Here is a 54,074-nt window from a genome sequence, read left to right on the forward strand (position 1 = left end):
GCTCGGCCGGGATCGCGCCGCAGTTGACCGGCACGAACGGGCCGTCGGCGCGGCCGCCTTCGGAGTGAATGGTGCGCGCGACCAGTTCCTTGCCGACGCCGGACTCGCCGGCGATGTACACCGGCGCCTGGCTGCGCGCGACCTTTCCGATGGTCTGGCGCAACTTGATCATCGCCGGCGACTCGCCGTACAGGCGCGAACCGACCGCTTCGCTGGCGCTGCGGCGGGTGTCGTTGAGTTCGAGCGCGTGCCGCACCAGATCGCGCAGCACCGCCAGGTCGACGGGCTTGGCGACGAAATCGAAGGCGCCGGCCTTGAGTGCGTCGACCGCGGCTTCGACGTTGCCGAAGGCGGTGATCATCGCCACCGGCGTGTTCGGATACTTCTGGCTGATCTCGGCGATCAGGTCCATGCCCGAGCCGTCGGGCAGACGCATGTCGGTCAGGCACAAGTCGTAACTGTTGCGCAGCAGCTGGCTGCGAGCCTCGCCGAGGCCCGACGCGGTGTCGCAACGCAGGCCCATCCGGCCCAAGGTCATGACGAGCAGCTCGCGAATATCGCGCTCGTCGTCGACTACCAATGCACTACGTGTTTCAGCCATTGCGCCCTCCATCGCCCACGATAGCTTAACGGTATGGTCGCGGCCAAGACGCTCGTGGCACAGATTCTGCTTGCGAGACGACGATTCATGCCGGCGACAACGCGCTGGCGCCGGCAAGGCGGATGCGGAAACAGCCGCCGCCGCCGGGCACGGACACGTAATCCAGCGAGGCCTGATTGGCGCGGCACAGCTCGCGAGCGATATACAGGCCAAGGCCGGTGCCATGGCTTGAGGTGGTGAAGAACGGGCGAAACAGGCGCTCGGCGACCGAGTCGGGGATGCCCGGGCCGCGGTCGAGCACGTCTATCGCCGGCAATCCCACTTCATCGAAATACACGTGCACGGTCACCCGCGCCGGTTCGCCGGGGATGCGGCCGTAGGTCAGCGCGTTGTGGACCAGTACGGTCAAGGCCTGATGCAACTGGCGCGGATCCACCATCGCCGCGACCCGGGCTTCCGGCCCGGTCGCGCGCAAGGTGTCTTGTTCGAGCGGATGACTGACCCGGTACTCGTCGAGGAACTGGCGCACGAAGCCCATCAGTTCCAGGTGTTCGGGCTTGGCCGGCTCGCGTCGCGCCATGCCGAGCACGTTCTCGACGATGCCGTTCATGCGCGAGCCCTGCTGGCGCACGATCTCGAGCAGGCGACGGTCTGAGATGGCGATGTCGCGCGACTCTTCCAGCAACTGCACGGCGTAGTTGATCGCCGCCAGTGGGTTGCGGATCTCGTGCGCCAGGCTGGCCGAGAAGCGGCCGAGCGCGGCCAGGGTGATTGATTCGGCGCGGCGCGAAACTAATGAAGTGTCGTCGAGAAAGATCAGGGTCTGATCGCTGCCGGCCAGCAGGCGGGTGAAGCGCGGCACCACCTCGGGCAGGTCCGGCGCGAGTTGCAGCGGGCTCTCATCAGGCCGGCCCTCGACCCGCCAGCGGCTCAGTCGGCGCGCGAGTTCGGGCGAGGCGATGGCGAGAATGCGATGGCCATGGCGCGAGCCGTCGTATTCGCCGCTGTCGCCGAGCAGCAGCATCGCCGCCTCGTTGGCCAGGCGCAGGCGGCCTTCGCCGTCGACCAGCAGCACGCCGGTGCGCATGCGGCGGATGATCAGTTCGTTGATTTCGGCGTAGTTCGCCGCTTCGGCGCCGCGACGTTCGGCCAAATCCTGGCTCTCGCGCATCTGCCGGCCGAGCATGTTGGTCAGCAGCGCGATCGACAGATAGCCGACCGCGAACATGATCGGTTCGGCGATGGTGCGACCGGTGGTTTCGCCGCCGAGCTCGTTCCAGGTCCATTCGCCGATCAGCCCGACGCAGGCCAGTACCGCCGCGCCGATGCCATAGCGCGCGCGCAGCAGCAAGGCCGCGGCGCCGACATTGAACATCAGCATCAAGGCGATGCCGGTGCCAGCGCCGGGCAGGGCGTGAATCGCCAGAATGCCGAAGAACAGGTCGCAGGCGATCCCGGCCAGGGCCTGGCCGCGCAGTTCGCCGCGCCGGCCGAACAGGAACAGCAAGGTCGCGATGAACAGATACGACAGCGACAGCGAGCGCGCGAACAGGTCGTGGCGCGGTGAGCCGATCAGATTCTCGACCGGTCCGAACAGGAACAGCACCAGCAGGGCGGCTTCCAGCAACCGGTACAGGGTGAAGAAATAAAGTTCGCGGCGCAGCGCGAGGTCGGCTTCGGCCGGACTGACGGGGGCGAGACCTGACGGCAAGCGGGTTTCCCTGCGCGGGCGGAGTATCGATCAGTATAGGGCGGCTGGCCGGTGCGGACCGGTGCCGCGTGCCGACCGACGGCCGCCGGGGTGGGTGTCGATCGTCCGCCGGCTTTGCTCGAACGGGCCTCCGGCCAGCCCTGATCGGCGGTAACCGGCCTGCGATCGGCCTGTAATGGCCCCGGCGCAAGCTTCGCGGGCTCCTCCGCAGGCCGGGTTTTGCTCGGCTCGCCGCGATCGGCGACAATGCGGCCCCCTCGCACGTCTGCCGGCTCCGGGCCGGTCGCACGCGCGGGACGTCTTTCACTCCCCTCGGTGACGCATGAATTTTCACGAATATCAGGCAAAGCAGCTGTTTGCCGACTACGGCATCGCAGTGCCGGCCGGGCGCGTTGCGCGCACTCCCGACGAAGCCGTCGCGGCCGCCAAGGCCATTCCCGGCGATCTTTGGGTGGTCAAGGCCCAGATCCACGCCGGTGGCCGCGGCAAGGCCGGCGGCGTCAAGCTGGCGAAGAACTTCGATGAAGTGAAGCAGTACGCCAAGGCCATGCTCGGCACCAAGATGGAGACCTACCAGTCGGCCGGCGTCGCTCTGCCGATCGACACGGTGCTGATCTCCGAAGGCACCGACATCGCCAAGGAACTGTACCTGTCGGTGCTGGTCGACCGTTCGACCAAGTCGGTCACCTTCATCGCGTCGGCCGAAGGCGGCGTCGAGATCGAGAAGGTCGCCGAGGAAACTCCGGACGCGATCAAGACCATCCACGTCAACTACGTGCAGGGTCTGCAGGCCTACCAGTGCCGCGAGCTCGCCTTCGACCTGGGCCTCAACGCCAAGCAGGCCGGCCAGCTGACCAAGATCATGCTGGGCCTGTACAAGCTGTTCAACGAGAAGGACCTGGCGCTGGTCGAGCTCAACCCGCTCGCCATCCTCACCAACGGCGACCTCGCGGTCCTCGACGGCAAAGTCAACAGCGACGACAACGCCACCTTCCGCCACGCCGATCTGGCCGCGATGCGCGACATCCGCCAGGAAGACGAGACCGAGGTGCTGGCCAGCCAGTACGACCTCAACTACGTCACCATGGACGGCAACATCGGCTGCATGGTCAACGGCGCCGGTCTGGCGATGGCGACCATGGACGTCATCCAGCTGGAAGGCGGCTCGCCGGCCAACTTCCTCGACGTCGGCGGCGGCGCCACCAAGGAGCGCGTGACCGAGGCGTTCAAGCTGATCCTCAGCTCGGACAAGGTCAAGGCGATCTTCGTCAACATCTTCGGCGGCATCGTCCGCTGCGACATGATCGCCGAGGGCATCATCGCCGCGGTCAAGGAAGTCGACGTCAAGGTGCCGGTGATCGTGCGTCTGGAAGGCACCAACGTGGAAGCCGGCAAGGAACTGCTGAAGAATTCGGGTCTGGCCATCACCCCGGCCGACAACATCAACGACGGCGCCAAGAAGGCGGTTGCTGCCGTCGCTGGCAAGTAAGGGGTTAATGACATGTCCGTATTGATCAACAAGAACACCAAAGTCATCGTCCAGGGCTTCACCGGCTCGCAGGGCTCCTTCCACGCCGAACAGATGCTCGAGTACGGCACCAAGGTCGTCGGCGGCGTGACCCCGGGCAAGGGCGGCACCCAGCACCTCGGCCTGCCGGTGTTCAACACCGTGCGCGACGCGGTCGAGGAAACCGGCGCCGACGCGTCGGTGATCTACGTGCCGCCGCCGTTCGCGGCCGACGCGATCCTGGAAGCGGCCGACGCCGGCATCAAGGTCATCGTGTGCATCACCGAAGGCATCCCGGTGCTGGACATGCTGCGGGTCAAGAACACTCTCAACGGCTACGAGGACGTGGTCCTGGTCGGTCCGAACTGCCCCGGCGTGATCACCCCCGGCGAGTGCAAGATCGGCATCATGCCGGGCCACATCCACATGCCGGGCAAGATCGGCATCGTCTCGCGTTCGGGCACGCTGACCTATGAAGCGGTCAAGCAGACCACCGACGTGGGCCTGGGCCAGTCGACCTGCATCGGCATCGGCGGCGACCCGATCAACGGCACCAACTTCATCGACGCGCTGAAGTGGTTCCAGGACGACCCGCAGACCGAAGGCATCATCATGGTCGGCGAGATCGGCGGTTCGGCCGAGGAAGAAGCGGCCGAGTTCATCAGCCAGTACGTCACCAAGCCGGTGGTCGGCTTCATCGCCGGCGCCTCGGCGCCGAAGGGCAAGCGCATGGGCCACGCCGGCGCGATCGCCTCGGGCGGTCAGGGCACGGCCGAGGGCAAGTTTGCGGCGATGGAGAAGGCCGGCGTCACCACGGTGAAGTCGCCGGGCGATCTGGGCGCGGCTATTGCGAAGCGGTTGGCGAAGTAAGTCGGAGCGACATGGTTTGTCGGAAAGGCCGCCTTCGGGCGGCCTTTCTGCGTTTGGGGAGGCGAGGACTGGCGGCCCTCACCCCAACCCCTCTCCCGCGAGCGGGAGAGGGGCTCGATGCGTCGTTTTTCGTGGTTTCGTATGCGCACCGCAGAGGCATTGCCGCCAACAGTGCAGATTCCTACCCCTGGCCGGGATAAAGCCCCTCTCCCGCTCGCGGGAGAGGGGTTGGGGTCAGGGCCGCTTTCCCTACGCCTCGGCAAAGTTGCTACGAAGAAACTGCAATTCCAATCAACCCAGGGAGCGCAAGGATGCGTTCAGGCCAGAAATCCAGCTTCGCCCGCCGCCTGCGCCGCAGCATGACCGATGCCGAGCACAGACTATGGTTCCACCTGCGAAACCGAACTCTGATGGGTTGCAAGTTCCGCCGCCAACACCCCATCGGACCCTACGTTGCCGACTTTGCCTGCATCGAGCGCGGTCTGATCGTCGAAGCCGACGGTGGCCAGCATTCCAATCTCCACGCCGACGAGCGGCGGACCTTGTATCTGCGATCCCGCGGCTACCGCGTCCTCAGATTCTGGAACAATGACGTCCTGATGCGGACCGACGCGGTGCTGGAACAGATCCACGCCGCCCTGGCCCGCAATATCGTCAGCCTGGACTGACTTACCTACTGAAGCTCCCATGCCCAACACCTTGCGCATCGCCCTGGCCCAGTTCGACTTCCCCGTCGGCGCGGTGGAAAAAAACGCCGAGCGGATCGCGGCGATGATCGTGCAGGCGCGCGACGAGCACGGCGCCGACGTGGTGCTGTTTCCCGAACTGGCGGTCAGCGGCTATCCGCCGGAAGACCTGCTGCTGCGGCCGAGTTTTCTCGCCGATTGCGAAGCCGCGCTGCTGCGCATCGCCTCGAGCGCGCGCGGCATTGTCGCCGTGGTCGGCTGGCCGCAGGCGGCCGGCGCGGTGGTCTACAACGCCGCCAGCGTGTTGCGCGACGGCCGGGTCGAAACCACCTACCGCAAGCGCGAACTGCCGAACTACGCGGTGTTCGACGAGCGCCGCTACTTCGACGTCGACCCCGACGGCGAGGCCTGCGTGTTCGAGGTCAAGGGCCGCGGGTCCGACGAAAGCGTCAGTGTCGGCGTGGTGATCTGCGAAGACCTGTGGTTCGCCGAACCGCTGGCCGCGACCGCGAACGCCGGCGCGCGCCTGGTGCTGGTGCCTAATGCCTCGCCGTTCGAGCGCGACAAGCACGCCCAGCGCGACGCGTTGCTGGAAACGCGGGTGCAGGAGACCGGTGTGGCGCTGGCGTACCTCAACGTCGTCGGCGGCCAGGACGCGCTGGTGTTCGACGGCGCCTCGGTGCTCGCCGACGGCGACGGCACCGTGCATCCGGCGGCGATCGCATTCGAGGATCACTGGCTGGTCGCCGACTACTTTGATGAAACCCGCAGCTTCACCCCGGTCTCGTGGCCGAGCGAAGCGGACGAGGGGCGCGATGCGCTGGCGTGGCGCGCCATCGTGCGCGGCACCCGCGATTACTGCCGCAAGAACGGTTTCGAAAAAGTCTGGCTGGGGTTGTCGGGCGGCATCGATTCGTCCCTGGTTATGGCCGTCGCGGTCGATGCGCTCGGCCCGGACAACGTGGTCGCGGTGCGCATGCCGTCGCGCTACACCGCCGACCTGTCCAACGACCTCGCCGCCGAGCAATGCGCGACCCAGGGCGTGCGTCTGATCGCGCTGCCGATCGAAAAGCCGTTCCAGGGCTATCTGGATACCCTGGCCGAAACCTTCGCCGGCAAGGCGGTCGACGTGACCGAGGAAAACCTGCAGTCGCGCACCCGCGGCGCGTTGCTGATGGCGATGAGCAACAAGTTCGGCGGCCTGCTGCTGACCACCGGCAACAAAAGCGAGTACGCGGTCGGCTACGCCACCATCTACGGCGACATGTGCGGCGGTTACGCGCCGATCAAGGACTTGTACAAGACCGAGGTGTTCGCGCTCGCGCGCTGGCGCAACGCGATTGCCGGCGCGCCGATCATCCCGTGGGCGGTGATCGAGCGGCCGCCGTCGGCGGAATTGCGCGACAACCAGAAGGACCAGGATTCGCTGCCGCCGTACGACGTGCTCGACGCGATCTTGTTGCGCCATGTCGATCAGGAGCAGTCGCGCGATGAAATCGTCGCCGCGGGTTTCGATCCGGCGACGGTGGACCGGGTGCTGCGGTTGGTGCGGATCAGCGAATGGAAGCGGCATCAGGCCGCCCCGGGGCCGAAGGTGTCGCATCGCGCGTTCGGGCGCGAGCGGCGGTATCCGATCACCAACGGCTATTCGGCCTGACGTTCTGATCCGAGCCTTTGTGTAGGAGCGGCGTGAGCCGCGACCGCGGCATCGCGCTTGCGTCGTAACAGTGATGTCGCGGTCGCGGCTCACGCCGCTCCTACAGGCGGCGGCCGGATTCGCGTAGCGACCCACAGCAATAAAAAACGCCGCCCGAAGGCGGCGTTTTTTATTCTGCGATTCGAACCGCGCGCTTACTGCTGCTTGCGCTTGGCTTCGTCCTTGTCGCGGTTGTCCACCGCCGACTTCTCGCCCGCGAACGGGTTGAGCTTGCGCAGGTTGCTCGGGTAGTCCGGCCAATCGTCGCCCGACAGCGCCGGGTGGCTGGGGTCGTTCTGCTGCAGCACGCGCTTGGCGTCGGCGGCCAGGGTGGCGTTGCCTAGGCCTTCGTAGGCCTTGAGCAGCACCGCGACCGCGTCGTTCTGGTAGCGGCTCTGCGGATAGGTCTCGAGCAGGTACTTGGCGCGGTCGGCGGCGGCCACGTCGGCGGTGCGGCGCAGGTAATACAGCGAGGCATCGAGCTCGTGGCGGGCGAAGGTGTCGCGCAGCACCAGCATGCGCTTGCGCGCGTCCTCGGCGTAGCGGCTGTTCGGGTAGCGCTCGACCACGATCAGGAAATCGTTGTACGCCTGCATCGGCGTGGCCAGGTCGCGGCGGCTGACGTCCAGGCGCCAGACCTTCTGCAGGAACACCGTGTCGCGGCTGGAGTTCACCAACCCGCGCAGGTAGTACAGATAGGCGATGTTGCGGTGGGTCGGGTAGGTGCGGATGAAACGGTCGATGCTGCTGACCGCGTCGTCGTGCTTGCCCGACTTGTACTGCGCGTAGGCCGTCTCGATCAGCGACTGCTCGGTGTACGGGCCGTACGGGTACTGCGCCACCAGGCGCTTGAAGCTGGTCTCGGCCGAGGACCAGTTGCCGTTGGTCATGGCCTTGTGGGCCTTCTCGTAGATGGCCTCGACCGGCTGGCCTTCGTCCGCATCCTTGTCCTTCTTGAACATCTTGCCGACGCTTTTGCAGCCGGTAGTGGCGACGGCGGCGATCAGCAGCAGGCAAAACAGGCGAACGAAACGGCTGGACGGGGCGGAACGTACGGTCATGGCAGGCATCAACGGGCGCCGGAGGCACGAAGAGCCGATAATAGCAGTCCGCGGGTCGGCCCCCTTAACCGATCCCGTACTTCCTTGTGCCGGCCGCCATGTCAGCGACCGGCCGCCGCGATCCCGCTCCCCCAGGCCCCAGGCCCGGCTCACGCCGAAGACCGAATCGACCCGACCCGATGACCGCACCCCGCCAGACCCTGACCGCCACCGTTCCCGACAGCGCCGCCGGGCGCCGTTTCGATGCGGTGCTCGCCGAGCTGTTCCCCGACTATTCGCGCTCGCGGCTGGCGGCCTGGATCAAATCCGGCGACGCCCGCCTGAACGGCCAGGAGGTGCGCCCGCGCGATCCGGTCCAGGGCGGCGAGGCGGTCGAACTGAACATCGTGCTCGACACCCAGACCCACGCGGTCGCCGAAGCCATCGCCCTGGACATCCTGTACGAGGACAGCGAGGTGATCGTGCTGGACAAGCCGGCCGGTCTGGTCGTGCACCCCGGCGCCGGCAATCCGGCCGGCACCCTGGTCAATGCGCTGCTGCACCACGACCCCGGCCTGTCGGCGCTGCCGCGCGCCGGCATCGTCCATCGCCTCGACAAGGACACCTCCGGCGCGATGGTGGTGGCGCGGACCTTGCCGGCGCATACCTCGCTGGTCGAACAGCTGTCGGCGCGCGACGTGCATCGCCAGTACCTGGCGGTGGTGGTCGGCGCGCTGGTGTCCGGCGGCACCGCCAACGCCGCGATCGACCGCCACCCGCGCGACCGCCTGCGCATGGGCGTGCGCGAGGACGGCAAGGACGCGGTCACCCACTACCGGCTGCGCGAACGGTTCCGCGCCCACACCTTGCTGGAGTGCCGCCTGGAAACCGGCCGCACCCACCAGATCCGCGTGCACATGCAGCACCTCAAGCATCCGATCGTCGGCGACCCGCTGTACGGCGGCCCGCTCAAGCTGCCCAAGGGCGCGACCGAGGGCCTGATCGAGACCTTGCGCGGCTTCAAGCGCCAGGCCCTGCACGCCGAAACCCTGGAATTCAAGCATCCCGCCAGCGGCGAGCCGATCCGCTGCACCGCGCCGGTCCCGGCCGACCTGCAGCAACTGGTCGCCGAACTGCGCGCCGACACCCGCGCGGCGGTCGAGGCGGGGCGGTGAGCGCAGGCGACGCCGACGCGCCGTGGATCGCCGCGGCCTGGCCGCCGGCCACGGTGCGCGGTTTCACCACCGTGCGCGGCGGCGCCGGCGTGTCGCAGCCGCCGTTCGACCGATTCAACCTCGGCACGCGTTACGGCAGCGATCGCGACGATCCGCTCGCGGTCGCGCGCAATCGCGAGCTATTGATCGAACTCGCGCAGTTGCCGTCGCCGCCGCATTGGCTGCATCAGGTGCATGGCGCGGGCGTGTTGCGCTTCGATGCGTCGCGCACGAGCGCGACCACCCTCGCCGAGGAGCCCGAAGCCGACGCGTCGGTGACCTCGACCCGTGGCAGCGTGCTCGCGATCCTCACCGCCGACTGCCTGCCGGTGCTGTTCGCCGCGGACGACGGCAGCGAAGTCGGCGCCGCGCATGCGGGCTGGCGCGGGCTCGCCGACGGCGTGCTCGAAGCCACGGTCGCGGCGATGCGCACCGCGCCTGCGCGCGTGCATGCCTGGCTCGGGCCTGCGGCCGGGCCGCGGAACTACGAAATCGGCGCGGAGGTGCGCGATGCGTTCGTGGGTCGCGATGCCGAGGCCGACGCGGCCTTCGTCGCTACCCGCCCAGGGCATTGGCGGGTCGATCTGTATGCGCTCGCGCGCAGGCGGCTGGCGCAGGCCGGCCTGGCCGCCGATCATGTGCATGGCGGCGGTCTGTGCACGATCGGCGAACCCGACCGCTTCTATTCCCACCGCCGCGACCGTCGTACCGGCCGCATGGCGACTCTCATATGGATGACCTGATGCGAAACCCAGCCCATCGGACGGCGCTGTCCGCGTTGTTGATCTGCACCTGGCTGTTCTCTACGGCCGCGATCGCGGCTGAAGATTGCCAGACGCGCATTCCAGCGTTGCTGGAGGCCGCGTATCCCGACGCCACCAGCGAAACCAGCGACGGTAGCGAACTGCTGCGCCTGAGCGGCACGCCCACGCGCTGGATCAATCCCGATGAGGTGGTGTGCAAGGTCTGGCCGGCCTCGCCGGACAAGACCTTGCTGGCGGTGAAGTTGCAGCACGCTATCGACGCCGATCAGGCTGTTGACGAGGCCGACCTCGATCTGGTGGTCGCCGACAGCGCGCGCGATCGCATCGTGCAGCGCCATCGTCAGGACGGCCTGTTGTCCTCCGATGCGATCCGGGTCTCCTCGTTCGCGTTCGATACCGCGCGCTATCGTCTCGACGACAAGACCACCGCGTTCGGCCTGCGCATCCACCGCAGCGGCAGCTCGCGGGCCAATCCTTACGGTGACGAGACCCTGCGTTTGTACGTCATCGACGGCTCGGGTCTGCGGCCCGTGTTGCGCAATCTGGTGATGATGCGCAACCAGGGCGAGTGGGATACCCGCTGCGCCGGCGAGTTCACCGACACCCGGCGCACGATCTCGGTCGACGCCAAGCGTGATAACGGCTACGCCGGGCTGTTGCTCAACACCGTGGCGAGCACCAGCCGCAGTGTCGCCAAGGGCGAGGATTGCGACGAAGTCGACAGCGGCACCGAAAAATCGAGCGTGCGCCTGCGTTACGACGGTCGCGAGTACGTGGTGCCCAAGGACTTGCGCGGATTCGACGACGATTACATCGGCAGCAGCGGTAGCTGAGCGACCGCGCGAATGAGCGACGTCGCAGGCGCGCGTTCGGTATCGGGCCAGACCTCCGGCGTCGATGCGCCCAGCTTGTACCAGCGCATCCTCGGCGCCGATTTCGAGCGCTTGCCGCCGAGTCTGCGCGCGCTGCATGCCCGCGCCGGCGTGCGGCGCTATGCCGGCGAGGCCGAGGCCTCGCGCGGCGCGGGCCGATTGTCGCGGCTGTGCGGCTGGATCGCCGGCCTGCCGCCCGCGCATGCCGGCGCGATCGAAGTCGAGATCGACGCCGACCGCCACGGCGAAACCTGGGTACGCCGCTTCGGCCACGGCGCCATGCGTTCGCGCCTGCGCGAGCGCGACGGCCTGATCCACGAACGGCTCGGTCCGATGGCGTTCGCGTTCGCGCTGGAACTCGTCGACGACGGCGTGATCTGGCGCCTGCGCAGCGTGCGCGCGCTGGGCGTGGCGTTGCCGTTGTCGTGGTTCGACGGCATGCACGCGCACGAATTCGAACGCGATGGGCGCTACCGGTTCGACGTGCGCGCGGCGCTGCCCGGGATCGGCTTGCTGGTGCATTACCGCGGTTGGTTGGCGATCGGCGACTGAGTCGGGGGTGGTCTGACCCGGTCCGGCGCCGACTTGCGCGGATTTTGCGCCGCTGTGTTTCCGTGAGCAGGATGCGCGACGGTCGCGCGACGTTCTATGCTGCGGGCGTGGTCGGGCAGGGCGAAATACCTGGATTTTCAGGGGAATCGCTTGGGTAAGATGGGTTCGTGCGCGGCGTGGATGTGGGTTGCGTGGTGAGTCGTGGTGTCGCGGTCGCGGCTCGCGCCGCTCCTACAGGGCCTGATCGAAGATTTCGTTTCCCCCTGTAGGAGCGGCGCAAGCCGCGACCGCGACAACACGATCACCGCGAACCTCGCTGCAACCGATCATCCAGCCGCGACCGCGCATCGCCTCCCGCACCGCGATCCGCATCACCCCCCCGCGAACGGACCGCGGGTACACCGGCAAGGACGCGTCCATTCCCGCATCGCGCATCCGAGTACCGTCCATGAGTGTCATCGACTCGTTCGCTTCAGCATTTAACCCCCTGCGTCGCGGCTGCGTTGCCGCCGGTTTGCTCGTTTCTTCGGAGCGCTTCGAATGCGAGCGTGACGATGGAAGGGGGGCGCGGCTGGTGAGCGTCGATTGCATGATTCGTAACGGGGGACGCGGACGGTGAACGTCGATACCAAGACTACTCCGCGCTCGTGGTTCGTCCCCGGCGACCTCAACGGCTTCTTCGGCCTGGTCGTCGACAACCTGTCGATCCTCGGCTTCATCTCGGCCGCGTTGATCGGCATCTTCGGTTTCCCGGCCGAGGTGATCTATACGCGGATGTTCCCCGGCACCGCGTTCGGCGTGCTGGTCGGTAATCTGATCTACACGGTGATGGCGCGACGCCTGGCCGCGAAGACCGGCCGCGACGACGTCACCGCGATGCCGCTGGGCCTGGACGCGCCGACCAGCATCGGCATGGCCCTGCTGGTGCTCGGCCCGGCCTTCGTCGGTTTCAAGCAGGCCGGCATGGACGAACAGGCCGCGGCGACCGCGACCTGGCAACTCGGCATGGCCTCGCTGATCGTGATGGGCCTGCTCAAGTTCGTGCTTTCGTTCGCCGGCGACACCGTGACCCGGCTGATTCCGCGCGCCGGCCTGCTCGGCTCGATCGCCGGCGTGGCGCTGGTGCTGATGGGCTTTCTGCCGCTGATCGAAACCCTGCGCTCGCCGATGGTCGGGTTCATGACCCTCGGACTGCTGTTGTACGTGCTGATCGCGAAAGGACGGTTGCCGATCAAGTTGCCGGGCGTGTTCGTCGCGTTCGTGTTCGGCACCGCCTTGTTCTACGGTTTCGGCGCGATCGGTCTGGGCGCGCCGGGTTTCAGCTTCCCGACCGCGCAAGCGTTGCACTTCGTGCTGCCGCTGCCGACCCTGGGTTTCCTCGACGGCTTGCCGTACACCGTGCCGTACCTGCCGCTGTTGCTGCCGTTCGGCCTGCTGATGGTGGTCGGCGGCATCAACGTCAGCGAAAGCGCGCGCGCGGCCGGCGACGATTATCGCACCCGCGATATTTTGCTGGCCGAGGCGTTCTCGACCTTGGTCGCCGGTTTCGTCGGCGGTGTCGCCCAGACCACGCCCTACATCGGCCAGCCCGCGTACAAGCACATGGGCGCGCGCAGTGGTTACACCTTGTTGACCGGTTTGTTCATCGGCCTGGGCGGCATGCTCGGCATCGTCTCGGGGCTGGTGCAGTGGCTGCCGCTGGCGGTGCTCGCGCCGATCATCGTCTACGTCGCGCTCGACATCACCACCCAGGCGTTCCAGGCCACGCCGAGCAAGCACGCCACCGCGATGGTGTTCGGTTTCCTGCCGTCGGTGGCCTACATGCTCGCGATCAAGACCGGCAACCCCGGCTGGATCGCGCCGCAGCACCACGCCCAGCTGATGAGCGCGCTCGACGGCCACGGCCTGCCGGAACTGGCGGTGATCGTGACCCTCGGCAACGGCTTCATCATGACCTCGATGATCTGGACCTCGGCGGTCGCGGCGATGGTCGACGGCCGTTTGCGCCGCGGCGCGGCGTTCCTGCTCGCGGGCGCGGGCCTGAGCCTGTTCGGCATCATCCATTCGGTCGACCCGCGCGGCGGCGTGTATCTGCCGTGGGCGCTGGAAGGCCTGCAGCGGGTGATCGCCTGGCAGTTCATCGGCGCCTACGTCGGTTTGGCGGTGTTGCTGATCCTGCTGTCGTTGCAGCGCGAACCGGTCGCGCCGTCGGCGCAGGCTTGAGACGGCCGCCTTTCGGCCACAGATCGTTGATTCCCCTTTCAAACCGGCCCACGCCATGTCCCTGCAATCCGAACTCGACGCCGTACCCGGCGTAACCGCGCAACCCGAAGCCGCGACCCGCGACTTCGTGTTCAACCACACCATGCTGCGGATCAAGGACCCGAAGGCCTCGCTGGATTTCTACACCCGCGTGCTCGGCTTCACCCTGGTGCGCAAGCGCGATTTCGCCGAGGCGAAATTCAGCCTGTACTTTCTGGTGCTGGTGAACGATCCCGCGCAGATTCCCGCTGAAGAACCCGCGCGCGGGCAGTGGCTGCTGAGCCAGCGCGGCGTACTCGAACTGACCCATAACCACGGCACCGAAGACGATGCCGATTTCGCCTACCACCACGGCAACAGCGAACCGCGCGGCTTCGGCCACATCTGCGTATCGGTGCCCGACGTCGAAGCCGCCTGCGCGCGCTTCGAACAACTCGGCGTCGCGTTCCAGAAGAAACTCACCGACGGCCGCATGAAGGACATCGCCTTCATCAAGGACCCGGACGGGTATTGGGTCGAGATTCTGCAGCCGACCAGTCGGGTCTGAGGTTCGCGCACTGGCGTCGAACAAACCCGCGTCGAAAAAGACTGACCGTTGAACAGACAAGCCGGCGCAAGCCGGCTTGTCTGTTTGTCGCGTCGGAATAGACGAATCGGCTGGCGGCCTCAAGGCCGCATCGGCCGACTCACTTCAACACAGTGAAATGCATGCGCCGGTTCTTGGCCTTGCCCTCCTCGCTGGTGTTGTCGGCGATCGGCTGATCCTGGCCGTAGCCCTTGCCGACCAGGCCCTCGCGGGCGACGCCGAGTTCGGCGAGTTTGGCGATCACCGCGTCGGCGCGTTGCTGGCTCAGGGTCAGGTTGGCCGCGGCGTCGCCGGTGTTGTCGGTGTGCCCGCCGACCTCGATGCGCACATCGGCCGGCGCGGCCTTGATCGCCTTGGCCGCGTGGTCGAGCGTTTCCAGGCTGTCGCGGGTGATGGTGGCCGAGCCGCTGTCGAAGTAGACGTTCATCAGGTTGAGCGCGCCGACCAGGTCGTCGCCGCTGAAACCGGCCTTCAACCCGCTCAGCGCGGCGGCGGCGCGATCCCACAGGCCGCTGATCTGGAAGCCGCCGAACGCCTTGCGCAACTGCTCGCTGACCGCGATGCGCTGATCCTCGGGCAGGCCGGAGGTGTCGATGCTGAGCGTGTCGCCGTCGAAACCGAACTTCAGGCCCCTGGCCTTGAGCTGCGGTAGCAAGCCGATCAGCTTGTCCATCCAGCCGGCCGGCAGCGTGGCGGGGTCGACGCGGATGTCGCCGCTGAGATTGGCTTCGCCGAACGCGGCCTTGAGTGCGTCCCACAGCTTGAGCTTGTCGGCGTCGCTGGCGACCTGGCCGTTGACCGTGACCTTGCCGTCGACGTTGCTCAGATCCAAGCGCGCGTTGGCCTGCGCGACCGGCGCGGCCGGCTCGCTCGGCGCGGTCGCCGCCGGGGGCGGCGTCGGCGCGACGGCCTCGTCCTTGCCGCAACTGCGCATCAGCACAAATCCGCCGAGCAACAGCAGCAGCGGGATCAGCCACAGCAGCCAGCCCGGGCGGCTGTCGGCCTTGCGCGCGCTGGTCGGCGCGACGTGATGCGCGCGCGGGGCCGGCGTGCCGTTGATCAGCGCCAAGGCTTCGGCGGGCGCCACCGACGGCTCGCCGTCGCGGGTCAGCAGGCCGATCAGCTTCGGCAACAGGGTGGCGCCGGCCAGACTGATCGAGACCTTGGGCACGCCGAGCTTGGCGGCCATCGAGCCCAGGGCTTCGTCGCCGATCGCGGCGCTGAACTGGTCGGGTTGCAGCACGTTGTCGACGACATGCGCGCCGATCCACGAGCGAAACAGATCGCCCAGGCCGGCCTGGGTGAAACGCGAGCGCAGGCCGGAAAATCCGCCCTGAGCCGGATCGAAGATCATGCCCAGCAACAGGCCGATAAAGCGCTCGGCCTTGTCGCCCAGGTTGAATCGCTCCGCGGCGTCGCGGATGAGTGAATTAAACATTGAAACCCCCGTTTTTGTGCCTGGAATGAGCTGTTTTGCACGAGCTTCCGGCCTGTGCGAATTCAGCAAAACACGGGGTTCGAAGCGGGTTGTTAATCAGCGGATAACAAAATAATCGTGTCCCTATCGAATATGTCTGGACGGAGTAAATAACGTGGAAACCTGTCACGCTGATTCGGGCTGACGCGCGCGTTCGCGACGAATTTCAGTCGTCGAGTGCTCGGCCCTCCAGGCGGTTCCCTCGTGGTCGCGGACGAGGTCCGTCGCCACCGGCGGGGCCGTCGCCGCCCGGACCACGACGGCTGAAGCCAGCCCCGCCCGCAGTCTCGCCAAGTCTTGAAACACCCGCCACAGCCCGCATTAACAGGTCATTCGCAGCCGTCGCGGGACACTCGCGACCGCCGGCCGCTACACCTTTTCGGAGAACCCTCCATGCGGATGGACAAGCTCACCTCGCGCTTCCAACAGGCCCTGTCGGACGCGCAATCGCTGGCGGTCGGGCGCGACCACAGCGTCATCGAACCGGCCCACCTGCTGACCGCCTTGCTCGACCAGAGCGGCGGCAGCACCAAGCCCTTGCTCAGCCAGGCCGGGGTCAACGTGCCGTTGCTGCGCGAGCGCCTGGGCGAAGCGCTGGAAAAGCTGCCCAAGGTCTCGGGCCAGGCCGGCAACATCTCGGTCGGCAACGATCTGGCACGCCTGCTCAACGTCACCGACAAGCTCGCCCAGCAACGCGGCGATGCCTTCATTGCCAGCGAGTTGTTCCTGCTCGCCGCGCTCGACGACGGCGGCGACGCCGGCCGCGCGCTCAAGGCCGCCGGCGCCACCAAGGCCAAGCTCGAACCGGCCATCGACAAACTGCGCGGAGGCGAGAGCGTGCAATCGGAAAACGCCGAGGAACAGCGGCAGGCGCTGGAAAAATACTGCATCGACCTGACCGCGCGCGCCGAGTCGGGCAAGCTCGACCCGGTGGTCGGCCGCGACGAAGAAATCCGCCGCACCATCCAGGTGCTGCAACGCCGGACCAAGAACAACCCGGTGCTGATCGGCGAACCCGGCGTGGGCAAGACCGCGATCGTCGAAGGCCTGGCGCAGCGCATCATCAACAACGAAGTGCCCGAGGGCCTGCGCGGCAAGCGCGTGCTCTCGCTCGACATGGGCGCGCTGATCGCCGGCGCCAAGTTCCGCGGCGAGTTCGAGGAGCGCTTGAAAGCCGTGCTCAGCGACCTGTCCAAGAACGAAGGTCAGGTGATCTTGTTCATCGACGAACTGCACACCATGGTCGGCGCCGGCAAGGCCGAGGGCGCGATGGATGCCGGCAACATGCTCAAGCCGGCGCTCGCGCGCGGCGAACTGCATTGCATCGGCGCGACCACGCTGGACGAATACCGCAAGTACGTGGAAAAAGACGCCGCGCTCGAGCGTCGCTTCCAGAAAGTGTTCGTCGGCGAGCCGACGGTGGAAGACACCATCGCGATCCTGCGCGGCCTCAAGGAGCGCTACGCGGTGCATCACGGCGTGGAGATCACCGACCCGGCGATCGTCGCCGCGGCGACCTTGTCGCATCGCTACATCGCCGATCGACAGCTGCCCGACAAGGCCATCGACCTGATGGACGAAGCGGCCTCGCGCATCCGCATGGAGATCGACTCCAAGCCCGAAGAACTCGATCGCAAGGAACGCCGGCTGATCCAGCTCAAGATTCAGCGCGAGGCGCTGAAGAAGGAGAAAGACGCCGAATCCAAGCAGCGCCTGGCCGATCTGGAAGCCGAGATCGCCACGCTGGAGCGCGAGTTCAACGACCTGGAGGAAATCTGGAAGGCCGAGAAGGCCACCTTGCAGGGCGCGACCAAGATCAAGGAACAGATCGAGCAGGCCAAGCTCGACCTGGAAGCCGCGCAGCGCACCCAGGATTTCGGCCGTATGAGCGAGATCCAGTACGGACGCCTGCCTGAGTTGGAGAAGCAGCTCAAGGCCGCGCAGGAAGTCGAGACCAAGGGCTTCAAGCTGCTGCAGGACAAGGTCACCGCCGAGGAAATCGCCGAGGTGGTCGCGCGCTGGACCGGCATCCCGGTGTCGAAGATGCTCGAAGGCGAGCGCGACAAGCTGCTGAAGATGGAGCAGGCGCTGCACGCGCGCGTGGTCGGCCAGGACGAGGCGGTGCGGGTGGTGTCCGACGCGGTGCGGCGCTCGCGCGCGGGCCTGTCCGATCCCAATCGCCCGAGCGGTTCGTTCCTGTTCCTGGGTCCGACCGGCGTGGGCAAGACCGAACTGTGCAAGGCGCTGGCCGAGTTCCTGTTCGACTCGGCCGACGCGATGATCCGCATCGACATGAGCGAGTTCATGGAGAAGCACGCGGTCAGCCGTCTGGTCGGCGCGCCTCCGGGTTATGTCGGTTACGAGGAAGGCGGTTATCTGACCGAGGCGGTGCGTCGCCGTCCGTACAGCGTGATCCTGCTCGATGAAGTCGAGAAGGCGCATCCGGACGTGTTCAACATCCTGTTGCAGGTGCTCGACGATGGGCGTTTGACCGACGGCCAGGGCCGCACGGTGGATTTCCGCAACACCGTGATCGTGATGACTTCGAACCTCGGTTCGCAAATGATCCAGGAGTTGAATTCGGACGATACGCCCGAGAGCTACACCCAGATGAAGGCCGCGGTGATGGGCGTGGTGCAGGCCCACTTCCGTCCGGAGTTCATCAACCGTCTCGACGACATCGTGGTGTTCCATCCGCTCGACAAGAGCCAGATCCGCGAGATCGCCAAGATCCAACTGCACGGCCTGGAGAAGCGCCTGGCCGAGCGCGGCCTGAGGCTGGCGCTGTCGGAGGCGGGCTTGAACCTGATCGGCAACGTCGGTTTCGACCCGGTCTACGGCGCGCGTCCGCTCAAGCGTGCGGTGCAGCAGCAGTTGGAGAATCCGCTGGCGCAGAAGATATTGTCCGGCGAATTCGTCAGCGGCGATACGATCCAGGTCGAGGCCGAAGCGGGGCATCTGGTGTTCCGCAAGGGCTGATCCGGTCGCGATCGATTGATACAAAAACGGCCCGCGCTTGCGGGCCGTTTTTTTTGCATGGCGGCATCGACGCAGTAACAGTTCGCGCCGTCCCCGCATGCCCCCCTGTAGGAGCGGCGTAAGCCGCGACCGCGAAACCCACACGCCGGCGCTACTTCCCGCCAACCGCGGCCTTACGCGGCTGAATCCCCAACGCCTTTTCGATCTGCGCCGGATCGAAGCGCTTGCCGCCCTTGAACACCGCGTCGACCTTGCGGATGTCCTCCATGTCGCGGATCGGGTCGCCGTCGATCAATACCAGGTCGGCGAGCTTGCCCGGGGCGATCACGCCGCGGTCCTTATCGACGCCGAGCACCTGCGACGGGGTCAGGGTCGCCATGCGCAACACCTCGGCGTTGGGAATGCCCGCGCGCGAATAGATCGCCAGTTCCGAATGCAGCATGTAACCGGCCAGTGCATCGGTGCCGGGCAGGATGGTCACGCCGGCGTCGTACAGCGCCTTGAGCAGTCGCATCATCGCCGGGAACGATTGCGCGTAGGCGTGTTCCTCGCCCTTGGGCGCCTTCAACGCACCCCAGCTGAGGTTGCGCTGCGCCTGCGGCGGCAGGCGCGAGGCCACCGTCTTCAAGCCGGGCGGGATTTTGTCGGCCGGATTGCCCGCGAACAGATCCTCTCCAATGCCCATGGTCGGATCGAGCACGGTGTGGTGGCGCTTGAGGAACTCGATGAATTCGCGCACCTCGGGTTTTTCCGGAGGGAACTCGGCGGCGTGCGCGGCGACTTCGGTCAGCCGCTTCATGGTGTGGGTTTCCTGCACGCGCGGATACATGAAGTTGAGTTCGACGAACAACAGGTGCTGCAATTCGTCGGCGCCGCCTTCGATGAATTGCCGCGCCGACATATACGCCGGCACGTGGCCGCTGTAACGCAAGCCGCGCGCGTGGGCGCGATCGGCGATCACCGGCACCAGCTCGGGTTTCAGCGAGGAGTAGCTTTTGATCTGCATGTAGCCGTGGTCGGCGTACCAGTCCACCGCCTTGATCGCCTCTTCCGGCGTGGCGACCAGCATCTTGGTCGGGCCGGCGTAGGGGCCGGGGCCGTCGATGAATCCGGCATACAGCACGCGCGGGCCGATCTCGGTGCCGGCATCGAAGCGCTTGACCTTCTCCAGAAATGTGTCGGTGTTGTTGGCCACGTCGCGCGCGCTGGTGATGCCGTTGGCGATGTCGAGCGCGCCGTCGGCGTCGGAGTAGTGCTTGTGCACGTCCCACAGACCCGGCATCAGGAAACGGTTGCCGGCGTCGAACACTTCGACGTCGGCCGGGGCCTTGATCGCGCTGTCGGCGGTGACCCGCACGATGCGTTCGTTCTCGATCAGCACGCTGGTGTTCGGCGTCACCGTCAGGTCGCGCGGGTCGTACAGGCGCGCGTTGCGGATCAGCAGCGGGCCCTTGGGCGTGTGCGCGAGTTCGCGCGCGAGCTTGAGCGACCACTGCGCCGCGGCGCGTTCCTGGAATTCGATCAGTTTCGGCAAGGCATGCAGATACTCCGGCGCGATCACCGAGACCCAACCGGAGGCCATGATCAAGGCGGCCGTGTTGCCCTGCGCGTCCAGCCATACCGAGCCGGGCGTGTAATCCAGGCCGCTGATCCGATACAGCGACAACGTCGAAGCGCCGTTCTGGGTGGTTACATCGAAGGTGCCGGCAGCTTCCAGCCGCGCCTCGCCGGCCGGCAGCAGCGCCAAGGTGTGATCGGGCGCCTTGAGCAAGGCGCGCGCGAGCACGCCCTGCATTTCCGGCGGCGCGTTAAGCGGCAGATAGAACGCCGGCGCGCTCAGGGCTTTCTCGCCGTTCTCACTGTCGTTCTTCCAGGTCGCCTTGCCGCCGCGCAGGCTGAAACGCTCATGCACCGGCACCTGCAGATAGTTGTGGCCTTCGGCATCGAACTCGATCGGCAGGCCAGCCGCGTCCAGGCGCCAGCGGGTCTTGGTGTGATCGCCGCGGCCGCGATCCTTGAACTGGTATTCGACCCGGGTGCCGCCGTCGGCGGCAGTGTCGACGGTCTGTCCGCCGGCCGGCTTGCCCTGCATCAGCACGGTCTGTTGTTGCTTGCCGGCGGGCGCGGCGATTGCATTGGAAATGCTCAGGGACAGCAACAACGGAACGAGCGACAGCAACAGCGGAGCGGTCGGGCGCATGGAGACCTCGTGGCTTGGCCTGCGGATCGGAACCGGACGTGCGCGACGGGCGCCGCGACAGTCCTCGTGTATAGCCGATCCGCGCCGCCGCGGAATGTGCCGGTGTAAACAAGAAACGGCCCGGGGTCGCCGGGCCGTTTGCTTACGCGAGAACCTGCGGTCGCGGACTCACCACTTGTAGCCGATCTTGAAATAACCGAATGCGCCGTTGAAGCCATACGGCGAGGCGGTGTTGTACGGCAGGTAGTTGCGGGTGCCGCGCACCAGCTTGGATTCGTCCGGGTACTCGTTGAGGACGTTGTCGCCGCCGAGGGTGAACTCCCAGTTGTTCAAGCGATAGCTCGCGGCCAGGTCGAGGGTCCAGCTGGCGCCGAAGGTCTGGTCCTGCAGCGGGTCGCTCGCGTGCAGTTCGGTGAATTCTCCGTAGCGGGTCGCGGTGGCGTTGAAGCCCCAGTTGCCGGTCTTCCAATCGCCGGCAAGGAAGAACTTGTCCTTCGGCGCGCCCTTGGTGATGCGGCCGATCTCGGTGCGGCCGATGCGCACTGCATTGGGGTCGATCGCGGCCAGTCGCGCCGGGTTCGGCGCGATCTTGTCGATCTCGGTCTTGGAGTAGTTGTAGCCAAGGGTGAGGTTGAACTTGCCCGAACTCAGATCCCACGCCTGCGTCGCCACCACATCGATACCTTGCGTATCGGTATCCACCGCATTGGTGAAATAACGCCCGCCGCCGATGCCCGGATAGCCGTTGGCCTGCAGATAATTGCGCACCGCGGTGCTGGTCAGGTTTTCCGACAGCAGGATGCGGTCCTCGACTTCGATCTTGTACGCGTCGACGGTGATGTACAGGCCGTCAGCCGGTTGCAGCACCAGGCCGAGGCTGTAGTTGGTCGATTCCTCGGCCTTGAGCGCTTCCGAGCCCAACGCGACCGCGGCCGGATTGTCGACCCGGAAGGTGCCGATCTCGAACGGCACGCCGCTGATGAAATTGGTCGCGATCGACTGGAAGAACTGCTGCTGCAGCGACGGCGCGCGGAAACCGGTCGAGGCGGTGGCGCGCAACGCGACCTTATCGGTGAAAGCGTAGCGCGCCGACAACTTGCCCGAGGTGGTATCGCCGAAGTCGCTGTAGCTTTCGAAACGCGCGGCCACGCCGGCGGAGAACTTGTCGGTGAAGTCGGTTTCGGCGTCGATGTACGCCGAATAGCTGTGACGGTCGAAGTTGCCGGCATCGCTGGCGCGGAAACCGGAGAACACCTGCGCGCCGGGAATGATCTGGCCGTTGGACGCCGGCACGCCGCCGTTGGCGTACGACAGCGGCTCGCCGGCGCGTTCGGAGAATTCTTCGCCGCGCCACTCCGCGCCCCAGGCGAAGGTCACCGGGTATTGCCAGCCGAAGTCGACCGACTTGGTGAAGTCCAGGTTGAGCACGTGCTGGGTGACTTCGAGCGCGCCGGCGTAGAAGTTGGTCGGCGAGGTCGGGCCGAGGCTGCGGTTGAGGGTGTTCTCGATGTCGAAGGTCAGGCCGTTGTGGCCGTAGTTGTAGCTCAGGTCGATCTGGGTGCCGCCGGCGGTTTCGCTGCGCAGGCCCACCACCGCGGCGCGGTCCTTGCTGATGTTGTGGATCTGCGGCAGGAAACCGTTGGGATAGATCGACGGGATGTTGCGCGGATCGCCGGCGAAGCGGAAGTAACCGTTGGAGAGCACGTCGCGCTTGCTGTAACTGCCGAACGAATAGAAGGTCAGGTAATCGGTCGGACTGTATTCGCCGTTGTACGAGATCGCGCCCTGATCGATTTCGGGATCGCCGTAACGCTGTTCGACCACGCCCTGGAACGGACGCGCGCGGTTGGTCTGGTCCTGATGGCCGCCTTGCGCGGCCAGATGCAGCTTGCCGTTTTCGCCGAGTTTGAAACCGGCGTCGCCGGACAACTGGTACTGCTCGCCGTCGCCGGCGCTGTACTGGCCGTAGCGCGCGGCGATGCTGCCGCCCGAATCGCTGCCCTTGAGCACGATATTGACCACGCCGGCGATCGCGTCGGAGCCGTACTGGGCCGAGGCGCCGTCGCGCAGCACTTCCACGCGTTCGATCGAGGCGATCGGGATCGCGTTGAGATCGACCGGCGAGGAGCCGCGGCCCTGGCTGCCGTTGAGATTGATCAGCGCGGTGGTGTGGCGGCGCTTGCCGTTGACCAGCACCAGCACCTGATCGGGCGCGAGGCCGCGCAACTGCGCCGGACGTACCGCGTCGGTGCCGTCGGTGATCGCCGGGCGCGGGAAGTTCAGCGAGGGCAGGGCGCGGGCGAGGGCGCTGGCCAGTTCGACCGTGCCGGTGGCTTCCAGGGTTTCGGGGGTGATGATGTCGATCGGCGCGGTGGACTCGGCCACGGTGCGGTCGGACACGCGGGTGCCGGTGACGATGACCTGATCGAGGGTCTTGGGATCGCTGCGCGCAGCGGGGTCCTGGGCCTGGGCGGCGGACGCGGACAGGGCGAGCAGCAGGCCGAGGGCCAGGGGATGGCGCGGACCGGCTGGGGTGCGGCGGACGGGCATGACGACTCCTTGCAGGGGGATGACAGCGATGTCATTGGGTTTAACACGGTTCTAACAAGTCGGTCAATAAAGCGGCCAGGATCTGGCTAACGCAAGTAGTCAAAAGGTGCTAGGCGTCTTGGATTCGGGATTCGGGATTCGGGAAGCGGGAAGCGGGAAGCGGGAAGCGGGAAGCGGGAAGCGGGAGAGCAAGGGCGGTTGCGGCGCGATCAGGTCGATTACTGCGTCTTGGGGCAAAGGGCGTCGTTGCAGTTGCGCCACGACGTCCGCGGATTCGCTTTTGCTCGTCATTCCCGCGAACGCGGGAATCCAGTGACTTGAACGTAGGTCCAGGACGCGACGTCGTCTCCGTTGTCTCGTCAAAGTCACTGGATTCCTGCGTTCGCAGGAATGACGGCATGTAAGTACGCAGCAGTCCGATCCCGCGTCCCCCGCTTTTGCCAATCCCAAATCCCAAATCCCAAATCCCAAATCCCGGCCCAATAAAAAACGCCGGGCCGCAACAAACGCGAACCCGGCGTCCGGAAGAAGAAGCGCGGCGCGCGGCCGCGACGCTCAGCTGATCAGCGCGCCGCCGTCGACGTCGATCACCGTGCCGGTGACGAAGGCGTTGTCGATCGCGAACAGGTAGGCCGAGGCGATTTCGTCGGCGCTGCCGACCCGGCCGACCGGCAGCCGGTCGCCGACCCGCGCCAGCATCGCCATGCGCGCCATCGGCTCCAGGCCGTTGTAGCCGTCGCTGTCGGTCAACCCGGGGCTGACCGCGTTGACCCGCAGCGGCGCCAGTTCGCGCGCCAGCACCTTGACGCTGGCTTCCAGCGCGGCGTTGATCAGGGTGCGGCCGAGCGCGCCCGGGGTGGCCTTGCGCGCGACGATGCCGGTGGTCAGGGTCACGCTGCCGTTGCGGCTCAGATAGGGCAGGGCCAGCTGCACCGCCTGGATCGAACCCCACAGCTTGCGTTCGAACGCCAGCCGCACCTCGTCCAGGTCCAGCTCGGCCAGGCGCAGGCCCGGCGAGGGCGCGTTGGCGGTGATGACGAGATGGTCGATCTGGCCGGCGTGGTCGAACAGGCGGCGCAGGCTGTCGGTGTCTTCGAGCAGGGCCTGATGGGTCTCGATGCCCGACTTGGCCAGCGGCCGCAGGTCTTGCGCGGTGGCTTCCAGGCCCGCCAGATCGCCGCAGGCGAGCATCAGCTCACCGCGGCGGCGCGACAAACGTGCCGACACCGCACGGCCGATGTTCGACTGCGCACCGATCACCAGACTGCGGACGATCGGCGCGGGGCTCAGACGGACATGGGCTGCGCTCATGGCGTGGCTCGGTTTACGAAGAATGTGCCTATCCTGCGCAACGGTCGGAAGTGGATGAATCAGACGCGTCCGAAATGTGCCCATAACTTCCTAAATGAACACGGCGACGCCCATACCGTGGCGTTTGTGTGGGACGCCGCTGCTAAGATGCCCGCGCTCAAGGTGATCGCCGACACGGTTCGGCGATTGAAACGGGAATCCGGTCGCGTCGCTGTCGTTCGTCAGCGCGCTCAAGCCGGAGCTGCCCCCGCAACGGTAGGCGAGTAGACGTAGCGCAATCGGCCACTGTGTCTCGACACGGGAAGGCGCGTTACGGAAGAGGCGGCATCGCTCGGTCCAACAACGACCGCGCCGGCCGCGCTTCGCTCGCAAGCCCGGAGACCGGCCCGGAGCGCGAACCGACAGGCGGTGGGCCGGTCTCGGGCGTCGTGCCTCCGCGCGTGCCCGCGTTGCATCCCCCGCATGTCACGACCCTGTCTGGACCGCGCGGGTGAGGCGCGGCCGTGGAGACCTGCCAGTGACTTTGCGTACCCGTTCCTTTTCCTGCCTGCGAGGTGTGCCGTCGCCGGCGTCCACCTTGCGTGCGCATGGCGTCAGCCATGCTGCGACCGTCGGCGTCAGCCATGCCGCGACCGTCGGCGTCAGCCTTGCCTTGAGCCTCTGCGCGCTGCCCGCGTTCGCCGCGCCCGCCGCGGTCGACCTGGATCAGGTGATAGTGACCGCCACCCGCACCGCGCAGACCCAGGACGCAACCCTGGCGGCGGTGACCGTGATCGATCGCGATGAGATCGACAGGCGCCAACCGTCCTCGCTGCCTGATCTATTGCGCGGCACCCCGGGCGCTTCGCTGGCCAACAACGGCGGCGCCGGCAAATCGACCTCGCTGTTCCTGCGCGGCACCGAATCCGATCACGTGCTGGTGCTGATCGACGGCATCAAGATCGGCTCGGCGACCAGCGGCGGCGCTTCGCTGCAGGACATTCCGGTCGAGCAGATCGAGCGTATCGAAATCGTGCGCGGGCCGTTCTCCAGCCTGTACGGCTCCGAGGCGATCGGCGGCGTCATCCAGATCTTCACCCGTCGCCCGCAAGGCCCGTTCGCGCCGAGTTTCGGCGTGTCGATCGGCAGCAACGCGACCCGTCGCGCGAGCGCCGGCGTGGCCGGCAAGGGTGAGCGCGGCTGGTATTCCATCAACGCCGCGCACGAACAGACCGACGGCATCAACGCCTGCCGCGGCAAGCCTTCGCCGGGCGGCGCGGGCTGCTTCACCAACTCGCCCGACCGCGACGGTTATCGCAACAGCTCACTGACCATGCAGGGCGGCTATCGCTTCAACAATCACTGGGACGGCGAAGCGCGCCTGTTCCGCGCCGAAGGCAACAACCGCTACGACGGCAGCCAGAACAACGAGGCCGACAACGTCCAGCAAGTGGCCGGCGCCAAGCTGCGCTACAAACCCAGCGAGCGGGTGACCCTGACCGCCAACGCCGGGCGCAGCGCCGACCTGAGCGACACCTACAGGAACGGCAAGTATTCGAGCACCTTCGATACCCGTCGCCAGCTGGGCTCGGTGCAGGGCGATTTCGGCATCGGCGCGGGCCTGTTGAGCGCCGGCTTCGATTGGCAGCGCGACGAAGTGGAAAGCAACACCGCCTACGCGCGCGACCGCCGCATCCTGCGCGGCGCCTTCGCGCAGTGGCAGCAGAGCTTCGGCGCGCACGCCGTGCAGGCCAGCCTGCGCCGCGACGACGACAGCCAGTTCGGCGGGCAAACCACCGGCAGCGCGCTGTGGGGCTGGGACCTGAGCGAATCGCTGCGGCTGACCGCGAGCTACGGCACCGCGTTCAAGGCGCCGACCTTCAACGAGCTGTATTACCCCGGCTTTGGCAACCCGCAGGTGCAACCGGAAACTTCGCGCAGCGTCGAAGTCGGCCTGCGCGGCACTCACGGCGCGCAGCGCCAGCACGTGTGGTCGCTCAACGCGTTCCAGACCCGGGTCGACGATCTGATCGCCTACGACGCCTCGATCGGTGCGCCGGGCAATGTCGACCGCGCGCGCATCCGCGGCCTGGAAGCGGTGCTCGATACCCGTCTGGCGCAGTGGGACCTGCGCGCCAGCGCGACCTGGCTGGACCCGCGCAACGACAGCCCCAACGCCTATCGCGACAACTATCTGCCGCGGCGCGCGCGGCAGAGCGCGCGGGTCGATGCCGATCGCCGTTTCGACATCGATGGCGCATCGTCCTGGTCGCTCGGCGCCAGCGTCTACGCCGCCGGCGAGCGCTACGACGAACTGGCCAATACCCGCCGCCTGGCCGGCTACGCTCTGACCGATCTGCGCCTGGGCTATGCCATCGACACGGCCTGGAGCCTGCAACTGTCGGCCAACAACGTCTTCGATCGCCGTTATGAAACCGCCGCCTTCTACAATCAACCCGGTCGCAACTATCTGTTGAGTCTGCGTTACCGCCCCTCCCGCTGACGGATCAGCATCCCGCCGGCCGCCCGCGCGGCCGGTTCGCAACGAGAGAGCCGCCGATGAACCTTCCGTCCCGACCCGCGCAATACGGCCTGTTCGCGGCCCTGCTGACGCTGATGCTCGCCACCCGCTTCCATCATTTCGGCGATGCGCTGCATCTGCCCGATGCCTCGATGGCGGTGTTCTTTCTCGGCGGTCTGTATCTGCGCCGGCATGCGGCGTTCGTCGGCTATCTGCTGGCGGCGGTGGCGATCGACTACATCGCGATCACCGGCCGCGGCCTGAGCTTCTTCCAGCACTACTGCGTGACGCCGTCGTATGCGTTCCTGCTGCTCGCGTACGCGGCGCTGTGGTACGCGGGCCGGATGTACGCGCCGCACATGGCGGCGCGGCCGCGCGCCTTGCTCGGCGGGCTCGGCGTGGCCTTGCTGGCGGCCAGCGTGTCGTTCCTGATTTCCAACGGCGCGTTTTATTGGTGGGGTGGACGTTATCCGCAGCCGCATTTCGCCGAGTACATCGAGCGGGTGTGGAAGTGGGGCCCGCTGTTCGTGCGTACCACGCTGGGCTATATCGCCGCGGGTTTCCTAGCGCATGCGCTGATCGCGCGTTACGCGCGGCCCCGCGACGCGCGTCCGCTGGCCGGGGCTTGATCGTCCCGGCCGCGTTCGTGCCGTCGTTGGCGGCGTCGTTGGCGGCGTCGTTGTTCGAACCCGATCTTCACGGAGCCTGATATGTCGACGATCGATCCCGTTGTTTTCACTGGACTGCCGCTGCGTTCGCGCATGGCCCAGGCCGGCGCCGGCCTTGCCCTGGCGGTGCTGATGATCTGCACGCGCGGCCAGCACTTCGCCACGGTCGATGCCTTGCCGAGCGCGTCGTGGGCGGTGTTCTTCCTGGCCGGCGCGCTGCTGCGGCCGGGCTGGATCTTCCCGGCCTTGTTCGTGCTGTCGTCGCTGCTGGATCTGGCCAGCCTGGCGCTGGGCCGGGTCACTGACTGGTGCCTGTCGCCGGCGTACTGGGCGCTGGCCCTCGCCTACGGCACGTTGTGGCTGGGCGGTCGCTATTACGCTCGGCTGCATCGCGATCACTGGAGCACCGTGCCGCGGCTGGTGCTGGTGTTGCTGGCGACTTCGGTGGTGGCGTATCTGATCTCGAAGGGCGGCTTCTATTTCCTGTCGGGCCGTTATCCCGATGCCTCGCTGGTCGGGTTCATCGACCGGATTCCGCAGTATTACCCGCGCACGCTCGGCACCCTGGCCGGTTACGTCGGCGCCGGTTTCCTCGCCTATGCGGTGGTCCGTTTCGCCCATGTCCGCCAGCGCAGCGGAGCGGCGGCATGAGCGCCGGCAGTGAAGACGGCAAGGATCGCGCCGGTTTTGCCGCGAGCAGCGACGAACGCCATCGCGAGCGCATGCAACGCAAGAAGGAACTGATCGACCGCAAGATCGCGCGCGCGACCATCGAGCGCGGCGTGCTGGTGGTCAACACCGGCAACGGCAAGGGCAAGAGTTCGTCCGGGTTCGGCATGCTCGCGCGCTCGCTGGGCCATGGCTTCCAGTGCGGCGTGGTGCAGTTCATCAAGGGCAGTTTCTCGACCGGCGAGGAAGCGTTCTTCCGCCGTTTCGAGGAACTGGACTATCACGTGATGGGCGAGGGCTTCACCTGGGAAACCCAGGACAAGGAGCGCGACATCCGCGCCGCGCAGGCGGCCTGGGCGATCGCCGCGCGCATGCTGGCCGATCCGGGTTACGACTTCGTCCTGCTCGACGAATTGAACATCGCCCTGGCGCATCGCTACATCGCCCTGGACGACGTGCTCGCCGCGGCCGCGGCGCGTCCGCCGCAACAGCACGTGGTCATCACCGGACGCGGCGCGCCCGATGCGCTGATCGAAGCGGCCGATACCGTGACCGACATGCGCGTGGTCAAGCATGCGTTCAAGGCGGGGATCAAGGCGCAGAAGGGGATTGAGTTGTGAAGCCGGGATTAGGGATTGGGGATTCGGGATTCGAAAAAGCGGATGCGTCGGCATCTGCCGTTGCTTCTGCTAATCCCCAATCTCGAATCCCCAATCCCGCGGGCGGCAACGCCCGTTGCCCGACCCTGCTCGTGTCTGCTCCCGCCTCCGGCCAAGGCAAGACCAGCGTCACCGCGGCGATCGCGCGCTGGCATTCGCGGCAAGGACGACGCGTGCGGGTGTTCAAGACCGGGCCGGACTTTCTCGATCCGATGGTGCTCGAACGCGCCAGCGGTCACTGCGTGCAGCAGCTCGATCTGTGGATGTGCGGCGAAGCCGACGTGCGCGCGCGTCTGCATGCGGCGGCGGGCGAGGCCGATCTGATCCTGATCGAAGGGGTGATGGGCTTGTTCGACGGCAATCCGTCGAGCGCCGATCTGGCCCAGGCCCTGGGCGTGCCGGTGCTCGCGGTGATCGACGGATCGGCGATGGCGCAGACCTTCGGCGCGCTCGCCACCGGTCTGGCGCGTTATCGCGAGGGCCTGAAGGTGTATGGCGTCGCCGCCAACCGCATCGGCAGCGCGTATCACGCGCAATTGCTGCGTGAGAGTCTGCCGGATGATCTGCGCTGGCTCGGCGCGTTGCCGCGCGATCCGGCGCTGGCCTTGCCCGAGCGCCATCTGGGTCTGGTCGCGGCGGGCGAACTGGGCGACCTCGATGAGCGTCTGGATGCGCTTGCCGATGCCTGGGCCGCGCACGCCGATGCCGAATTGCCGCCGCCGGTGGAGTTCGCCGCGAGCGAGCCCGTGCAAGTGCCGCCGCTGCTGCAAGGCCGGCGCATCGCGATCGCCCGCGATGCCGCGTTCTGTTTCGTGTACCCGGCCAATCTGCAGCTGCTGATCGACGCGGGCGCCGAGTGCATCGCGTTTTCGCCGATCGCCGGCGACAGCCTGCCCGACTGCGATGCGGTGTGGTTGCCGGGCGGTTATCCTGAACTGCATCTGCCGGCGCTGTCGGCCAATACGGCCTTGCGCGAGGCGCTGCACGCGCATCGCGATGCGGGCAAGCCGATCCTCGCCGAGTGCGGCGGTCTGTTGTATGCGCTCGATTCGTTGAGCGATCGCGAAGGCAATTCCGGCGCAATGGCCGGCCTGTTGCGCGGCCATGCGCAGATCCAGCCGCGGATGGTCGCGCTGGGCCTGCAATCGGTGGAACTGCGCGAAGGCGTGCTGCGCGGGCATACCTTCCATTACGCCCAGGCGCAGATCGAGGCCGCGGCGATCGCGCAATCGACCAACCCCAACGGCGGGCCGAGCCGTGAAGCGCTTTATCGCGACCAGCGTCTGAGCGCGAGCTTCGTCCACTTCTATTTTCCGTCGAACCCGCAGGCCGCCGCGCGCTTGTTTCTGCCATGAACGCCGCGTCGCTGTCGGCCACGATGCTGTGCGGCGTGTTGCTGGACGCCTGGCTCGGCGAGCCGCGGCGGCTGCATCCGTTGATCGGTTTTGGCCGCCTCGCGCGCGCGCTCGAAAGCGCCTTGCATGCCGACAGCCGCGCTCGCGGGATCATGGCCTGGCTGCTCGCGGTGGTGCCGTTGAGCGCGGCCGCGTGGTGGCTGCAGCGCAACCTGTTCGCGTATTCGTTCTGGCTGGGCGCCGCGTACGCCGCGTTCGCGTTGTATCTGGCGATCGGCCTGCGCAGCCTGGACGAACACGCCGCGCCGGTGGCGGCGGCGTTGCAGGCGGACGATCTGGCCGGCGCGCGCGCGGCGGTCGGACGCATCGTCAGCCGCGATGTCGATGCGCTCGATGGCGAACGCGTCGCCGCGGCGGCGACCGAATCGGTGCTGGAAAACGGCAGCGACGCGGTGTTCGCCGCGTTGTTCTGGTTCGCCGTGCTCGGCCCCGCCGGCGCGGTGCTGTACCGGCTCGCCAACACCCTGGACGCGATGTGGGGCTATCGCACGCCGCGTTATGAACGTTTCGGCTGGGCGGCGGCGCGGGTCGACGACGTGCTCAACCTGATACCCGCGCGTTTGACCGCGCTGACCTATGCCGCGCTCGGCGACACCGCGACTGCGTGGCGTTGCTGGCGCATGCAGGCGCGGCACTGGGACAGCCCGAACGCCGGACCGGTGATGGCGGCCGGCGCGGGTGCGTTGCGGGTTCGGCTGGGCGGCGCGGCGCCGTATCACGGTGTGTGGGAAACACGGCCGCTGCTGGGCGAGGGCGATGCACCGAGCGCGGATTCGATTCGTGGCGCGTTGCGTCTGGTGAAGCGCGGCGTGGCGGTCTGGGTGGGTCTGTTCGTGCTGGCGGTCTGGACGGGCTGGGCCTACGCGCATGTCTGAGCCGCGACCGGGCTTGTCGAGCGAACGGATCGGTTCATCCCGAGGTTTTTTGTGGTCGGGGCTTTCAGATTCGACGGTTTTCAGTCGCAACGCGGCGGCTCAGTGGACAGCGGCGAGGCCGAAGCCGCGCCCACGAAAGACGTCGCGACATTCGCAAGGAACCCGTCGCAATGCTTGAACACGGCGGCCGCTTGTTGCGCGCGGCACGGCAGTACGGCATCGCCGTGCAGGATTGGCTCGACCTGTCCACCGGCATCAATCCGGTGGCCTGGCCGGTGCCCGAGATTCCCGCGCGCGCCTGGCATCGGTTGCCCGAAGACGACGATGGATTGATCGATGTCGCCCGCGCTTACTACGGCGCCGAATCGCTGTGGCCGGTCGCCGGCTCGCAGGCGGCGATCCAGGCGTTGCCCGAATTGCGCGCGGCCTCGACCGTCGGCGTGCTTGCGCCGGGCTATGCCGAACATGCGCAGGCCTGGCGGCGTTGCGGTCATCGGGTCGAACTGCGCGGCGCCGCGCAGTTGATCGCGCAGGCCGACGATTTCGACGTGATTGTGCTGATCCATCCCAACAATCCCGGCGGTGAGCGCTTCGAACGCGCGGCCTTGCTCGACCTGCACGCGCGGCTGGCCGCGCGCGGCGGCTGGCTGCTGATCGACGAAGCGTTCATGGACGCCACGCCCGAACTGAGCCTGTGCGGCGACAGCGCGCGCGAAGGATTGATCGTGCTGCGCTCGGTCGGCAAGTTCTTCGGCCTGGCCGGCGCGCGCGCCGGTTTTGTCTGCGCGAACGACGCTTTGCTGCAAGCGCTGCGCGAACGGCTCGGCCCATGGGCCGTCACTGGCCCGACCCGACATGCGCTGCGGCACGCGCTGGCCGATCGCGAGTGGCAGGCGGCGATGCGCGCGCAGTTGCTCGCGCAAGGTGAGCGACTGGCCGCGTTGCTGAGCGCGCGCGGCCTGCCCGCCAGCGGCGGCTGTGCATTCTTCCAATGGCATCGCAACGATGAGGCGCTGGCGTTGCACGAAGCATTGGCTCGTCGCGGGGTGTTCACCCGCTATTTCGAACAGCCGCGCAGTCTGCGTTTCGGCCTGCCGGGCGATGAAGCGCAATGGCGGCGGCTCGCCATGGCGCTGACCGAGGTCATGCACGAGAGGGCGTCCTCATGACAGCGCGGGTGCTCATGGTCCAGGGCTGCACCTCCGACGCCGGCAAGAGCGCGCTGGTGACCGCGCTGTGTCGCTGGCTGCATCGGCGCGGGGTCGCGGTGGCGCCGTTCAAGCCGCAGAACATGGCGCTCAATTCGGCGGTGACCGCCGACGGCGGCGAGATCGGCCGCGCCCAGGCGGTGCAGGCGCAGGCGGCCGGGCTGGCGCCGCATACCGACTTCAATCCGGTGCTGCTCAAGCCCAACAGCGACACTGGCGCGCAGGTGATCCTGCACGGCCGCGCGGTCGCCAACATGGACGCGCGCGGCTACCACGACTACAAGCGCATCGCGATGGACGCGGTGCTGCAGTCGCATCGGCGCTTGATCGAAAGTTTCGACGCGGTGGTGGTCGAAGGCGCGGGCAGTCCGGCCGAGATCAACCTGCGCGCCAACGACATCGCCAACATGGGCTATGCCGAAGCGGTCGACTGCCCGGTGCTGTTGATCGCCGACATCGACCGCGGCGGCGTATTCGCGCATCTGGTCGGAACGCTGGCCTTGCTGTCGGACAGCGAGCGCGCGCGCGTCGCCGGTTTCGTCATCAACCGTTTTCGCGGCGATATCGCCTTGCTGCAACCGGGCCTGGACTGGCTGGAGCGCGAGACCGGCAAGCCGGTGATCGGGGTGTTGCCGTACCTACACGGCCTGCATCTGGAAGCCGAGGACGCGTTGCCGCGCGAGTACGCGGGCGCTGCGAACGCCGCGGCCGACGAGCGCCTGCGGGTGGCGGTGCCGGCGCTGCCGCGGATCAGCAACCACAACGACTTCGATGCGCTGCGTGCGCATCCACAGGTCGACTGCTGGTTCGTGGGCCCAGGCGAAACCCCGCCGCCGTGCGATCTGATCGTGCTGCCGGGGTCCAAATCGACCCGCGCCGATCTGCAGTGGCTGCGGCGCAACGGCTGGGCGACCGCGATCGCGCGCCATCTGCGCTACGGCGGCAAGGTGATCGGCATTTGCGGCGGATTGCAGATGCTCGGCCAGCGCATCAGCGATCCGCTGGGCATCGAAGGTGAGCCCGGCAGCGACGACGGCCTGGGCTGGCTGGAGCTGGACACGGTGCTGGAACCGGAAAAGCAATTGCGCAATGTGCGCGGCCGGCTGAACCTCGACGACGCCGCGGTCAGCGGTTATGAAATCCACTGCGGTGTCAGCACCGGCGCCGCGTTGCAGCGGCCGTGTCTGCGTTTCGACGACGGCCGCGCCGACGGCGCGATTTCTGCCGACGGCCGCATTCTCGGCAGCTATGTGCACGGTCTGTTCGACGAACCCGAGGCCCTGGCGGCGCTGTTGCGCTGGGCCGGCTTGGCGCAGGCGCAGCCGCTGGACCTGCGCGGCCTGCGCGAAGCCGCGATCGATCGCCTCGCCGACACGGTGCAGGCGCATCTGGATATCGCCCGGCTGGAAGCCCTGTTCGGATTGGAGGCCGCATGCACAACCTGATTCTCGGCGGCGCGCGCTCGGGCAAGAGCGCCTTGGCCGAACGCCTGGCCATGCCGTACACGGACGTGGTCTACATCGCCACCGCGCAGGCACGCGATGCCGAGATGGGCGAGCGCATCGCCCATCATCGCGCGCGGCGACCGATCGAATGGGGCTGTATCGAAGAACCCATCGCGTTGGCCGCGACCTTGCGCGCGCACGCGGCGCCGGGGCGCTGCGTGTTGGTGGATTGCCTGACCCTGTGGTTGAGCAATCTGCTGGGCGATGCGGATGCGAACGCGTTCGAGCGCGAACGCGATGCGTTGTTGGCGACCTTGCCCGGATTGGATGGCTGGGTGCTACTCGTCAGCAACGAAGTCGGCCTCGGCGTGGTGCCGATGGGCGAATTGACCCGCCGCTATGTTGACGAAGCAGGGCGCCTGCATCAGGCGCTGGGCGCGTTGTGCGAACGGGTGGTGTTCGTCGCCGCGGGCTTGCCGCTGGTATTGAAAGGGCCGGCGCTGTGAGCGCGGGACGCAACAAATCGCACGGGAGCCAAGCAGTGAACGAGCCAGTATCGAACCCACGGACCCACGCCGCGGACGCATGGTGGCTGCGGCCTTGCAAACGTCCCGATGCGGACCTGCAGGCGCAGGCGCGCGCGCGTCAGACGCAGTTGACCAAGCCGCCGGGATCGCTCGGCGTGCTCGAAGACCTCGCGGTGACCCTGGCCGGTTTGCAACACACGCTCAGCCCCGCGGTCGACCGGGTCTGGATCAGCGTGTTCGCCGCCGATCACGGCGTCGCGGCCGAGGGCGTGTCGGCGTTTCCGCAGGCGGTGACCGGCGAGATGCTGCGCAACTTCGCCGGCGGCGGCGCGGCGATCGCGGTGCTCGCGCGCGCGCTCGACGCGAGTCTGGACGTGGTCGACCTGGGCACGGTCAACGATCCCGGCGTTGTAGCCGGTGTGCACCGGGCGGTGATCGCCGCGAGCACGCGCAATTTCTGCGAAGGCCCGGCGATGAGCGAGGCGCAGTTGCGCGCCGCGCTCGGCGCCGGCGCCGCCAGCGTGCGCGCCGCGCTCGATGCCGGCGCGCAGTTGTTCATCGGCGGCGAGATGGGCATCGCCAACACCACCTCGGCGGCGGCGTTGGCCAGCGCCTTGTTGCGGCGTTCGCCGTCCGATCTGACCGGCGCCGGCACCGGCCTGGATGCGGGCGGCATCGCCCACAAGATCGCGGTGATCGAACGCGCGCTGGCCCTGCATGCGCCGGCCGAAAGCGATTGGGAACGGCTGCGCCGGCTCGGCGGTTTCGAGATCGCCGCATTGACCGGCGCGTACGTGGCCGCGGCCCAGGCCGGTTTGCCGATCTTGGTCGATGGCTTCATCGCCAGCGTCGCCGCGCTGGCCGCGCAACGGCTCAATCCGGGCTGCGGCGAGTGGCTGCTGTACGCGCATCGCTCGCACGAACGCGGCCACGCCGCGGTGCTCGAGGCCCTGCGGGCGCGGCCCTTGCTCGATCTGGGCATGCGCTTGGGCGAGGCCAGCGGCGCGGCGATGGCGGTGCCGTTGCTGCGTCTGGCCTGCGCGCTGCACAACGGCATGGCGACCTTCGCCCAGGCCGGCGTGTCCGGATCCAGTCACGAACCGGCCGCGCAACAGGCATGATGTGGCTCCCGCGATGAGCCCTCGCATCGCCATCGATCGCGCACAAGGAAAGGAGCTGCGATGAATTCGTCCACCACCACTCATATCGATCTGCTGCGGCACGGCGACACCGGCCACCGCAGCTACCGCGGACAGCTCGACGACGCCTTGCTCGAACTGGGCTGGCGGCAGATGCGCGATGCCGTGCTCGGGCGCGAGTGGGATGCGATCGTCAGCTCGCCGCTGCAGCGCTGCGCGGCGTTCGCGCAGGAACTGGCGCAGTCGCGCGGCCTGCCGTTGGCGCTGGAACCGGCGTTGCGCGAATACCATTTCGGCGAATGGCAGGGCCGCACGGTCGATGCCATCGCCGCCGACGAAGGCGAAGCGCTGGCGCGGTTCTGGGCCGATCCGGTCGCGCATCCGCCGCCGGGCGCGGAGCGCTTCGTCGATTTCGCCACCCGCCTGACCGGCGCGGTCGGCGACTTGCTGCGCACCTACCCGGGCCGGCGCGTGCTGGTGGTGACCCACGGCGGCGTGATCCGTCTATTGCGCTGTCTCGCCGCGGGCCGGCGTTACACCGACCTGCTCAATATCGATGTCGCGCACGCCTCGCTGCATGCCTTGCCGTGGCCGCCGAAACCGGCGCGCGACGCGGTCGATGCGCCGCGCAGCGATGACGCCCGCCACGATGCGGTACGGGCCGATCCGGTCGACGGCTGATGCAGGCCTTGCTTGCCGCGATCGGTTTTCTGACCCGGATTCCGGTGCCGGCGCGGGTGTTCGAACAAGCGCGCGCGCAATCGCGCTCGCTCGTCTGGTATCCCGCGGTCGGGTTGTTGATCGGCGGCTTTCTGTGCGCGCTAGCCTGGGCGTTGCAGACGCGCCCGCCGCTGCTGTCGGCGGCGTTGTTGCTGACGGCGTGGGTCGCATTGACCGGCGCCCTGCATCTGGACGGTCTGGCCGACAGCGCCGATGCCTGGATCGGCGGCATGCGCGCCGATCCGGTCGCGAGCCGCGAACGCACATTGGAGATCATGAAGGATCCGCGCAGCGGGCCGATCGGTGTGGTCGCGGTGGTGCTGGCGCTGCTGCTGAAATTCGCCGCGTTGGCGAGCCTGCCCGCGCCGGCATGGGCCGCGCTGTTGCTGGCGCCGGTGCTGGCGCGCACTGGGTTGACCCTGGCATTCCTGTTGCTGCCGTACGTGCGCAGCGGCGGTCTTGGTCAGGCGCTGGTGGATGCGCCACGCACGGCGTGCTGGCTCGCGCTCGCGATCGCGGTGGGCGGCTGCGCGTTGGCCGGTTGGCGCGGCGGCCTGGCGGTCGCGGTAGCGGCGGTGGTGTTCGCGATCTGGCGCCGGGCCTGCCTGCGCCGTCTGCAGGGCATGACCGGCGATGCCTGCGGCGCCTTGACCGAACTCGTCGAAGCGGCGGTGTTGATCGCGCTGGCGTTGTCGTACTGAAGCGCCGGGTTGGGCGGGCGAGGGTGGGGCGCGAAAGCGCAAGATAGGAACCGCCGCCGCGTCGGCGGTCTGCGAACCTGAGCCTCGACCCATCACCCACCCGTAAGGAACGAGCGCATGCCTCCCGTCAAGGATCATCCCGTTCGAGCCGCCGCGCCGGCCGCTTCCGAAGCCGTCGACAGCGCAGCGCCTGGTGCCGACGATCGTGTCCACGAACCCGCGCCCGATCGCGCCGGCCCCGCGCTCAAGGCCGGCACCCGCGACGCCCATCAGCGCCGCATCGAACGCGCCGTGGCGCTGATCGAGCACGCCATCGCGCGCGGCGAAGACCCGCCCGAGCTCGTCCGTCTGGCCGAAGCGGCGTCGTTCTCACCGTTCCATTTCCATCGCGTGTACCGCGCGATGACCGGCGAGACCACCGGCCAGACCGTGGCTCGTCTGCGCCTGCTGCAAGGCCTGCGCCTGCTCGCCAGTGCCGATCGCAGCGTCACCGACGCCGCGTTGGCGGTCGGTTATCAGACTCCGCAGGCGTTCACCCGCGCCTTTCGCCAGGGCGTCGGCGGCACGCCGAGCGAACTGCGCGCCGAACCCGAACGTCTATGGCGCGAGATCGATCGCCTGTCGCTGCCGCCGGATTCGGGTGTCGAGCCGTCGCCGCCGTTGCGGGTGGAAGTGGTCAGCGTCGATCCGTTTCAGGTGGTGACGCTGCGCGTGACCGGCGCCTATCCGGAACAGAACCAGGGCTATGGCCGTCTGTTCGGCTGGGCCGCCGAACACGGTTTGCTGGACGCGTTGAACGGGCTGTACGGCGTGCCGGTCGACGATCGCCGCGACGTGCCGCCGCAAGCCTGCGTATTCGATTGCATGCTCGCCCTGGGCCGTCCGTTCCGGATCGAAGCGGGCAGCGGCCTGGGCACGATGCGATTGGGCGGCGGCCGCTATGCGCGCGTCCGCCATGTCGGCGCCTTCGACGGACTGGAGGCGTTGACCGATGCGCTGCTGGCGCACTGGTTGCCTGGCAGCGGCGAACGCTTGCGCGATGCGCCGCTGCATCACGAATACCTCGACGATCCCGACGAAGTGCCCGAAGCGCTGCTGCGTACCGACATCTACCTGCCGCTGCAGGGCTGAAGCTTCCGCCCACGCAAGACGTCGGGATACGCGCGCGCCATCACGCGCCTATCGCGAAAAACTCAAGCCCCGGCCGCTTCCAGCCGCGCCTCCAGCTCCGCGACCTTCGCTTCCAATGCCGCCAGACGCTCGGTCAGGGCCGATTGCGATCCGCTGCCCGAACCCGCGTCGTCGCCGGACGACGACACACTGCCGTTCCACACCGGTTCGCCGCTGAGCAGATGCCCGTAACGATCCTCGCGCTGGCCGGGCTGGCGCCCGAGCAGGCGCACCAGCGGCGGTTGATGCTGGGCGAGGCGTTCCAGCGCGTACTGCACGTCGCCGACCGAATCGAACTTGGCCATGCGTTCGCTGCGCGACAGCAGTTCGTTGACGGTCTGCGGACCGCGCAGCATCAGCAGCGCGATCAGGATGGTCTGCGGCCGGGTCACGTCGAGCGCGGTGGTGGCGCGGTGGGCGTAACGTTCCGCGCGCGAATGATGCTGCGACTTGATCCAGCCGCGCGGCTCCAGCCGGCGCAGGGCGTTGGCGACCTCGCCGGGTTCCAGCTGCATGGTCGGTTCGCGCGAGGTCTTCTGATTGCAGGCGGTGACGATGGCGTTCAAGGTCAGCGGGTACACGTCGGGCGTGGTCGCTTCCTTTTCGATCAGGCAGCCGATGACCCGCGCCTCGACCGCGCTGAGTTGCGGCGCGTTGTTCTCGGGCGTGCTGTCGGGCGTGTTCGGGGTGCCGGACGGCTCATTGCTGGTCGGATCGATGTCGCTCATGGTCGTTGGGTACTGAAGAAGGGCGGGCTCAGACTAACCGATTGCGTGGTCGGGTTCGGGACGGCGCCGGCTCACGCCAGCGCCGTCGACGGCGGCAGATTGCGCGCGCCGCGGTACACCGGCGCGGCCAGCACCATCTCGGCCAGGCTGTGCGCCAGCTCGCGCTCGGCCATCACCGCGCCGTCGGCGCCGTGCTGGAGCAGATGCTTGACCTCGTTGTCGCTGTGCGCGCGCGCGACGATGCTCAGCGCCGGATTGAGTTCGCGCAGCTTGGCGATGATCTCGCCGGCTTCCAGCGCCTGCGGAATCGCCAGCATCACCGTGGTCGCGCGCTCGGGCACCGCTTCGCGCAGCACCCGCTCGTTGACCGCGTTGCCGAGGATCGCCGGATGCCCGGCGGCGCGTGCCTTGTCGATCAGGCTGTCCTCGCCGTCGATGACCACCAACGGCACGTGGTGATCGGTGAGCAACCGCGCCAGCTCGCTGCCGACCCGGCCGTAGCCGATCAGGATCACGTGACCGCTGATATCGGCCGGCACCGGCGGCACCGCCGCGTCGGCGCGCGCATCGGCTTCGGCCGCGTCGGCGCGCGCCTGCTTGCGGTCGAGCCAGCCGAACAGCAACGGGTTGACCACGATCGACAGCAACGCGCCGGCCAGGATCAGGTCCTGCCCGTCCTTCGACAGGATGCCTTCGTCGATGCCGAGCTGGGCCAGGATGAAGGAGAACTCGCCGATCTGCGCCAGGCTGACCGAGATCATCAGCGCGGTCGAGTTCGGCTTGCCGAACGCGCGCACGATCGCGTACGCCGCCACCGACTTGCCGATCACGATGATGCCGAACACCGCCAGCACTTCCAGCGGCTTCTCCAGCAGGATCATCGGGTTGAACAGCATGCCGACCGAGACGAAGAACAGCACCGCGAACGCTTCGCGCAGCGGCAGGGTTTCGTTGGCGGCCTGATGGCTGAACTCGGATTCGTTGAGCATCATCCCGGCGAAGAACGCGCCGAGCGCGAACGACACGCCGAACAGTTCGGCCGAACCGAACGCCACGCCCAGCGCGATCGCGAGCACGCACAGGGTGAACAACTCGCGCGAACCGGTGCCGGCCACGCGTTCGAGAATCCACGGAATCACCCGCCGGCCGACGATCAGCATGAAGGCGATGAAGGCGCCGACCTTGGCCAGGGTGATGAACAACTTGCTCCACACTTCCGAGGCTTCGCCGGCCTCGCCCTTGAGCAGGCCCGACAGCGCCGGCAGCAGCACCAGCGCGAGCACCATCGCCAGGTCCTCGACGATCAGCCAGCCGATCGCGATGCGGCCCTTGGTGGTTTCCAGCAACCGCCGCTCCTCCAGCGCGCGCAACAGCACCACGGTGCTGGCGACCGACAAGGCCAGACCGAACACCAGTCCCGCGCCATGCGACCACCCCAGCAACTCGGCCATGCCCCAACCCAGCGCGGTCGCCACCGCGATCTGCACGATCGCGCCCGGCAAGGCGATGGCTTTGACTTCGAGCAGATCGCCGAGCGAGAAATGCAGGCCGACGCCGAACATCAGCAGGATCACGCCGATTTCGGCCAATTGCGGCGCAAGGGTCTGGTCGCCGACGAAGCCGGGCGTGAAGGGGCCGGCGATGATGCCGGCGATGAGGTAGCCCACCAGCGGCGACAGCCGCAGGCGTTGCGCGATCATTCCGAAGATGAAGGCCAGGACGAAGCCGGCTACCAGAATCGCGATCAGGGACGTGTGGTGCATCGGCTCTCCTGTGGTCTGGTCCTTTTAAGAATGTGTGCTGAGCCGGCTGGATGCAAGCCTTTCTCGTTTGGCGAGTCGTCGCAAATGATTGTTTCTGCGACATTTTCCGCGCTCGGCCGTCGGTCGGCGAAGATGCGTCGACGGCGTCCGCGTCCCGGCCCAGCGGGCTTCAGACCGCCGTGGTCGGCGATGGTTCACGCGCGCCGTACGAGTTGCGCCGACGGCGACGAATGCATGAACAGCGATTCAGTCGCGCGGCGTCGGATGATGCGCGCGTCGGCGATTTGCGCGAAAGCGAAGATCGCGAAGTCGGGTGGGAGGGGGTTCGACTGCCGACGCTTTTCTTTCAGCTCGCCGAGTGGATGAAAGACGTCGCAGCTGAAAGTGCATCCCTACGAAAGCCTAACTAATCGGCCCGCTGCCTTGTTCGGCGTCAATCGACGGATCACTCAACGATTCGGTCGACTTCACCGCGGCGCTTATGGCTGGCGCTGATTAACGGAACGTGGACGCACGGGCGATAGCATCGATCGGTGCAAGCAGAACTTCCGATCGAGAGAGGAATTGCCATGCGCCATCTGACGACTGAAATCGGCGGCGTCGAGATTTTTTATCGGGAGCACGGTCCGGCCGATGCACCGGTACTGCTGTTGCCGCACGGCTACCCGTGTTCTTCTTTTCAATACCGCAACCTGATGCCGGCCCTGGGCGATCGCTGGCGCACGATCGCCGCGGATTTCCCCGGATTCGGTTACAGCGGCACGCCCGATCCCTCGCGATTCGGCTACGACTTCGACGCCTATGCGGATTTTCTGGCGAAGTTCGCCGACCGGCTCGGGCTGACGCGCTACGCGCTGTGGCTGCACGACTACGGTTCGCAGATCGGATTGCGCCATGCGATCGCGCATCCGCAGCGGATCGCGGCGTTGATCATCCAGAACGGCGACATCTACGAGGATGCGCTCGGCCCCAAGTACGCGACCATCAAGCGCTACTGGGCGGACCGGTCGCCGCAGAATCGCGAGCCATTGCAGGCGGCGGTCAGCGAACACGGCTTTCGCGACGAATTCATCGGTGAAGTCGATGCCGATGTCGCCGCGCGGGTCACCCCGGATCTGTGGAAGTTGCATTGGCCGCTGATGGACACGCCTGTGCGGCGCGAGGCGATGGTCGGCTTGATGGACAAGCTGGAGGCCAACCTCGATTGGTTCCCGCGCTATCAGGCCTACTTGCGCGAGCACAAGCCGAAGACCTTGATCGTGTGGGGCCCGAACGACGGCTACATGCCCGCCACCGCGGCCCGCGCCTATCTTCGCGACCTGCCGCAGGCCGAACTGCATTTGCTGGAGGGCGCAGGTCATTGGCTGCTCGAAACCCATTTCGATCAAGCTGTGCCGCTTGTTCGCGATTTCCTGCGGCGGGTTCCCGGCTGAGTTTGGCGAGCGCATGAAGAAAGCCCCGCTGTGCGCGGGGCGGGTCGGTGTCTGCGACATGTGGCGCGCGGATGAGGGGAAAGTACGGGAGGCGGCGTCTCGGCCGCCCCCAGTAACCTCATCGAGTGGTCACCACTTGTACCCGACCTTCGCATACGCGAACGCGCCATTGAAGCCGAACGGCGAGTTGCCGCTGTACGGCAACTGGCCGCTTTCGCTGTTGGCGTAGATCGATTCGTCCGGATACTCGTTGAGCACGTTGTCGCCGCCGACGGTGAACTCCCAACCGTCGATGGCATAGGTCGCGGCCAGGTCGATGGTCCACTTCGCGCCGTAGGTCTGGTCGCGCACGCCGCTGGGGTCGTCGTTGAAGGTATGGAATTCGCCGTAACGCGTGCCGGTCGCGTCGAATCGCCACGGGCCGGTGCTCCAGCTGCCGCCGAGGAAGAACTTGTCGCGCGGCGCGCCCTGGGTGATGCGGCCTTGCTCGACCCGGCCGATGCGCTGCAGGTTCAGGCCGCCGGCGGTGAGTTCGGGCGGATTGGCGGCGATGCGCTCCAGGGTGGTCTTGTTGTGGTTGTAGCCGGCGGTCAGATCGAGCGCGCCGCTGCCGAGCGTCCATTTGTAGCTGCCGACGATGTCGATGCCGCGGGTGCGGGTGTCGACCGCGTTGGTGAAGTAGCGGCCGCCGGTGATGCCGGGATAACCGCGCGCTTCCAGGAAGCTCGCCACCGCCGGGCCGCGCAGGTTTTCCGACAGGATGATGCGGTCGTCGATGTCGATCTGGTAGGCGTCGACGGTGATGTACAGCGATTCGATCGGCTGCAGCACCAGGCCCAAGCCGATGTTGGTCGATTCCTCGGCCTTGAGCGGCTCGGCGCCGAGCGCGATCGCGGCCGGGTCGTCGACGGCGAAGGTGCGGACCTGGAACGGGGTCGGGTCGCCGAGCACGATCACGGTCTGGGTCGACTGGTAAAACTGCTGCTGCAGCGACGGCGCGCGGAATCCGGTCGACAGAGTGCCGCGCAAGGCAAGCTTGTCGGTGAAGGCGTAACGCGCCGACAGCTTGCCCGAAGTGGTTTCGCCGAAGTCGCTGTAGCTTTCGTAACGCGCCGCCGCGCCGAGCGACAGCTTGTCGGTCACGTCGGTTTCCAGATCGGCATAGAACGAATGGCTGTTGCGATTGCGGCGGCTGGCGTCGGACGGGGTGAAACCGGGGAACACCTGCGCGCCCGGCGCGCCGGGTTCGGGGCCGGCGACGTAGGACGCCAGTTCGCCTGCGCTCTGGTTGAATTTCTCGCCGCGCCATTCCGCGCCGAAGGCGAAGGTGAGCGGGTACTTCAGCCAACCCACGTCGAAGGCCTTGTTGAAATCGGCGTTGAGCACGTTCTGGGTCACTTCCAGCGCGCCGATGTAGAAATCATGCGGCGAGCTCGCGCCGAGGGTGCGGTTGAGGCTGTTGCGCACATCGAAATCGAGCTGGTTCTGGCCGTAGTTGTAGCTCAGGTCGAGGTTCCAGCCGCCGGCGGTCTGGCCGCGCAGGCCGAGCACCAGGGCGCGGTCCTTGCTGACGTTGTCGATCTGCGGCAGGAAGCCGTTCGGATACACCGACAGGATGTTGTTCGGATTGCCGGGCGCGCGGAAATAGCCGTTGGAGATCGCGCGGCGGCGGCTGGCGGTGCCGAACGAATAGAACTCGACTCCCTCTGCGGCTTTGTACTCGGCGTTAAATGCGACCGCGGCCTGATCGATTTCCGGATCGCCGTAGCGATGCACGACCTTGCCCGGCGGATTGCTGGTCGGCGTGACCGTGCCGAGGTAGGGCCGCGCGCGATCGGTGTTGTCGCTGTGGCCGCCCTGCGCGGACAGGTGCACGCTGCCGTTCTCGCCGAGCTTGAAGCCGGCATCGCCGGAGAGTTGATACTGCTTGCCGTCGCCGGCGCTGAACTGGCCGTAGCGCGCGGCGATGCTGCCGCCTTCGCCCGAGCCCTTGAGCACGATGTTGATGACGCCGGCGATCGCGTCGGAGCCGTATTGCGCCGAGGCGCCGTCGCGCAGCACTTCGACCCGTTCGATCGCGGCGATCGGGATCGCGTTGAGGTCGACCGGCGAGGAGCCGCGGCCGATGCTGTCGTTGAGGTTGATCAAGGACGTGGTGTGGCGGCGCTTGCCGTTGACCAGCACCAGCACCTGGTCCGGCGCCAGTCCGCGCAACTGCGCCGGACGCACCGCGTCGGTGGCGTCGGTGATCGCCGGGCGCGGGAAGTTCAGCGAGGGCAGGGCGCGCGACAGGGCGGTGGCCAGTTCGACGGTGCCGGTCGACTCCAGGGTCTGCGGGGAAATGATGTCGATCGGCGCGGTCGATTCGGCCACGGTGCGGTCGGCGACGCGGGTGCCGGTGACGATCAGGGTGTCGAGGTTGGTCGGGTTCGAGGCGGCGGCCTCGGGGGCGCCGGCGTCCTGGGCCCAGGCGGGCGAGCTGGCGAGGGCGATCGAAACGGCGGTGCTGAGCAGGGAAATACGACGGGACATGGTGACTCCGGGCGGTCGATCGGGGGACGTCGGGACGAACGCCGCCGCCGCGGCCGGCGCGAGGGGCGCTTTGCCGCGGATGGCGAGCTCGTTGACGCGTGGGGGCGGTCTGAGGCCGAGGTCCCGATTATTCGGTGCCCGCCCCGGGCGCGGCCGAACTTGTGTTCATGAGCAAATACCGATCAGTCATGCGACCATATCGGCATGATTTCTTTCCGTGATTTCGCCATGCGGCGCGGCGAACGCCTGCTGCTGTCCAACGTAGACCTGACCCTGCACGCCGGTTGGCGGGTGGGCGTGATCGGTCGTAACGGCACTGGTAAGTCGTCGCTGTTCGCCGCCATCCAGGGCGAGGTCGAGGCCGATCGCGGCGACATCGACGTGCCCAACCGCGTGCGCATCGCCAGCGTGGCCCAGGAAACCCCGGCCCTGGACGACCCGGCGCTGGACTTCGTCCTGTCCGGCGACGCCACCGTCTACAAGGTCCTGGTGGCCGAGCGCGAAGCGGTCGAGCGCGAGGATTGGGAAGCGGTTGCCGAGGCCCACCATCAGCTCGAAGAGCTCGGCGGCTACGACGCCACCGCGCGCGCCGGCAAGCTGCTGCACGGCCTGGGCTTCTCGCCCGACACCCACGAACGCGCGGTCAAGGAATTCTCCGGCGGCTGGCGGGTGCGGCTGAACCTGGCGCGCGCGCTGATGACGCCGTCGGACCTGTTGCTGCTCGACGAACCGACCAACCACCTGGACCTCGACGCGGTGCTGTGGCTGGAGCAATGGCTGCTGAAATACCCGGGCACCTTGCTGCTGATCTCGCACGACCGCGAGTTCCTCGACGAGGTCACCACCCACACCCTGCATCTGCACGACGGCAAGGCCAAGCTGTACACCGGCGACTACACCGCGTTCGAGCGCCAGCGCGCCGAACACCTGCGCCTGCAGCAGATCACCCACGAAAAGCAGCAGGCCGAGCGCGCCCACCTGCAGAGCTTCATCGACCGCTTCAGCGCCAGCGCGGCCAAGGCCAAGCAGGCGCAGTCGCGGGTCAAGCGCCTGGCCAAGATGGTCGGCACCGAGGCGGTGCGCATGGAACGCGCGATGCGGATCGAGTTCCCGGCCCCGGTCAAGCTGCCGCACGCATTGCTGCGCCTGGTCCATGCCGATTGCGGGTACGGCGACCACGTCGTGCTCGACGATGTCAGCTTCATCCTCGAAGCCGGCGATCGCATCGCCTTGCTCGGGCCGAACGGCGCGGGTAAATCGACCCTGGTCAAATCGCTGGTCGGCGAGCTGGAATTGTTGACCGGCGAGCGCGGCGGCCATCCGGACCTGCGCATCGGTTACTTCGCCCAGCACACGGTCGAATCGCTGCACGCGGGCGTGAGTCCGATCGACCATCTGGCCGAGATCGCGCCCGGCGTGCCGACCCAGCAGCTGCGCGATTTCCTCGGCAAGTGGAATTTCCCCGGCGACCGCGCGTTCGAATCGGTCGACGGGTTCTCCGGCGGCGAGCGCGCGCGCCTGGCCCTGGCGATGATCGCCTGGCGCAAGCCGAACGTGCTGCTGCTCGACGAACCGACCAACCACCTGGACCTGGACGTGCGCGAAGCGCTGGCCGAGGCCTTGTCGGATTTCGCCGGCGCGATTGTGCTGGTCTCGCACGACCGGCATCTGATCGGCCTGGTCTGCGAAACCTTCTGGCGCGTGGCCGACGGCGTGGCCCAGCCGTTCGACGGCGACCTCGATGCCTACGCGGTGTGGTTGCGCACCCGCGACAACAGCAACGATGGCAAGGGCGCCGCGGCATCCAAGGCCGCGGCTGCGGCTGCGGCCGCCGCGAGCGCGGCGGCACCGGCGACGAAATCCTCGCGCAAGGCCAACCCGCTCAAGCTGGCCGAAGCCGAAAAGCGCATGGCCGAGCTGGAATCGAAACTGCACACGCTCGACATGGACCTCGCCGACCCGACCAAGTACGCCGGCGGTGGCGACAACGCCGCGGAACTGGCGAAGCAGCGCGAGAAAGTCGCCGCCGAGCTTGCAAAGGCCGAGGCGGAGTGGATGGCGTTGTACGACGTGGCTTGAGGCTTGTTGTGCCGCCGGCGTGCGTTGAGCCGGCGGCGGCGTGTGCCATGGTCGACCTGTCGCGATCTCGGTAAACCACTCGAGATAAAATCATCTGGATTAGCCCCGTTTGCTGGGATAGATTGCGTGCCAGGAGATGGTCCGGCTGGGGCGGGTTCGCCGCAGCCACGGAGGCGGATGCCGTCCAGGACGATGGTCTTCGGCTTCGGGGAATTCGAACATGAAAGCAGGGAAGGGCCTTGTGGCCGCTTTCGTTGTACTGAGTGCGGGCGCCACCGTGACGGCCGTGTCCGATCCGGGCGCAGTGACGCAGTGGGCGCAGCGTATCGGTGCTTCGTCGGTCGCTGAAACCCGTGCCGTGCCGTTGCCGGCAGCTAGCGGGCACCGTTCAAGTCAGGTATCGATCGATCTGAGTCTCAACGGCGAGATCGCCGGGCTGGCCTCCGCCAACGAGCCGGTGACCGCGACCGTGGTCGTCGGCGGCCGGGTGTTCCCGGCGAACGTCCAGGGTGTGACGTACACCGCATCGATCAATGCCTTGAACGACGCCGAGATGGTGACGGTGGAGGTGGTTTCCACGCGCGCGCGGTACCGCTCCGTGCTCGGCAGCGCCGGCAAGTTGCAGGCCGTTTCCGGCGGCGATGGCGAGGTCACCCTGTCCGAGCGCGCCTCGTTGCGGGTGTCGCCGTTCAGCACCGCGCTGGCCTGGTTGGTGCGGATGGGATTGGAAGGCCGCGACGCCGCGAGCGACAGCGAGTTCGAAACCATGACCCGTTCGATCGTCGGCAACGATCTGATGATGGTTGCCTATCTGCTCGACGCGTTCGCGTCCGGCGCGGTCGCCTTGCCGCAGGGCTATCAGGACGGCCAGCAATTGCTGGAGGCGCCGGCCGCTTATGCGGAATTCCTCTGGACCCAGGATTTCTATCCGGCCTCGCAAGCCTATCTGTTCTCGCAAGCCGATTACGTACCGTTTACCTCGCTGACGCAGTTGCCCGACTTGACCGCGATGCTCGCGCCGCTGCCGATCAACGAACCGGCGGTGTCGTTGAGCGACTTGCAGTTGCTGTATCGTCAGAGCGACGGCAGCTTCGCCTTGTTCGAGGAAGAGGTGTTGGTCACCCATCCGCGCTACACCGCGGCGATCAACGGCCAAGGCGAGCTGTCGCTCACTCCGGTTGGCGAGGCCGGCACGCGCAACGTGCTGCGGTATCTGCCGTTCTCTCTGTTCCAACCGCTACCGGTGCATCGCGTCTCGCGCGGTCACAGGCTGCGACGCTTGGTCGTCGGCGACGATTACAGTCTGTGGGCTTCGCGTTCGCTGTGGTTCGATAGCCATCATTCGTCGGCAGGTGACTTCGAAGAGGAGACGGCGACTTACGCGATCTGGTCGGAGTTCGATCTGAATGCTGCGTCGCTGCAACACCCCTGGGGACAACTGCTGGGAGATGGCGTGCAGTTCCCGACCTACTCGCTGCCGAGCGCCTGCACCTCGACCCAGCGTGCCGCGTATCAGCCGGGATTCGGTAAATGCGCGCATGCTCCGTATTGGTTTCGCTACGGCCACGGCGGTTCCTTCAGCGCCGTCGACGGCGTCGGCGAGCGCATGGAGATCCTTCCGAGCTACGGCGTGGAACGTAGTTTCAGTTATCAACTCATCGGCAACGGCGCATTGCAGGTGGTGAGGGGCAACACGCCGATGGAGCCGGGGACCGACAGCACCTTCTGGCGTTATGCCGCCGGCAGCGCAGCCTCGCGTCCGCTGATCTATCTGGCGCGGGCGGCGGGTGGTTACTTCGTGGGCGCCAGCGTCGCGATGGTGCAACAGCCCGGCATCACGCTCGGATCGCCGCTGGGTTCGTGGCGAACACCGGCGTCCGAGGCTCGACTGGCGCGCTATCCGGCGGCTCGAATTTTCGAAATCCGCCGTTTCCCAGACGGAAGCGGACGTGATGTCAACATCATGGGCAACCAGGTGAGCTCTAGCCAGACCAGCTGGAACTACCCCACCGGCTCCGGCGTCCCTGACTATTCTTTCCGTGCGCTGTTTCCCAATCGGCCCACCTCATTCATCGTGGCCAATTGCACGCAGGCGTTTGCCACCGGAGCAGAAACCTGCGCGCCCTCGCGCGTGCGCTATTTCCGCCCGCTGTATCGGGTCGGCGCACGGCTGTATGGGGTGTCGGATTTCTATTCCAATGATTTCCTCGCCCCCGCCGGCTACACCGGGCCGTATCAGGTGCAATTGCTCGACTCGCGCGCGGACTATGTCGAATGCGTTGCCGGGGATTGCCTGGCATCGGTGCCGCCGACCGGGCCTTGATGCAGGGCCTCTACCGATGTGGGCGCCGTGCCCGCATCGGAGGTGTCGGGTTTTCGTTGATGCGTATCGCACGCTGACCCGGCGCGATGCGAAGCGGTAAAGGATGATTCGAATGGATGTACGTGGCCTTGTGTCGGTGGTGTGCGTGCTTGGGCTGGCCTCGTGTGCGAGCGGTGGGCCGTCGCCGTCGCATACTGACGCCGTCGCGCCGATACCTGCTTCGCTGGTCGTCGACCCGCTGCGCGGCGATTTCGACCCGATCACCCCCGGCGAGGCCGCCCGCGCCGATCGCCAGGGAGCCATCGTGCGCTGGGGCGGCGGGATCGAGCGGGTGACGTTCGAGGACGGCCGCAGCTGCTTCACGATGCGCGCCGCGCGCCTGAGTCCGGGCGGTCGGCCGGATTGGGGGCTGGAGTCCAATAACGAGCGTTTCGTCGCCTGCCGCGCCGGGTTCTACGACGCGCAGCGGTTCGCGCCGTTCCGCGAGATCACCTTCGTCGGTCGTATCGACGGGCATTCCGAGCTTGATGGCGAGCGCGTGGCGAGGATCGAGGCCCGGGTGGTGTATCTGTTTTCGGATTGCCTGGATACCGCCACCGATCCGCAGTGTGCCTATGGCCCGGTCGAGCCCGGGGCGGCGCCGAGCGAGCCCTGAAGGGGCACGGACCGCGCCCTGGCGATCGACGAAAAACGGCCATGAAACGACCCGCAAACCGGCGTGAAACGGTCCTGAAAAGAACCGCCGAGGCAGGCCGCGATGATCCGCCGGCCGGTCCGAACCGCGCGCCGGCGCTTGCATCGGCGCGATCCGCCCCCACACTGCCAGTCTGCCGTTCCCGAACACAGCCCACCGCCATGCCCATCTACGCCTTCCAGTGCAGCGCCTGCGGACACAGCTTCGATCGCCTGCAGAAGCTGTCCGACGCCGATCCGACCGTGTGCCCCGAATGCGGCGCCGAGAAGGTCGGCCGCCAATTGACCGCGCCCCAGTTCCGCCTGGCCGGCGGCGGCTGGTACGAGACCGATTTCAAGAAGGACGGCGACAAGAAGCGCAATCTGGCCGGCGAGGGCAGCTCCGGCGGTTCTTCGTCGGGCGGATCGGGTTCCGGTGGCGGCGACAGCAAGCCGGCCGAGAGCAAGCCTGCGGAAAGCAAGTCGGAAAAGAAGGCCGATCCGGCCCCGGCGAGCAAGCCGGCGAGTGGCGGTGCCGCCAGCTGAGCGGTGCGCCAGGCGGCTGTACGGCCCGCCAGCTCGTTCGACACCGACCCGATGGGGCGCCGCGAGGCGCCCTGTTTCGTTTCCGGGCTCGACGCAGCGGCGAGCCGCGCAGGTTCAAGCCGTCATCCCGGCGAAGGCGGGGATCCAGCGCTCCATCCAGGCATGACTGTGAAGTCGCGGATCCCAACATCCTGCGCTTGCCATGGTGATATGCCGCGCCAATTCCAGCCGACATCCCCGCGACGGCGGGATTCAGGGTCTGATCCAGGCAGGATTCTGAAGTCTCTGGATCCCCGCCTTCGCGGGGATGACGGTTGCGATGTCCGCGGTTCCCGGGATGACGACGCCAGCGGCGTTCATGCCCGCGGATATGTGGCTTGGCTCGCGGCATAAGGCGCATACGCCTTTGTCTAGTATTCTAGACAGCTCGGTCCCGGCCTCCGGCCGGTCAGCGATCGCGCCCGGCCACCCGCCGCGGCCCGGTCCGGACCCGCCCGCCCTTACCGGCCGATGCACCCCCACGATCCACAGATCGACCAATTCGGAGTTTCCATGCGTACCCACTTCTGCGGCCTCGTCGACGAGGCGCTGATCGGCCAGACCGTCACCCTGTGCGGCTGGGTCAACACCAATCGCGTCCAGAGCCACGTGGTGTTCACCGATCTGCGCGATCACGAAGGCGTGGTCCAGATCGTGGTCGATTCGGATATGGCCGATCTGTTCAAGACCGCCAGCGACCTGAGCGTGGAAAGCTGCGTGCGCGTCACCGGCACCGTGCGCGCGCGCGGCGCGGCCAATGACAAGATCCGCAGCGGCAAGGTCGAAGTGCTGCCGACCTCGATCGAAGTGCTCAACAAAGCCGAGCCGCTGCCGTTCCACGCCCACGAGAACGCCGGCGAGGAAACCCGCCTGACCTATCGCTACCTCGACCTGCGCCGTCCCGAAATGCAGAAGATGATGCGCACCCGCATCCGTCTGGTGCAGTCGCTGCGTCGCTGGCTCGATGCGCGCAATTTCCAGGACATCGAAACCCCGATCCTGACCAAGGCCACGCCCGAGGGCGCGCGCGACTTCCTGGTCCCGGCGCGCATGCACCCGGGTGAGTTCTACGCGCTGCCGCAGTCGCCGCAGTTGTTCAAGCAGATCCTGATGGTGGCCGGCTTCGATCGCTATTACCAGATCGCGCGCTGCTTCCGCGACGAAGCGCTGCGCGCCGACCGCCAGCTCGAATTCACCCAGCTCGACATGGAGTTCGCCTGGGTGTCCGAACGCGACGTGCAGGACACGGTCGAGGACATGATCCGGGTGGTGTTCAAGGAAACCATCGAGGTCGAACTCGACGCGCAGTTCCCGCGCATGACCTACGCCGAGGCGATGCGCCGCTATGGTTCGGATAAACCCGATCTGCGCATCGACCTGGAATTCGTCGACATCGCCGAGTTGGTCAAGACCTGCGAGTTCAAGGTATTCACCGACTGGGCCAACCACGCCGACGGCCGCGTGATCGCGCTGCGCGCGCCGGGCGCCGCGGGCTGGTCGCGCAAGCAGATCGACGAAGCCGGCGCGCACGCCGCCAAGTACGGCGCCAAGGGCCTGGCGTGGATGAAGATCGACGACGCGAGCAAGGGCCGCGAAGGCATCAACTCGCCGATCGCCAAGTTCCTCGACGACGCGACGCTTGCGAAGATCGTCGACGCCAGCGGCGCCCAAACCGGCGACGCGATCTTCTTCGGCGCGGCCGATTACAAGACCGCCAGCGATTTCATGGGCGCGTTGCGCTTGAAGCTCGGCAAGGATCTGAACCTGATCCAGGACGGCTGGAAGCCGCTGTGGGTCACCGACTTCCCGATGTTCGAATGGGACGAAGAGGCGCAGCGTTACGTGGCCCTGCATCACCCCTTCACCGCGCCGGCTGTGGACGACATCGCCGACCTGCGCGCCAATGCCAAGACCGCGGTGTCGCGCGGTTACGACATGGTGCTCAACGGCAACGAGATCGGCGGCGGTTCGATCCGCATCCACCGTCCGCAGATGCAGTCGGCGGTGTTCGACCTGCTCGGCATCGGCGCGGAAGAGGCCGAGGGCAAGTTCGGCTTCCTGCTCGACGCGCTCAAGTACGGCGCGCCGCCGCACGGCGGCATCGCCTTCGGCATCGACCGCATCGCCGCGCTGATGGCCGGCACCGAGTCGATCCGCGACGTGATCGCGTTCCCGAAGACCACCACCGCGCAATGCCTGATGACCGGCGCGCCGTCGCCGATCCCGGACGCGCAGTTGGCCGAGGTGCACGTGATGGTGCGGCCGAAGAAAGATCCGGCCTGATCGGGCCGCGCCGGACTTGGCCCGGCGCCGGTCGTCGCATCGATCCGGCTTCGTGCCGGGTCGGTGCTTCGATGAAATCCGATCGGGTTGACCCGATCCGATCCGTTGCCGCGCCGACACACTGTCGTTCCATGCGAGGCGTTATGACCAGTGAAACCCCGCAGTTCTCGATCCGCCGCGCCGTCGTCGCCGACGCGGCCACCGTGGCCGACATCGCCGCGCGCACCTTCGTCGAAACCTTCGGCGACCTGTATCCGCCCGAGGATCTGGCCTTCTTCCTGAAGGACAGCTACTCGGTCGAGAAGCAGGCGGTGATCCTGTCGCACCCGGACTACGCGATCTTCCTGCTCGAGCGCGACGGCATTGTCGTAGGCCACGCCGCGGCCGGGCCATGCGGCCTGCCGCACCCGCAAGTCGCCCCGGGCGACGGCGAGCTCAAGCGCCTGTACGTATTGCGCGAGGCGCAGAACGGCGGCTGGGGCGCGCGTCTGTTCGACACGGTTTTGGCTTGGCTTGAGCGGGAGGGGCCGCGCACCTTGTGGATCGGGGTGTGGTCGGAGAATTTCGGTGCGCAGCGGTTCTATGGTCGTTATGGGTTCGAGAAGGCCGGCGAGTACGAATTCATCGTGGGTGGGACGCGGGATCATGAATTCATCTTGCGGCGTAATGCGGTGAGATGATTTCTCTGGACTCGATGTCCTTGGTGCATCGACGTTCGTTTGGCTTGAGTCGTTATCCGCGAGTGGCGAGCATCGGTGCGCCTGCGCCTGCGCCTGCGCCTTGTTCTTGGTCTTGGTCTTGGTCTTGGCTTTCAACTCATCTCAGCTCATCTCAGCTCATCTCAGCTTCGGCTTTGAGCTTGAAGCCGCGCCTGTCTTCCAGCGCTGCGACGCTTATAACTCGCGTTAGCAAAAGCACACCCGAAGGGCGGCGCACATGGATGTGCGCCGTGCGCCACCGGGACAGGATGTCCCGTGTGGAGCATGCCTGCGTCAGCACCGATCGCGCGGGCACTTGATCCAAAGAAAGCGTTTTTCTTTGGTTTGCACTGTCAACGTCTAAGTGCATCAAACGAGTCAAACACGGCCTGGCGAACTTTCGC

Annotated in this window: 42 protein-coding genes and 1 riboswitch (1 of these 43 cut by a window edge); of the genes, 31 read left to right on the top strand and 11 right to left on the bottom strand. The window is 67.1% G+C overall.

Translation table 11 applies throughout. From position 1 onward, the window contains the following. Together AC3A4T_RS11815 and AC3A4T_RS11820 are read right to left on the bottom strand one after the other, a co-directional pair. A protein-coding gene (locus AC3A4T_RS11815; RefSeq protein WP_487675554.1) for a sigma-54-dependent transcriptional regulator crosses the window boundary here: on the bottom strand, positions 1 to 601 show its start. Its footprint begins 809 nt before the window's first position; 601 of the gene's 1,410 nt are visible here — the first part of the coding sequence; its start codon is at positions 599 to 601; the stop codon falls past the left edge of the window. An 85-nt stretch (positions 602 to 686) separates the two neighbouring features. Next, entirely contained in the window at positions 687 to 2,312 is a 1,626-nt protein-coding gene (locus AC3A4T_RS11820; RefSeq protein ID WP_487675555.1) for a sensor histidine kinase, read from the bottom strand. Between the two features lie 322 nt (positions 2,313 to 2,634). Here AC3A4T_RS11820 and sucC point away from each other — a divergent pair, with 322 nt between their 5' ends. The 4 genes from sucC to AC3A4T_RS11840 all read left to right on the top strand — a co-directional run bounded on the left by sucC (position 2,635) and on the right by AC3A4T_RS11840 (position 7,032). Further along, positions 2,635 to 3,801, top strand: coding sequence for an ADP-forming succinate--CoA ligase subunit beta (gene sucC / locus AC3A4T_RS11825; protein ID WP_036104548.1), 1,167 nt, complete (start codon positions 2,635 to 2,637; stop codon positions 3,799 to 3,801). A 12-nt stretch (positions 3,802 to 3,813) separates the two neighbouring features. Next, entirely contained in the window at positions 3,814 to 4,689 is an 876-nt protein-coding gene (sucD, locus tag AC3A4T_RS11830; protein WP_056105770.1) for a succinate--CoA ligase subunit alpha, read from the top strand. A gap of 311 nt (positions 4,690 to 5,000) precedes the next feature. Beyond that, the gene (locus AC3A4T_RS11835; protein ID WP_487675556.1) at positions 5,001 to 5,357 is read left to right on the top strand and encodes an endonuclease domain-containing protein; all 357 of its coding nucleotides are present in this window, start codon (positions 5,001 to 5,003) and stop codon (positions 5,355 to 5,357) included. A 19-nt stretch (positions 5,358 to 5,376) separates the two neighbouring features. After that, positions 5,377 to 7,032, top strand: coding sequence for an NAD+ synthase (locus AC3A4T_RS11840; RefSeq protein WP_487675557.1), 1,656 nt, complete (start codon positions 5,377 to 5,379; stop codon positions 7,030 to 7,032). 194 nt (positions 7,033 to 7,226) lie between these two features. On the opposite strand, the gene AC3A4T_RS11845 is transcribed toward AC3A4T_RS11840, so the two are convergent. After that, positions 7,227 to 8,132 (bottom strand): outer membrane protein assembly factor BamD, encoded by a 906-nt coding sequence (locus tag AC3A4T_RS11845; protein WP_487675558.1) that lies wholly within the window; start codon positions 8,130 to 8,132, stop codon positions 7,227 to 7,229. A 179-nt stretch (positions 8,133 to 8,311) separates the two neighbouring features. On the opposite strand from AC3A4T_RS11845, the gene rluD reads away from it, so the two are divergent. The 6 genes from rluD to gloA all read left to right on the top strand — a co-directional run bounded on the left by rluD (position 8,312) and on the right by gloA (position 14,322). Continuing rightward, entirely contained in the window at positions 8,312 to 9,286 is a 975-nt protein-coding gene (rluD, locus tag AC3A4T_RS11850; RefSeq protein WP_487675559.1) for a 23S rRNA pseudouridine(1911/1915/1917) synthase RluD, read from the top strand. Next, positions 9,283 to 10,068 (top strand): peptidoglycan editing factor PgeF, encoded by a 786-nt coding sequence (gene pgeF / locus AC3A4T_RS11855; RefSeq protein WP_487675560.1) that lies wholly within the window; start codon positions 9,283 to 9,285, stop codon positions 10,066 to 10,068. The genes rluD and pgeF overlap by 4 nt, the downstream gene beginning before the upstream one ends. After that, complete coding sequence (locus tag AC3A4T_RS11860) at positions 10,068 to 10,922, top strand: PA3715 family protein (RefSeq protein WP_487675561.1); 855 nt, start codon at positions 10,068 to 10,070, stop codon at positions 10,920 to 10,922. Before pgeF ends, AC3A4T_RS11860 begins: the two co-directional genes overlap by 1 nt. 12 nt (positions 10,923 to 10,934) lie before the next feature. After that, positions 10,935 to 11,513 (top strand): DUF4166 domain-containing protein, encoded by a 579-nt coding sequence (locus tag AC3A4T_RS11865; protein WP_487675562.1) that lies wholly within the window; start codon positions 10,935 to 10,937, stop codon positions 11,511 to 11,513. Positions 11,514 to 12,128: 615 nt separating this feature from the next. After that, positions 12,129 to 13,736: a SulP family inorganic anion transporter gene (locus tag AC3A4T_RS11870; protein WP_487675563.1), complete on the top strand. Its 1,608-nt coding sequence runs from the start codon at positions 12,129 to 12,131 to the stop codon at positions 13,734 to 13,736. Between the two features lie 55 nt (positions 13,737 to 13,791). Then, positions 13,792 to 14,322 carry a lactoylglutathione lyase gene (gene gloA, locus AC3A4T_RS11875; RefSeq protein ID WP_487675564.1) on the top strand — a complete coding sequence of 177 codons (531 nt, stop codon included), beginning with the start codon at positions 13,792 to 13,794 and terminating at the stop codon, positions 14,320 to 14,322. 139 nt (positions 14,323 to 14,461) lie between these two features. Here the strand turns inward: gloA and AC3A4T_RS11880 are convergent, their stop codons facing one another. Beyond that, entirely contained in the window at positions 14,462 to 15,799 is a 1,338-nt protein-coding gene (locus tag AC3A4T_RS11880; protein ID WP_487675565.1) for an OmpA family protein, read from the bottom strand. Between the two features lie 432 nt (positions 15,800 to 16,231). Here AC3A4T_RS11880 and clpB point away from each other — a divergent pair, with 432 nt between their 5' ends. After that, entirely contained in the window at positions 16,232 to 18,817 is a 2,586-nt protein-coding gene (gene clpB / locus AC3A4T_RS11885; RefSeq protein ID WP_487675566.1) for an ATP-dependent chaperone ClpB, read from the top strand. A gap of 151 nt (positions 18,818 to 18,968) precedes the next feature. On the opposite strand, the gene AC3A4T_RS11890 is transcribed toward clpB, so the two are convergent. The 3 genes from AC3A4T_RS11890 to AC3A4T_RS11900 all read right to left on the bottom strand — a co-directional run bounded on the left by AC3A4T_RS11890 (position 18,969) and on the right by AC3A4T_RS11900 (position 24,878). Next, complete coding sequence (locus tag AC3A4T_RS11890) at positions 18,969 to 21,017, bottom strand: amidohydrolase family protein (protein WP_487675567.1); 2,049 nt, start codon at positions 21,015 to 21,017, stop codon at positions 18,969 to 18,971. A gap of 168 nt (positions 21,018 to 21,185) precedes the next feature. Further along, positions 21,186 to 23,567, bottom strand: a complete 2,382-nt coding sequence (locus AC3A4T_RS11895) for a TonB-dependent receptor plug domain-containing protein (protein ID WP_487675568.1) — start codon at positions 23,565 to 23,567, stop codon at positions 21,186 to 21,188. Between the two features lie 555 nt (positions 23,568 to 24,122). Continuing rightward, positions 24,123 to 24,878 carry an SDR family oxidoreductase gene (locus AC3A4T_RS11900; protein WP_487675569.1) on the bottom strand — a complete coding sequence of 252 codons (756 nt, stop codon included), beginning with the start codon at positions 24,876 to 24,878 and terminating at the stop codon, positions 24,123 to 24,125. A 143-nt stretch (positions 24,879 to 25,021) separates the two neighbouring features. Next, positions 25,022 to 25,282: riboswitch (cobalamin riboswitch) on the top strand. 248 nt (positions 25,283 to 25,530) lie between these two features. Between AC3A4T_RS11900 and btuB the strand changes: the two genes are divergently transcribed. From btuB to AC3A4T_RS11965, 13 genes are all read left to right on the top strand, one after another. Beyond that, positions 25,531 to 27,360, top strand: coding sequence for a TonB-dependent vitamin B12 receptor (btuB, locus tag AC3A4T_RS11905; protein WP_487675603.1), 1,830 nt, complete (start codon positions 25,531 to 25,533; stop codon positions 27,358 to 27,360). 56 nt (positions 27,361 to 27,416) lie between these two features. Then, complete coding sequence (locus tag AC3A4T_RS11910) at positions 27,417 to 28,007, top strand: hypothetical protein (protein WP_487675570.1); 591 nt, start codon at positions 27,417 to 27,419, stop codon at positions 28,005 to 28,007. Positions 28,008 to 28,088: 81 nt separating this feature from the next. Beyond that, a complete protein-coding gene (locus AC3A4T_RS11915; RefSeq protein WP_487675571.1) occupies positions 28,089 to 28,697 on the top strand; it encodes a hypothetical protein in 609 nt (202 codons plus the stop codon). After that, positions 28,694 to 29,335 (top strand): cob(I)yrinic acid a,c-diamide adenosyltransferase, encoded by a 642-nt coding sequence (cobO, locus tag AC3A4T_RS11920; RefSeq protein WP_487675572.1) that lies wholly within the window; start codon positions 28,694 to 28,696, stop codon positions 29,333 to 29,335. Before AC3A4T_RS11915 ends, cobO begins: the two co-directional genes overlap by 4 nt. 86 nt (positions 29,336 to 29,421) lie before the next feature. After that, positions 29,422 to 30,729, top strand: a complete 1,308-nt coding sequence (locus AC3A4T_RS11925) for a cobyrinic acid a,c-diamide synthase CobB (RefSeq protein WP_487675604.1) — start codon at positions 29,422 to 29,424, stop codon at positions 30,727 to 30,729. Next, positions 30,726 to 31,664: an adenosylcobinamide-phosphate synthase CbiB gene (gene cbiB, locus AC3A4T_RS11930; protein ID WP_487675573.1), complete on the top strand. Its 939-nt coding sequence runs from the start codon at positions 30,726 to 30,728 to the stop codon at positions 31,662 to 31,664. The genes AC3A4T_RS11925 and cbiB overlap by 4 nt, the downstream gene beginning before the upstream one ends. A 170-nt stretch (positions 31,665 to 31,834) precedes the next feature. Beyond that, positions 31,835 to 32,833, top strand: a complete 999-nt coding sequence (gene cobD, locus AC3A4T_RS11935; RefSeq protein WP_487675574.1) for a threonine-phosphate decarboxylase CobD — start codon at positions 31,835 to 31,837, stop codon at positions 32,831 to 32,833. Further along, positions 32,830 to 34,317: a cobyric acid synthase gene (locus AC3A4T_RS11940; RefSeq protein WP_487675575.1), complete on the top strand. Its 1,488-nt coding sequence runs from the start codon at positions 32,830 to 32,832 to the stop codon at positions 34,315 to 34,317. Before cobD ends, AC3A4T_RS11940 begins: the two co-directional genes overlap by 4 nt. Then, entirely contained in the window at positions 34,305 to 34,823 is a 519-nt protein-coding gene (cobU, locus tag AC3A4T_RS11945) for a bifunctional adenosylcobinamide kinase/adenosylcobinamide-phosphate guanylyltransferase (protein ID WP_487675576.1), read from the top strand. Before AC3A4T_RS11940 ends, cobU begins: the two co-directional genes overlap by 13 nt. Positions 34,824 to 34,858: 35 nt before the next feature. Further along, positions 34,859 to 35,965 (top strand): nicotinate-nucleotide--dimethylbenzimidazole phosphoribosyltransferase, encoded by a 1,107-nt coding sequence (gene cobT / locus AC3A4T_RS11950; RefSeq protein ID WP_487675577.1) that lies wholly within the window; start codon positions 34,859 to 34,861, stop codon positions 35,963 to 35,965. Between the two features lie 60 nt (positions 35,966 to 36,025). Continuing rightward, on the top strand, positions 36,026 to 36,664 hold the full coding sequence (locus tag AC3A4T_RS11955) for a histidine phosphatase family protein (RefSeq protein ID WP_487675578.1): 639 nt from the start codon (positions 36,026 to 36,028) through the stop codon (positions 36,662 to 36,664). Next, entirely contained in the window at positions 36,661 to 37,404 is a 744-nt protein-coding gene (locus tag AC3A4T_RS11960) for an adenosylcobinamide-GDP ribazoletransferase (RefSeq protein WP_487675605.1), read from the top strand. The genes AC3A4T_RS11955 and AC3A4T_RS11960 overlap by 4 nt, the downstream gene beginning before the upstream one ends. A gap of 117 nt (positions 37,405 to 37,521) precedes the next feature. Next, positions 37,522 to 38,535 carry an AraC family transcriptional regulator gene (locus AC3A4T_RS11965; protein WP_487675579.1) on the top strand — a complete coding sequence of 338 codons (1,014 nt, stop codon included), beginning with the start codon at positions 37,522 to 37,524 and terminating at the stop codon, positions 38,533 to 38,535. Positions 38,536 to 38,597: 62 nt separating this feature from the next. On the opposite strand, the gene AC3A4T_RS11970 is transcribed toward AC3A4T_RS11965, so the two are convergent. Next, complete coding sequence (locus tag AC3A4T_RS11970) at positions 38,598 to 39,302, bottom strand: YceH family protein (protein ID WP_487675580.1); 705 nt, start codon at positions 39,300 to 39,302, stop codon at positions 38,598 to 38,600. A gap of 71 nt (positions 39,303 to 39,373) precedes the next feature. Continuing rightward, positions 39,374 to 41,065: a YbaL family putative K(+) efflux transporter gene (gene ybaL / locus AC3A4T_RS11975; protein WP_487675581.1), complete on the bottom strand. Its 1,692-nt coding sequence runs from the start codon at positions 41,063 to 41,065 to the stop codon at positions 39,374 to 39,376. 569 nt (positions 41,066 to 41,634) lie between these two features. Between ybaL and AC3A4T_RS11980 the strand changes: the two genes are divergently transcribed. Then, the gene (locus AC3A4T_RS11980; RefSeq protein ID WP_487675582.1) at positions 41,635 to 42,498 is read left to right on the top strand and encodes an alpha/beta fold hydrolase; all 864 of its coding nucleotides are present in this window, start codon (positions 41,635 to 41,637) and stop codon (positions 42,496 to 42,498) included. A 129-nt stretch (positions 42,499 to 42,627) separates the two neighbouring features. Here AC3A4T_RS11980 and AC3A4T_RS11985 read toward each other — a convergent pair whose 3' ends face one another. Next, positions 42,628 to 45,030 carry a TonB-dependent receptor plug domain-containing protein gene (locus tag AC3A4T_RS11985; RefSeq protein ID WP_487675583.1) on the bottom strand — a complete coding sequence of 801 codons (2,403 nt, stop codon included), beginning with the start codon at positions 45,028 to 45,030 and terminating at the stop codon, positions 42,628 to 42,630. A gap of 204 nt (positions 45,031 to 45,234) precedes the next feature. Between AC3A4T_RS11985 and AC3A4T_RS11990 the strand changes: the two genes are divergently transcribed. The 6 genes from AC3A4T_RS11990 (at position 45,235) to AC3A4T_RS12015 (ending at position 53,652) form a co-directional block, all read left to right on the top strand. Continuing rightward, a complete protein-coding gene (locus AC3A4T_RS11990; protein WP_487675584.1) occupies positions 45,235 to 47,109 on the top strand; it encodes an ABC-F family ATP-binding cassette domain-containing protein in 1,875 nt (624 codons plus the stop codon). A gap of 136 nt (positions 47,110 to 47,245) precedes the next feature. Then, positions 47,246 to 49,432: a hypothetical protein gene (locus tag AC3A4T_RS11995; RefSeq protein ID WP_487675585.1), complete on the top strand. Its 2,187-nt coding sequence runs from the start codon at positions 47,246 to 47,248 to the stop codon at positions 49,430 to 49,432. 112 nt (positions 49,433 to 49,544) lie between these two features. Continuing rightward, a complete protein-coding gene (locus tag AC3A4T_RS12000; RefSeq protein WP_487675586.1) occupies positions 49,545 to 50,087 on the top strand; it encodes a Slp family lipoprotein in 543 nt (180 codons plus the stop codon). A gap of 41 nt (positions 50,088 to 50,128) precedes the next feature. Then, positions 50,129 to 50,650, top strand: coding sequence for an FmdB family zinc ribbon protein (locus AC3A4T_RS12005; RefSeq protein WP_487675587.1), 522 nt, complete (start codon positions 50,129 to 50,131; stop codon positions 50,648 to 50,650). Positions 50,651 to 51,202: 552 nt separating this feature from the next. Beyond that, positions 51,203 to 52,972 (top strand): aspartate--tRNA ligase, encoded by a 1,770-nt coding sequence (gene aspS / locus AC3A4T_RS12010; RefSeq protein ID WP_487675588.1) that lies wholly within the window; start codon positions 51,203 to 51,205, stop codon positions 52,970 to 52,972. A 143-nt stretch (positions 52,973 to 53,115) separates the two neighbouring features. Next, positions 53,116 to 53,652: a GNAT family N-acetyltransferase gene (locus tag AC3A4T_RS12015; protein WP_056105709.1), complete on the top strand. Its 537-nt coding sequence runs from the start codon at positions 53,116 to 53,118 to the stop codon at positions 53,650 to 53,652. A 151-nt stretch (positions 53,653 to 53,803) separates the two neighbouring features. On the opposite strand, the gene AC3A4T_RS12020 is transcribed toward AC3A4T_RS12015, so the two are convergent. Beyond that, positions 53,804 to 54,074, bottom strand: a 271-nt coding sequence (locus AC3A4T_RS12020) for a hypothetical protein (RefSeq protein ID WP_487675589.1), incomplete at its 5' end; no start/stop codon positions are given.

Source organism: Lysobacter sp. Soil_N_51, from assembly GCF_057655755.1.

What these genes read in the sequence shown, in the direction of transcription:
- AC3A4T_RS11835 (WP_487675556.1), top strand. Translation starts at nt 5,001, where the DNA reads ATGCGTTCAGGCCAGAAATCCAGCTTCGCCCGCCGCCTGCGCCGCAGC.
- gloA (WP_487675564.1), top strand. Translation starts at nt 13,792, where the DNA reads ATGTCCCTGCAATCCGAACTCGACGCCGTACCCGGCGTAACCGCGCAA.
- AC3A4T_RS11995 (WP_487675585.1), top strand. Translation starts at nt 47,246, where the DNA reads ATGGTCCGGCTGGGGCGGGTTCGCCGCAGCCACGGAGGCGGATGCCGT.
- cobO (WP_487675572.1), top strand. Translation starts at nt 28,694, where the DNA reads ATGAGCGCCGGCAGTGAAGACGGCAAGGATCGCGCCGGTTTTGCCGCG.
- AC3A4T_RS11900 (WP_487675569.1), bottom strand. Translation starts at nt 24,878, where the DNA reads ATGAGCGCAGCCCATGTCCGTCTGAGCCCCGCGCCGATCGTCCGCAGT.
- AC3A4T_RS11915 (WP_487675571.1), top strand. Translation starts at nt 28,089, where the DNA reads ATGTCGACGATCGATCCCGTTGTTTTCACTGGACTGCCGCTGCGTTCG.
- AC3A4T_RS11990 (WP_487675584.1), top strand. Translation starts at nt 45,235, where the DNA reads ATGATTTCTTTCCGTGATTTCGCCATGCGGCGCGGCGAACGCCTGCTG.
- sucC (WP_036104548.1), top strand. Translation starts at nt 2,635, where the DNA reads ATGAATTTTCACGAATATCAGGCAAAGCAGCTGTTTGCCGACTACGGC.
- clpB (WP_487675566.1), top strand. Translation starts at nt 16,232, where the DNA reads ATGCGGATGGACAAGCTCACCTCGCGCTTCCAACAGGCCCTGTCGGAC.
- AC3A4T_RS11985 (WP_487675583.1), bottom strand. Translation starts at nt 45,030, where the DNA reads ATGTCCCGTCGTATTTCCCTGCTCAGCACCGCCGTTTCGATCGCCCTC.
- AC3A4T_RS12000 (WP_487675586.1), top strand. Translation starts at nt 49,545, where the DNA reads ATGGATGTACGTGGCCTTGTGTCGGTGGTGTGCGTGCTTGGGCTGGCC.
- aspS (WP_487675588.1), top strand. Translation starts at nt 51,203, where the DNA reads ATGCGTACCCACTTCTGCGGCCTCGTCGACGAGGCGCTGATCGGCCAG.
- cobU (WP_487675576.1), top strand. Translation starts at nt 34,305, where the DNA reads ATGCACAACCTGATTCTCGGCGGCGCGCGCTCGGGCAAGAGCGCCTTG.
- ybaL (WP_487675581.1), bottom strand. Translation starts at nt 41,065, where the DNA reads ATGCACCACACGTCCCTGATCGCGATTCTGGTAGCCGGCTTCGTCCTG.
- AC3A4T_RS12005 (WP_487675587.1), top strand. Translation starts at nt 50,129, where the DNA reads ATGAAACGACCCGCAAACCGGCGTGAAACGGTCCTGAAAAGAACCGCC.
- AC3A4T_RS11865 (WP_487675562.1), top strand. Translation starts at nt 10,935, where the DNA reads ATGAGCGACGTCGCAGGCGCGCGTTCGGTATCGGGCCAGACCTCCGGC.
- AC3A4T_RS11895 (WP_487675568.1), bottom strand. Translation starts at nt 23,567, where the DNA reads ATGCCCGTCCGCCGCACCCCAGCCGGTCCGCGCCATCCCCTGGCCCTC.
- AC3A4T_RS11965 (WP_487675579.1), top strand. Translation starts at nt 37,522, where the DNA reads ATGCCTCCCGTCAAGGATCATCCCGTTCGAGCCGCCGCGCCGGCCGCT.
- cobD (WP_487675574.1), top strand. Translation starts at nt 31,835, where the DNA reads ATGCTTGAACACGGCGGCCGCTTGTTGCGCGCGGCACGGCAGTACGGC.
- AC3A4T_RS11840 (WP_487675557.1), top strand. Translation starts at nt 5,377, where the DNA reads ATGCCCAACACCTTGCGCATCGCCCTGGCCCAGTTCGACTTCCCCGTC.
- rluD (WP_487675559.1), top strand. Translation starts at nt 8,312, where the DNA reads ATGACCGCACCCCGCCAGACCCTGACCGCCACCGTTCCCGACAGCGCC.
- cbiB (WP_487675573.1), top strand. Translation starts at nt 30,726, where the DNA reads ATGAACGCCGCGTCGCTGTCGGCCACGATGCTGTGCGGCGTGTTGCTG.
- AC3A4T_RS11970 (WP_487675580.1), bottom strand. Translation starts at nt 39,302, where the DNA reads ATGAGCGACATCGATCCGACCAGCAATGAGCCGTCCGGCACCCCGAAC.
- AC3A4T_RS11940 (WP_487675575.1), top strand. Translation starts at nt 32,830, where the DNA reads ATGACAGCGCGGGTGCTCATGGTCCAGGGCTGCACCTCCGACGCCGGC.
- AC3A4T_RS11860 (WP_487675561.1), top strand. Translation starts at nt 10,068, where the DNA reads ATGCGAAACCCAGCCCATCGGACGGCGCTGTCCGCGTTGTTGATCTGC.
- AC3A4T_RS11845 (WP_487675558.1), bottom strand. Translation starts at nt 8,132, where the DNA reads ATGACCGTACGTTCCGCCCCGTCCAGCCGTTTCGTTCGCCTGTTTTGC.
- AC3A4T_RS11980 (WP_487675582.1), top strand. Translation starts at nt 41,635, where the DNA reads ATGCGCCATCTGACGACTGAAATCGGCGGCGTCGAGATTTTTTATCGG.
- sucD (WP_056105770.1), top strand. Translation starts at nt 3,814, where the DNA reads ATGTCCGTATTGATCAACAAGAACACCAAAGTCATCGTCCAGGGCTTC.
- AC3A4T_RS12015 (WP_056105709.1), top strand. Translation starts at nt 53,116, where the DNA reads ATGACCAGTGAAACCCCGCAGTTCTCGATCCGCCGCGCCGTCGTCGCC.
- AC3A4T_RS11880 (WP_487675565.1), bottom strand. Translation starts at nt 15,799, where the DNA reads ATGTTTAATTCACTCATCCGCGACGCCGCGGAGCGATTCAACCTGGGC.
- AC3A4T_RS11910 (WP_487675570.1), top strand. Translation starts at nt 27,417, where the DNA reads ATGAACCTTCCGTCCCGACCCGCGCAATACGGCCTGTTCGCGGCCCTG.
- AC3A4T_RS11955 (WP_487675578.1), top strand. Translation starts at nt 36,026, where the DNA reads ATGAATTCGTCCACCACCACTCATATCGATCTGCTGCGGCACGGCGAC.
- AC3A4T_RS11890 (WP_487675567.1), bottom strand. Translation starts at nt 21,017, where the DNA reads ATGCGCCCGACCGCTCCGCTGTTGCTGTCGCTCGTTCCGTTGTTGCTG.